The sequence below is a fragment of the Escherichia sp. MOD1-EC5990 genome (genome assembly GCF_002965285.1).
Classification (GTDB): domain Bacteria; phylum Pseudomonadota; class Gammaproteobacteria; order Enterobacterales; family Enterobacteriaceae; genus Escherichia; species Escherichia coli_F.
In genome coordinates this window covers 57,672-115,342 of record NZ_PTRV01000002.1, presented here as the reverse complement: position 1 = coordinate 115,342, position 57,671 = coordinate 57,672, and the positions used below count along the sequence as shown (strand labels likewise).

Here is a 57,671-nt window from a genome sequence, read left to right as displayed (position 1 = left end):
CAATACGGTCAAGACCGCCGTAAGTCCGGTCCCGGAACAGGCCAGAGTAGTCAGATTGCAGCAGAGACGAGTCGTAGTTATAGATGTCGCTCTGATCGCGATACGGCACGTATAAATACTGCGCGCGCGGTTCCAGCGTTTGGGTATAACCCGGTGCCAGCATTTCCATATCGCGTTCAAAGACCATTTTGCCGTCAACTTTGAATTGCGGCATTACGCGGTTAACGGATTCGTCCAGCTTGGTTGTGTTTCTGGAGTTATACCAGTCAAGATTAGTTTGCTGATAATGGGTTGCCAGCAACTTCGCTTCGGTATTGATGCTGCCCCAGTTATTAGAGAGCGGCAAATTGATGGTCGGTTCCAGGTGAACACGGGTTGCTTCAGGCATGTCGTCTCTGGTGTTAACAAAGTGTACTGCCTGGCCGTAAATGCGTGTATCAAACGGACCAACATCATTCTGGTAGTAGTTAACGTCTAACTGCGGCTCTGCCGAGTAGCTACTGGTGTTCTGCTCGCTGAAGACCTGGAACTGCTTGGTTGAAACGGTGGCATTGAAGTTTTGCACCGCATAGCCAACGCTGAATTTTTGCGTTGCGTAGCCGTCAGTACTGGAACCGTACTTGTTATCGAAATCATTGAAGTAGCTAGGATCGCTGACCTTGGTGTAGTCGACGTTGAAACGCCACACCTGATCCATGACCCCGGAGTGGTTCCAGTAGAACAACCAACGACGTGAACTGTCATCGTTCGGGTGTTCATCTTCATAGACTTTATCGGAAGGCAGATAGTCCAGTTCCATCAAACCTGCGCCCGCCTGGGAGAGGTAGCGGAATTCGTTCTCCCACATGATATTGCCACGACGATGCATATAATGCGGCGTGATGGTGGCATCCATATTTGGCGCGATGTTCCAGTAATATGGAAGGTAGAACTCAAAGTAGTTGGTGGTGGTGTACTTGGCGTTCGGGATCAAGAAACCAGAGCGACGTTTGTCACCCACCGGCAACTGCAAATATGGGCTATAAAAGATCGGTACCGGACCCACCTTAAAGCGGGCGTTCCAGATCTCCGCAACTTGTTCTTCGCGGTCATGAATAATTTCGCTACCTACCACGCTCCAGGTGTCAGAACCCGGCAGACAGGAGGTAAAGCTACCGTTATCCAGAATGGTATAGCGGTTTTCGCCACGTTGTTTCATCAGGTCCGCTTTACCGCGGCCCTGACGACCCACCATCTGGTAATCACCTTCCCAGACGTTGGTATCTTTGGTGTTCAGATTCGCCCAGCCTTTCGGCCCTTTGAGGATGACCTGGTTATCGTCGTAATGGACATTACCGAGCGCATCAACGGTACGTACCGGCTCCGGTTGTCCTGGTGCCTCTTTTTGATGGAGCTGCACTTCGTCGGCCTGCAGACGGCTGTTACCCTGCATGATATCCACGCTGCCAGTAAACACGGCGTCATCCGGGTAGTCCCCTTTCGCGTGGTCAGCATTGATAGTCACGGGTAAGTCATTGGTATCGCCCTGTACCAGAGGACGATCATAGCTTGGCACGCCCAACATGCACTGTGAGGCGAGGTCGGCTGCCAGTCCCTGTTGACTATAAAGGGCGGTGGCAATCATGGTGGCCAGGAGAGTGGGGATACGTTTTTTCATACGTTGATTTTATTGTTCCATCATCGGTAACGTTGCGCGTGACAAACGGTCAGAGACTAACGTACTCGTCATCTCTACGCTAGTGTTAATCCTGTCCGAATAGCGTCAGTGGTGTTAGGCACGGCATTGAATGACAGGTATGATAATGCAAATTATAGGCGATGTCCCACAATTGACCGCAGCCGGAAAACGGTAAAAGCACCTTTATATTGTGGGAGATAGCCCTGATATCCGTGTGTCGATTTGGGGAATATATGCAGTATTGGGGAAAAATCATTGGCGTGGCCGTGGCCTTACTGATGGGCGGCGGCTTTTGGGGCGTAGTGTTAGGCCTGTTAATTGGCCATATGTTTGATAAAGCCCGTAGCCGTAAAATGGCGTGGTTCGCCAACCAGCGTGAGCGTCAGGCGCTGTTTTTTGCCACCACTTTTGAAGTGATGGGGCATTTAACCAAATCCAAAGGTCGCGTCACGGAGGCTGATATTCATATCGCCAGCCAGTTGATGGACCGAATGAACCTTCATGGCGCTTCCCGTACTGCGGCGCAAAACGCGTTCCGGGTGGGAAAATCAGACAATTACCCGCTGCGCGAAAAGATGCGCCAGTTTCGCAGTGTCTGCTTTGGTCGTTTTGACTTAATTCGTATGTTTCTGGAGATCCAGATTCAGGCGGCGTTTGCTGATGGTTCGCTGCATCCGAATGAACGGGCGGTGCTGTATGTCATTGCTGAAGAATTAGGGATCTCCCGTGCCCAGTTTGACCAGTTTTTGCGCATGATGCAGGGCGGTGCACAGTTTGGCGGCGGTTATCAGCAGCAATCTGGCGGTGGTAACTGGCAGCAAGCGCAGCGTGGCCCGACGCTGGAAGATGCCTGTAATGTGCTGGGCGTGAAGCCGACGGATGATGCGACCACCATCAAACGTGCCTACCGTAAGCTGATGAGTGAACACCATCCGGATAAGCTGGTAGCAAAAGGTTTGCCGCCTGAGATGATGGAGATGGCGAAGCAGAAAGCGCAGGAAATTCAGCAAGCCTATGAGCTGATAAAGCAGCAGAAAGGGTTTAAATAACCCTGTAAATGATGCTGAGTAACTGCCCACGATTAAAGGTGGCCGCCCTGGCGGTCACTTCTTTGAGAAAAGGCGTTTACTCAGAATGGTGGACAGGCTCAATGCACGGTTTACGGGAGGGGTTCTGTTGGTTTTATCGCGTTGACCCTGCTTAAGGTTGAGAGCTTTACGACGAGCGGAATTATATTTTTACGTCTTAAAAATAAAAAACACATATCTGAATGAGCGATTTTTGAAAGTATATTTATTCAGAGCGCGCATCATGAGTTTTTAACTCAATGCGAGGCTATTACCATGAAAGTATCAGTTCCAGGCATGCCGGCAACACTTTTAAATATGAACAATAACGATATTTATAAGATGGTGAGCGGGGACAAGATGGACGTGAAGATGAATATCTTTCAACGCTTGTGGGAGACGTTACGTCATCTGTTCTGGTCAGATAAACAGACTGAGGCTTATAAACTTCTGTTCAATTTCGTGAATAAAAAGGCTGGCAACATCAACGCCTCAAAATACTTTACTGGGGCTGTCAACGAGAATGAGAAAGAAAAGTTTATCCATAGTCTGGAATTATTCAATGAACTCAAAACATGCGTAAAAAATCCGGATGAGATGGTCGCAAAGGGCAATATGCGCTGGGTCGCCGAGACCTTCGGTGATATCGAGTTAAGTGTCACTTTTTTTATTGAAAATAAGGAGATATGTACTCAGACGTTGCAGCTGCATAAAGGCCCAGGTAACTTGGGCGTTGATCTTAGAGAGGCTTACCTTCCCGGCGTTGACATGAGGGATTGTTACTTTGGTAAAAAAATAATGAAAGATAGCAATGAAAACCTTTACATGAAACCTGGGTGGAATGCTAACCTGGACGGTGCTACCCTGGACGGTGCTACCGTGGACGGTGCTACCCGCCTATATGCTGAGGTAATTATTATTAATAAAATCACCCCCAAAAAAATTGTTACTGAAGGAGTTGCTACTAAACAAAGTACTGCTGAAAAATTATTGCCAACGCAATTATTGAATGATCCAGAATAAGCTAAGGTTGAAGGGGCTGGAACGCCCCTTCAACCTTAGCAGTAGCGTGGGATGATTTCACAATTAGAAAGACCTGCATGATGAGCTAGAGAAGAGGCTGGTGATGCAAGGCGTCGTGCACGACGCGGATCACCGAGATGGGCATCGCCAACCAGACGGCTAATTAGCCCATGAATAACAATCAGAAAGGACCATAACAGACCCGATAAAATGAAATAATAGAGACGATCAACGGGTGAAGAAAAAGTTCAAAAATTCGCTGTGGAGCAGGAAGGGAATTACCGAATGGAAAGCGTAGCCACACGCAACAACTGAAAGCAGTTTGGCAGAAAAAAAATCCCCGGACTCGGGGATTTATGTACAAGAGGCAGCCCTTAGGATGAGGGTATAAACATACAGGAAAGGTTAAAAATCCGCTGGCGCTTTAAACGTCATACTATTGCCATACGCCGGATGGGTAATCGTCAACATCTCTGCATGTAGCAACAAACGCGGTGCCATTGCTCTCGCTTCTGGTGATGCATAAAAACGATCGCCGAGAATCGGATGACCCAGCGCCAGCATATGCACACGCAACTGATGCGAACGCCCGGTAATCGGTTTTAACACCACTCTTGCCGTGTTATCCGCCGCATACTCCACCACTTCATATTCCGTCTGCGCAGGTTTACCTGTTTCGTAACAGACTTTCTGTTTCGGGCGGTTTGGCCAGTCGCAAATCAGCGGCAGATCTACCAGACCTTCCGCAGGGGATGGATGCCCCCAGACGCGGGCCACATACTGCTTTTTCGGCTCGCGCTCGCGGAACTGGCGTTTTAACTCCCGCTCCGCGGCTTTGGTCAGCGCCACTACAATCACACCGCTGGTAGCCATATCCAGACGATGCACCGATTCTGCCTGCGGATAATCACGCTGAATGCGCGTCATCACGCTGTCTTTGTGCTCTTCCAGACGACCCGGCACAGACAACAAGCCGCTCGGCTTGTTGACCACCATAATGTGGTCATCCTGATACAGGATAACCAGCCAGGGTTCCTGCGGCGGATTGTAGTTTTCCATCCCCATTTTCGGCTCCGTTACTGATGCGTCACAACGATCAAACGCAGGGCATCCAGACGCCAGCCAGCCTGATCCAGGCTTTCCATTACCTGCTGACGGTTGTTCTCAATGGCAGTCAGTTCGTCGTCACGAATGTTCGGGTTCACTGCGCGCAGCGCTTCCAGACGAGACAGCTCGGCAGACAGTTTTTCGTCGGCTTCGTTACGCGCTGCATCAATCAATGCACGGGCAGATTTCTCGATCTGCGCTTCACCCAGCTGAAGGATAGCGTGAACATCCTGCTGCACGGCATTAACCAGCTTGCTGCCAGTGTGGCGGTTAACCGCGTTAAGCTGACGGTTAAAGGTTTCAAACTCCACCTGCGCCGCCAGGTTGTTGCCATTTTTATCCAGCAGCATACGTACCGGCGTCGGCGGCAGGAAGCGGTTGAGCTGCAACTGCTTCGGAGCCTGGGCTTCAACGACATAAATCAATTCCACCAACAGCGTACCTACCGGCAACGCTTTGTTTTTCAACAGTGAAATCGTGCTGCTACCGGTATCGCCAGAGAGGATCAGATCCAGACCGTTGCGGATCAGCGGATGCTCCCAGGTAATAAACTGCGCATCTTCACGCGCCAGCGCTACCTCACGGTCGAAGGTGATGGTGATGCCATCTTCCGACAGGCCCGGGAAGTCCGGCACCAGCATATGATCGGACGGCGTCAGCACGATCATGTTGTCGCCGCGATCGTCCTGATTGATACCGATAATATCGAACAGGTTCATGGCGAAGGCGATCAGGTTGGTATCGTCATCTTGCTCTTCAATGCTTTCAGCTAATGCCTGCGCTTTTTCGCCACCGTTGGAATGGATCTCCAGCAGGCGGTCACGACCCTGTTCCAGCTGTGCCTTCAATGCCTCGTGCTGCTCGCGGCAGTTTTTGATCAGATCGTCAAAGCCTTCGGTTTGATCCGGTGAGGCCAGGTAGTTAATCAGATCGTTATACACGCTATCGTAGATAGTGCGTCCGGTCGGGCAGGTGTGCTCGAATGCATCCAGACCTTCGTGATACCAGCGCACCAGCACCGACTGAGCGGTTTTCTCCAGATAAGGCACATGGATCTGAATATCGTGCGCCTGGCCGATACGATCCAGACGACCAATACGCTGCTCCAGCAGATCCGGGTTGAACGGCAGATCGAACATTACCATGTGGCTGGCGAACTGGAAGTTACGCCCTTCAGAACCAATTTCCGAACACAGCAGCACCTGCGCGCCGGTGTCTTCTTCGGCAAACCATGCCGCAGCGCGGTCACGCTCAATAATCGACATGCCTTCGTGGAACACCGCGGCGCGGATACCTTCACGCTCACGCAGTACCTGCTCCAGTTGCAGCGCGGTAGCGGCTTTAGCGCAGATCACCAGCACTTTCTGAGAGCGATGGCTGGTCAGGTAACCCATCAGCCACTCAACGCGCGGGTCGAAGTTCCACCAGGTGGCGTTATCGCCTTCAAATTCCTGATAAATACGCTCCGGGTAGAGCATATCGCGAGCGCGATCTTCGGCACTTTTACGTGCGCCCATAATGCCGGACACTTTAATCGCCGTCTGATACTGCGTCGGCAGCGGCAGCTTAATAGTGTGCAGCTCGCGTTTCGGGAAGCCTTTCACACCGTTACGGGTGTTACGGAACAGCACGCGGCTGGTGCCGTGGCGATCCATCAGCATGGAAACCAGTTCCTGACGGGCGCTCTGGGCATCTTCGCTGTCGCTGTTTGCCGCCTGCAGTAACGGCTCAATATCCTGCTCGCCGATCATCTCACCGAGCATGTTCAGTTCATCATTGCTCAGTTTGTTACCTGCCAGTAGCATGGCAACGGCATCTGCTACCGGACGATAATTTTTCTGCTCTTCAACGAACTGCGCGAAATCGTGGAAACGGTTCGGGTCCAGCAGGCGCAGACGGGCGAAGTGGCTTTCCATCCCCAGTTGTTCCGGGGTCGCAGTCAGCAGCAGAACGCCGGGCACATGCTCTGCCAGTTGTTCAATGGCCTGATATTCACGGCTCGGCGCATCTTCGCTCCACACCAGGTGATGCGCTTCATCGACCACCAGCAGGTCCCATTCGGCTTCACAGAGATGTTCCAGACGCTGTTTGCTACGACGGGCAAAATCCAGCGAACAAATCACCAGCTGTTCGGTGTCGAACGGGTTGTAGGCATCGTGCTGGGCTTCGGCGTAACGCTCGTCATCAAACAGGGCAAAACGCAGATTGAAGCGGCGCAGCATTTCTACCAGCCACTGATGCTGTAAGGTTTCCGGGACGATAATCAGTACACGTTCAGCAGCGCCAGAGAGCAGTTGCTGATGCAGGATCATCCCGGCTTCAATGGTTTTCCCTAAACCCACTTCGTCAGCCAGCAGGACGCGCGGCGCATGGCGGCGACCAACATCATGAGCGATGTTGAGCTGATGCGGGATCAGACTGGTACGCTGACCGCGCAGGCCGCTGTACGGCATACGGAACTGTTCGCTGGAATATTTACGTGCGCGATAACGCAGCGCAAAGCGGTCCATACGGTCAATCTGCCCGGCAAACAGACGGTCCTGCGGTTTGCTGAACACCAGTTTGCTATCAAGGAAAACTTCACGCAGGGCTACGCCGGACTCTTCAGTATCCAGGCGAGTACCGATATAGGTCAGCAAGCCATTTTCTTCTTTTACTTCTTCGACTTGCATCTGCCAGCCGTCGTGGCTGGTAATAGTATCACCAGGGTTGAACATCACGCGGGTCACGGGGGAATCACTGCGTGCGTACAGACGGTTTTCACCAGTAGATGGGAAAAGTAAAGTGACAGTTCGCGCATCCACCGCGACAACGGTTCCAAGTCCCAATTCGCTTTCTGTATCGCTGATCCAGCGTTGACCAAGTGTAAAAGGCATATGTGTTCGGCTCTATATCTTTAATTGCAGGCAATAACCACCCGCTACCGTGCTTATGAGGTAGTGGTGTTATTCAGGTCCAGGAATGGAAAGGGCGCTATGGTACTGGATGGCAAAGCATTCGTCACGCATCAAAATGGTATCTGGCGAACTCTTTTTTTGCTCAAAATAGCCCAAGTTGCCCGGTCATAAGTGTAGCAAAATTATCCTCAATAAAAGGGAGTATTCCCTCCGCCACCGGTTGCAGCTGGCGGGTCAGATAGTGTTCGTAATCCAGTGGTGAACGTTGGTAGTCCAGCGGCTCCGGGCCGTTGGTGGTCCAGACGTACTTAATGGTGCCGCGGTTCTGATATTGCAAGGGGCGACCGCGCTTTTGGTTTTCTTCATCGGCAAGGCGAGCGGCGCGTACATGAGGCGGCACATTACGCTGATATTCGCTCAGTGGACGGCGAAGGCGTTTACGGTAAACCAGCCGTGCATCCAGTTCGCCTGCCATCAGTTTGTCGATGGTTTCGCGAACGTATTCCTGATATGGCTCGTTGCGGAAGATACGTAGATATAGCTCCTGCTGAAACTGCTGGGCCAGCGGTGTCCAGTCGGTGCGTACGGTTTCCAGCCCTTTAAACACCATCCGTTGTTTATCGCCTTCCTGAATCAGCCCGGCATAGCGCTTTTTGCTGCCCGTATCGGCTCCACGAATGGTTGGCATCAGAAAACGGCAGAAATGGGTTTCATACTCCAGTTCTAATGCGCTAGTCAGCCGTTGCTGTTGCAACGTTTCTGCCCACCAGGCGTTAACGTGCTGCACCAGTGCACGACCGATTTTCGCCGCTTCTTCTTCCGAATGTGCGCCTTTCAGCCAGACAAACGTTGAGTCAGTATCGCCGTAGATTACGTCATAGCCCTGCGCTTCAATCAACGCTTTGGTTTGCCGCATGATCTGATGACCACGCATGGTGATTGACGACGCCAGGCGGGGATCGAAGAAGCGACAGGCGGTAGTCCCGAGCACGCCATAAAAGGCATTCATGATGATCTTCAGCGCCTGCGACAGTGGCTTATTGCCCTGGCGTTTGGCTTCATCGCGCCCGTGCCAGATGTTAGTCACAATCTCCGGCAGGCAATGTTTCTCCCGCGAGAACCAGGCATCGAGAAAGCCTTCGGTGCTGTGCTCTGGATCAGGCTGCGCCATGCCTTCCACCAGCCCGACGGGATCAATCAGATAGGTGCGGATGATCGACGGGTACAGGCTTTTGTAGTCCAGCACCAGCACCGAATCATAAAGCCCTGGCCGTGAATCCATCACGTAGCCGCCAGGGCTGGCGTGCGGCGGCACTTCGCCGAGATTAGGCGCGACATAACCAGCGCGATGCATTCGCGGAAAATAGAGATGACCAAACGCCGCCACCGATCCCCCGTGCCGATCTACTGGGAGGCCGTTCACCGTCGCCCGTTCGAGTAGAAACGGCATGATTTCAGTTTTGTGGAAGATCTGCGTCACCAGCTCGCAATCTTTCAGGTTATAAGTCGCCAGGGCAGGTTTATCTTCGGCGAAACGGCGGTCAATTTCGTCCATCCGATCCCACGGGTTATCGATAGATTTTCCTTCGCCTAATAACTCCTGAGCGACGGTTTCCAGCGAGAACGAAGAGAAATTCCAGAATGCAGATTTCAGCGCCTCGATACCGTCGATAATTAGCCGACCTTTAGCCTGGGCAAAAAACACACCGTTTTTAAAGCCATGCTCGCGCCACTCCAGCTCACTGTTATCGCGCCCCAGACGCAGTGGAATACGGTAGCGCTCGGCATGTTTTTGCAGCATTCGCAGATCGAACTGCACCACGTTCCAGCCGATGATCACATCAGGATCGTGGTTAGCAAACCAGGCGTTGAGTTTTTCCAGCAGCTGCGGACGACTGGCGACGTACTCCAGTTCGAAATCAAGCGCGGAGGCATCGCCATTCTCCGGCCCCAGCATATAAACGATGCGCTGCCCGCAGCCTTCCAGACCGATGCAGTACAGTTCACCGTGGCGGGTAGTTTCAATATCAATAGAAACCCACTTGAGCGGCGGGCGGTAGTCGGGATGCGGTTTCAGACGGGCATTAACGATAGCGCCATTGCGCATATCACCCTCGACCCACACCGGAGAGGTGATAAACCGCTCCATCAGATAGCGTTCCGGCGGGCGCACATCGGCCTCGTAGACGGTAACGCCACCTTCACGCAGGCGCTTTTCGTAATTCATTAACTGGCGATGGGCGCGACAGTAAAGGCCATACACCGGCTGGCGATGAAAATCCTTTAACGCCAGCGGCGTCAGGCGAAAGCCTTGTTCACCCTGCAAAATATGCTGGGCGCGGGGAACCTGATCGGCGGGAATAAACGCCACGGACTCTTGCGGTGCAAGCGTAACCTGCAACGGCCCGTTGTCCGTCGCTAACCAGAAAGAGATCTCTGTCCCTTGCGGGGTGTCCCGCCAGTGTCGGGTTAAGATAAAACCTGCCTGCGCCACGCTGAAATTCCATCAAAAAACCAGGCTTGATTATAGCCTGGTTTCGTTTGATTGGCTGTGGTTTTATACAGTCATTACTGCCCGTAATATGCCTTCGCACCATGCTTACGCAGATAGTGTTTATCCAGCAATGTTTGCTGCATATCAGGCAGTTGCGGAGCAAGCTGGCGGCAGAAAATCCCCATATAAGCGACTTCTTCCAGCACGATGGCGTTATGCACTGCGTCTTCAGCGTTTTTACCCCATGCAAACGGGCCGTGAGAATGGACCAGAACGCCAGGCATTTGCGCTGCGTCGATACCCTGTTTTTCGAAAGTTTCAACGATGACGTTACCGGTTTCCCACTCATATTCGCCGTTGATTTCTGCGTCGGTCATTTTGCGAGTGCAGGGAATGGTGCCGTAGAAATAGTCGGCGTGGGTGGTGCCGGTTGCCGGAATTGACTGGCCCGCCTGCGCCCAGATGGTGGCGTGGCGCGAGTGCGTATGCACAATGCCGCCAATGGACGGGAATGCCTGATAGAGCAGCCGGTGAGTTGGCGTGTCGGAGGAGGGCTTTTTCGTACCTTCTACCACTTCACCGGTTTCGATGCTGACCACGACCATATCGTCAGCGGTCATGATGCTGTAATCGACGCCGGAAGGTTTGATTACAAAGACGCCGCGCTCGCGATCAACGGCGCTGACGTTGCCCCAGGTCAGCGTGACCAGGTTGTGTTTTGGCAGCGCCAGGTTGGCTTCTAAAACCTGACGTTTGAGATCTTCTAACATGTTGACTCCTTCGTGCCGGATGCGCTTTGCTTATCCGGCCTACAAAATCGGAACGTGTAGGCCAGATAAGACGCGTCAGCGTCGCATCAGGCGTTACATACCTGATGCGGCTACTTAGCGACGAAATCCGTAATACACTTCGTTCCAGCGCAGTGCATCTTTAAACGCTGGCAGGCGGGTGTCGTTATCAATCACCGTGATTTCAATGTCGTGCATCTCGGCAAACTGGCGCATATCGTTGAGGTTCAACGCATGGCTGAAGACGGTGTGGTGCGCGCCACCAGCAAGGATCCACGCTTCGGAAGCGGTTGGTAGATCCGGCTGCGCTTTCCACAGCGCATTCGCCACCGGCAGTTTCGGCAGGGTGTGCGGCGTTTTCACCGTGTCGATGCAGTTAACCAGCAGACGGTAACGATCGCCGAGATCAATCAGGCTGGCGACAATGGCCGGACCGGTTTGGGTGTTGAAGATTAGGCGGGCCGGGTCGTCTTTACCACCAATACCGAGGTGCTGAACGTCGAGGATCGGTTTCTCTTCTGCAGCGATCGACGGGCAGACTTCCAGCATGTGGGAGCCGAGCACCAGGTCATTACCTTTCTCGAAGTGGTAGGTATAGTCCTCCATAAAAGAGGTGCCGCCCTGCAGACCGGTTGACATCACCTTCATGATGCGAAGCAGGGCGGCAGTTTTCCAGTCGCCTTCGCCCGCAAAGCCGTAGCCCTGTTGCATCAGACGCTGCACGGCCAGGCCTGGAAGCTGCTTCAGACCGTGCAAATCTTCAAAGGTGGTGGTGAACGCATGGAAGCCACCTTGTTCCAGGAAACGCTTCATCCCCAGCTCAATACGCGCAGCTTCCAGCACGTTCTGCCGTTTTTCGCCGTGGATTTGTGTCGCAGGCGTCATGGTGTAGCAGCTTTCGTACTCATCGACCAGCGCGTTAACATCGCCATCGCTGATGGAGTTCACCACCTGCACCAGATCGCCAACCGCCCAGGTATTGACGGAGAAACCGAATTTGATTTGTGCGGCAACTTTATCGCCATCGGTAACCGCTACTTCACGCATGTTATCGCCAAAGCGGCAAACTTTCAGATGACGGGTATCCTGTTTAGAGACCGCCTGACGCATCCATGAGCCGATACGCTCATGTGCCTGTTTATCCTGCCAGTGACCGGTAACGACGGCATGTTGCTGACGCATACGTGCGCCAATGAAGCCAAACTCGCGACCGCCATGTGCAGTCTGGTTCAGGTTCATAAAGTCCATGTCGATACTGTCCCACGGCAGCGCCGCGTTGAACTGGGTGTGGAATTGCAGCAACGGCTTATTGAGCATGGTCAGGCCGTTAATCCACATTTTGGCTGGAGAGAAGGTGTGCAGCCACACCACCAGACCAGCGCAACGATCGTCGTAATTCGCGTCACGGCAAATAGCGGTGATTTCATCCGGCGTGGTGCCCAGCGGTTTCAGCACCAGTTTGCAGGGCAGTTTCGCTTCCGTATTCAGCGCATTAACGACGTGTTCGGCATGTTGGGTGACCTGACGCAGGGTTTCCGGGCCATACAGATGCTGGCTGCCAATTACAAACCACACTTCATAATTATCAAAAATTGTCATTGTCGTGTCCTTATAGAATCGGAACGGCCTGGGCAGCCTGTGCCGGGGCGGAAGTTGGAAGATAGTGTTGTTCGGCGCTCATCGCCCATTGCTGATAGCGGCGATAAAGCTGTTCAAAGCGTTGTGCCTGTTCGCTGCGAGGTTGCAGGGTTTTCTCTACCGCACTGGCCATTTTTTGCTGTGCTGATGGGATATCTGCGTGCACTTTCGCGGCGACGGCAGCAAAAATCGCCGCACCGAGCGCACAGCACTGGTCAGAGGCAACAATTTGCAGCGGGCGATTCAGCACGTCGCAGCAGGCCTGCATAATGACCTGGTTTTTCCGCGCGATGCCGCCCAGTGCCATCACGTTATTAACGGCGATCCCCTGATCGGTAAAGCACTCCATAATTGCACGTGCGCCAAAGGCGGTGGCAGCAATCAAACCGCCGAACAGCAGCGTAGCGTCGGTTGCGAGGTTCAGATCGGTAATCACCCCTTTCAGGCGTTGGTTAGCGTTCGGTGTGCGGCGGCCGTTAAACCAGTCGAGCACCACCGGCAGGTGATCCAGAGACGGATTTTTGGCCCATGCTTCGGTCAGCGCCGGAAGCAGTTGTTTCTGGCTGGCGTTGATTTGCTCTTTCAGTTCCGGATGCTGGGCGGCAAGCTGTTCCAGCGGCCAGCCGAGTACGCGACCGAACCAGGCGTAGATATCACCAAACGCCGACTGACCTGCTTCCAGACCGATAAATCCAGGCACCACGCTGCCATCAACCTGACCGCAAATGCCTTTAACTGCCCGCTCGCCAACGCTCTGTTTGTCGGCAATCAGAATGTCGCAGGTGGAAGTACCGATAACTTTTACCAGAGCGTTAGGCTGTGCGCCTGCGCCAACTGCGCCCATATGGCAGTCAAACGCGCCGCCGGAAATCACCACGCTTTCAGGCAGGCCGAGACGCTGCGCCCATTCCGGGCATAACGTGCCCACCGGAATATCGGCAGTCCAGGTGTCAGTGAACAGCGGGGAAGGCAAATGGCGATTGAGGATCGGGTCCAGTTCGTCAAAGAAACTGGCTGGCGGCAGGCCGCCCCAGCTTTCGTGCCACAGAGATTTATGTCCGGCGCTGCAACGTCCGCGGCGAATATCCTGCGGGCGCGTGGTGCCACTGAGCAGGGCGGGCACCCAGTCGCAAAGTTCAATCCACGATGCGGCAGATTGCGCCACGGCGCTGTCCTGGCGAGTCACATGCAGGATTTTTGCCCAGAACCATTCGCTGGAATAAATACCGCCAATATAGCGGGAGTAGTCAACTTTGCCCGGCGCGTGACACAAACGGGTGATCTCTTCCGCTTCTTCAACCGCGGTGTGGTCTTTCCACAATACGAACATTGCGTTCGGGTTTTCGGCAAACTCCGGGCGCAGCGCCAGGACGTTACCGTCGGCGTCAATCGGTGCGGGCGTCGAGCCGGTTGTGTCAACGCCAATCCCGACCACGGTTGCGCGCTGCTCGGCGCTAAGCTCTGCAAGCACGGTTTTCAGCGCCGCTTCCATTGACTCAATGTAGTCACGCGGATGATGACGGAACTGGTTATTTGGGGCATCACAAAATTGCCCTTTCTGCCAACGGGGATACCACTCTACGCTGGTGGCGATCTCTTCACCGGTGGCGCAGTCCACCGCCAAAGCTCGCACAGAATCACTGCCAAAATCGAGGCCAATTGCAATCGCCATCGTTTCACTCCATCCAAAAAAACGGGTATGGAGAAACAGTAGAGAGTTGCGAAAAAAAGCGTCAGGTAGGATCCGCTAATCTTATGGATAAAAATGCTATGGCATAGCAAAGTGTGACGCCGTGCAAATAATCAATGTGGACTTTTCTGCCGTGATTATAGACACTTTTGTTACGCGGTTTTGTCATGGCTTTGGTCCCGCTTTGTTACAGAATGCTTTTAATAAGCGGGGTTACCGGTTGGATTAGCGAGAAGAGCCAGTAAAAGACGCAGTGACGGCAATGTCTAATGCAATATGGACAATTGGTTTCTTCCCTGAATGGCGGGAGTATGAAAAGTATGGCTGAAGCGCAAAATGATCCCCTGCTGCCGGGATACTCGTTTAACGCCCATCTGGTGGCGGGTTTAACGCCGATTGAGGCCAACGGTTATCTCGATTTTTTTATCGACCGACCGCTGGGAATGAAGGGTTATATTCTCAATCTCACCATACGCGGCCAGGGGGTGGTGAAAAATCAGGGACGAGAATTTGTCTGCCGACCGGGTGATATTTTGCTGTTCCCGCCAGGAGAGATTCATCACTACGGTCGTCATCCGGAGGCTCGCGAATGGTATCACCAGTGGGTTTACTTTCGTCCGCGCGCCTACTGGCATGAATGGCTTAACTGGCCGTCAATATTTGCCAATACCGGTTTCTTTCGCCCGGATGAAGCGCACCAGCCGCATTTCAGCGACCTGTTTGGGCAAATCATTAACGCCGGGCAAGGGGAAGGGCGCTATTCGGAGCTGCTGGCGATAAATCTGCTTGAGCAATTGTTACTTCGGCGCATGGAAGCAATTAACGAGTCGCTCCATCCACCGATGGATAATCGGGTACGCGAGGCTTGTCAGTACATTAGCGATCACCTCGCAGACAGCAATTTTGATATTGCCAGCGTGGCGCAGCATGTCTGCCTGTCGCCGTCGCGTCTGTCACATCTGTTCCGCCAACAGTTAGGGATTAGTGTCTTAAGCTGGCGCGAGGACCAACGCATCAGCCAGGCGAAGCTGCTTTTGAGCACCACACGGATGCCTATCGCCACTGTCGGTCGCAATGTTGGCTTTGACGATCAACTCTATTTCTCGCGGGTATTTAAAAAATGCACCGGGGCCAGCCCAAGTGAGTTCCGTGCCGGTTGTGAAGAAAAAGTGAATGATGTAGCCGTCAAGTTGTCATAATTGGTAACGAATCAGATAATTGACGGCTTGACGGAGTAGCATAGGGTTTGCAGAATCCCTGCTTCGTCCATTTGACAGGCACATTATGCAAGCATTGCTGGAACACTTTATTACCCAATCCACCGTGTATTCATTGATGGCGGTAATGTTGGTGGCCTTTCTGGAGTCGCTGGCGCTGGTCGGTTTGATTCTGCCCGGTACGGTGCTGATGGCAGGACTGGGAGCGCTGATTGGCAGCGGCGAGTTAAGTTTCTGGCACGCCTGGCTGGCAGGGATTGTCGGTTGCCTGATGGGCGACTGGATCTCCTTCTGGCTGGGCTGGCGTTTTAAAAAGCCGTTGCATCGCTGGTCGTTTCTGAAGAAGAACAAAGCATTACTCGATAAAACTGAACATGCGTTGCATCAACACAGCATGTTTACCATTCTGGTCGGTCGTTTTGTCGGCCCGACGCGTCCGCTGGTGCCAATGGTGGCGGGAATGTTGGATCTCCCGGTGGCGAAATTTATTACGCCAAATATTATCGGCTGCCTGTTATGGCCTCCGTTTTACTTCCTGCCGGGGATTCTGGCGGGTGCGGCGATCGATATTCCTGCCGGGATGCAGAGCGGTGAATTTAAGTGGTTGCTGCTGGCAACAGCGGTGTTTTTGTGGGTTGGCGGCTGGCTGTGTTGGCGGTTATGGCGCAGCGGCAAGGTAACTGATCGTTTAAGTCATTATTTGTCGCGCGGTCATTTGTTGTGGTTGACACCGTTGATTTCTGCCATCGGCGTGGTGGCGCTGGTGGTGTTAATTCGCCACCCGTTGATGCCGGTATATATCGATATTTTGCGGAAAGTGGTTGGGGTTTAGGGGATAGTCTGTGCGGGTTGCCTGATGCGACGCTTGCCGCGTCTTATCAGGCCTACAAAACGCACTGTCCGTAGGTCGGATAAGGCGTTCACGCCGCATCCGACAGTGCATACTAACCCGTAATCCCCAATATTGCCGAAGCACTCGCCTTACCGCTCAACAATTCTTCAGTCTTACCCTGCCAGGCGATGCGCCCGTCGGCGACCACCACCGAGCGTGTGGCGATCCGGGCCGCATCTTCCACACTGTGCGACACCATCAATAGCGTCATTTTTTGCTGCTGGCAGCTCGTGCTCACCAGCGTCAGCATCTCCTGACGTAACGCCGGATCGAGCGCAGAGAACGGTTCATCGAGCAATAAAATCGGCTGTTCGCGCACCAGACAACGCGCTAACGCCACGCGCTGTCGCTGACCGCCAGAAAGCTCGCCCGGTAATCGCGCCATTAAATTATCAATCCCCATCTGGCGGGCGATAGCATGCATTTTCTCCTGCTGCGCCGCGTTCAGCTTCAATCCAGGATTAAGCCCCAGCCCGATGTTCTGCGCGACCGTCAGGTGACTGAACAGGTTGTTCTCCTGAAACAGCATCGATACCGGACGGCGTGACGGCGGCGTAGTGGTGTGATCAATACCATCGATAGTCAGCGAACCGCTGGCTGGCGTCAGAAAACCGGCGATCAAATTTAGCAGGGTACTTTTACCCGCGCCGCTTGGCCCGAGGATCGCCACCTGCTCGCCGGGTTCCACCGTTAAGCTAAAACGCATCGGCAAATGGTGATAAAGCCAGGTGATATCAGTCAGTTTTAACATTTCGCCCCGGTAGTTTTTCAATCACGGTAAACAGCAGAAAACAGAGCAGCAGTAGAATTAACGCGGTCACCGCGCCATCCTGGCTACGATAGGAGCCAATTTGCTGGTAGAGATAAAACGGCAGGGTGCGGAAATCATCGTTACCGAACAACGCCACCACGCCAAAATCACCAATCGACAGCACACACGCAAAGGCCAGCGCCTGCGCCAGCGGACGTTTCAGGGCGCGCAGCTCCACCACTTTTAAGCGCGACCAGCCTTCAATGCCCAGCGACTGACAAAGCATGCTATAGCGGGCAGTGATATCGCGCATCGGGTTTTCCAGCACTTTCAGCGCATAAGGGATGGCCATTAACGCATTGGTGAAAATCACGATGCCGTCAGCAGATTGTGGCAGGCCGATGGTGTTGTTGAGCAGTAAAAAGAAGCCCGTTGCCAGCACAATCCCCGGCATGGCGAGGATCAGCATTCCGCTCATCTCCAGCGCCTGACCCGCCAGCATTTTTTGCCGTGCCCGCAATTCGCGACTGCTCCATAGCAGCATCATGGTCAGCACTACGCATAATACGCCTGCCGCCAGCGCAATACGCAACGAGGTCCACAGTGCCTGCCACAGCACCGGCTGCGCCAGCACTTCCGGCAACTGGCGATTTATCCCATCGACGAGCACCGCCAGTAACGGTGGCAGCAACAGCAACAGCGCCAGCACAATTAACACCGTGTCGCAAATGCGGCTATGCAGACGATCGTCCGGGTCGCGCCAGCCTTGCAGCAGCGTGGTGCCGGGCGCAATGGCCTTACTTAGTCGCTGACTCAACAGCACCAGCCCAAGGCAACAAACCATCTGGATCAGCGCCAGCATCGCCGCGCGGGCGGGATCGTAGTCGTAACTCAGCGCCTGATAGATTGCCAGCTCGATAGTGGTCGCCTGCGGACCGCCGCCCAGCGATAGCACGGTGGCGAAGCTGGCGAAACAGAGCATAAAGATAAGCGCGGCAACCGGCGGGATTTGACGCCGTAACCACGGCCATTCGACGAAGCGGAAAAAATGCCAGCCGCGCATCCCAAGCTGGGCGGCAAGTTGACGTTGTTCGCCGGGAATGTTTTCCAGTGCCTGGAGTAATAAGCGGCTCGCCATCGGCAGATTAAAAAATACGTGCGCCAGCAAAATACCTTGCAGGCCGTAGGGCGAAAAGGTCCACTCCAGACCGAGCGATTGGCAGAGTGATGCCAGCCAGCCCTGGCGACCATAGACGCTAAGAATGCCGAAAACAGCAACCAGCACCGGGAGGATCAAGGTCATTGCGCACAGACGCAACAGCGTCAGCCGACCCGGAAAGCGCCTGCGATAGAGCGCGCGGGCGAGGAATATCGCGGGTACGACAGAGAGCAGCGCCGAGAGAAACGCCTGCCAGAAGGAGAAGCGCACCACATGCCACAGGTAGCTGTCCTGCCAGATTGCCACCCAGTCACCCTGCGGCGCGTTCCACCACAGGGCGAGAAATGCCGCCAGTGCAACCGCCACCACAAGCGTAGCGGCGCTTACGCCTGGAATTAACCAGCCGGGAATTAACGGCTGACGGCGCGTTGCCATTCGCTAATCCATGCCTGACGTTGTGCCGCCACCTCGGCTGGCGTGAACTCCAGCGTGGTTGCCGGTTTGGTCAATTTTTCAAAACCGGCAGGCAGCGTGACGTTTGCCACCGGATACATCCAGTTGCCGGTTGGGATCGCATTCTGAAAAGCCGGAGAAACCATAAACTGGAGGAATTTTTGCGCCAGCTCCGGCTGTTTGCTGGCAGCGGTGCGGGCGGCGACTTCCACTTGCAAATAGTGACCTTCGCTGAAGTTCGCGGCGGCGTAGTTATCTTTCTTCTCTTCGAGAATGTGATAAGCCGGAGAGGTGGTGTAACTCAGTACCAGATCGCTTTCGCCTTTTAAGAACAGGCCGTAGGCTTCGCTCCAGCCTTTGGTGACCGTGACCGTTTTCTTCGCCAGTTTCTGCCAGGCTTGTGGGGCGTCATCGCCATAGACTTTTTGCATCCACAACAACAGGCCCAGGCCCGGCGTACTGGTACGTGGATCCTGATAAATCACTCGCCAGTTCTGATCGCTTTCAACCAGCTCTTTCAGGCTTTGCGGCGGATTTTTCAGTTTGTTCTTGTCATAGACGAAGGCGAAATAACCGTAATCAAACGGGACGAAAGTGTCATTATTCCAGCCGCCGGGTACATTTACCGCATCTGCTGCCACACCGCTTTTAGCAAACAGCCCGGTTTTGCTGGCGGCATCTAACAGATTGTTATCCAGCCCCAGCACCACATCGGCTTTGCTGTTTTTGCCTTCCATCCGTAGACGGTTGAGAAGCGAAACGCCATCTTCCAGCGCCACCAGTTTCAGTTCGCAATTACAGTCGGCTTCAAAGGCTTTTTTCACCACCGGACCTGGCCCCCAGTCGGCGGCGAAGGAATCGTAGGTATAAACAGTCAGAACGGGTTTAGCGAAAGCGGGTGCTGTACAGAGCAACAGCAGGGGAAGATATTTTTTTAACACTTTGCACCTCAAAGAAGAGTGGCAAAGGACTTGAGAAGGAGCCTCAAATCCCTTCGCCGGCGTTATCCGGATCAGGTTCGACGGGTATTTTCTCAGCGCACGCGTCTGCGTGGCACCCCGTTGAGAACGGCGTTAGTGTAGTGATTTTGTTATCAACCAGCAATCATGGATCCGGTGGCGCAAACCACGCGGATTTAAAATCGAACCAGCCGAGAGTGTTCATGCGCAGGCCGCGCATACTGCGTTGCCCCTGAATGATCAGCCAGTGGTGGATGAGCGGCACCATTGCTTTGCTGGCGACCAGTTGCTGGCACCAGTTCGCCAGGTTCATTTCGCCATTGCGCCAGCGGGCGGCGTCGGCTTGCCAGTCGATCGGAATACAGTGTTGGAGCAGCGGCACCTCGCACAAGTGCGCGAACAGCGAAAAATCCAGCGGCAGCGTAAAGTTGGCGCTGTTAAGCCAGATATCGCTCTCGATCTCTCCTTCGTGCCACTGATCATAGCTGATCTCTTTAATTTCAAGTGTGACCTGATGACTTGCCAGAATCTGCTGCATGATCCTGGCAATCACCCGATGCTCAATATGATCCTGATAAAAGGTCAGGGTGAGGCTTTCCAGCCCGGCAGGTTTTTCGCACTGCGCCGGGTGGGCATGATGCCAGCGGGGGAGCAGTCCATAAGCCGGAAACCAGAGTTGCTGGTATTGTTCCTCGGCGAAATAGACCAGATTAGTTGGAGAAAGCACATAACTTACCCAGTCCCTGACTTGCTGATTCGCCCCACGGTGGGTGCGGCTGTCGAACAGTAAATAGTAGCAACCTTCCTCCAGCCGACTTTCAATCTCTTTTTCCTCGCCCTGTGGACCTTTTAGCATCAGACCGCCGGCTGGCTCGTCGGCAATTTCCGGCAGAACCCAGACGTTAACTTCGTCGATTAATGCCCGGTAACCGAAGAAGTCATCGAATGCCTGAATTTTCAGTTGATTGGTGCTGTTGCGGATCACCGCATACGGACCGGTGCCGATGGGATGGCTGGCAAAGTTACTGAGGGTTTCCCATTCTCGTGGCAGGATCATCGCCGGAACTTGCCCCAGCAGTAACGGTAACCAGCGGTCCGGTTGCGTGAGATGGATATCCAGCGTCCAGGGCGTCGGCGACACAATGTCCGCAATATGTGAATAGAGCGGAAGCGTATTGATTCGTTTTAAAGAGGCGATCACATCGTCCATTTCCAGTTCACGACCATGGTGAAAATGGACTCCTGGACGCAAAAAGAAGCGCCAGTGAAGCGGTGATATTTGCTGCCAGTGGTGGGCGATGTCTGCTTCCAGTTCCCCATTTTCCTCATTTATGCGCGTTAGCGAACTGAAGATTTGCCGGGCGATATGGGTTTCGGAACGGCGCAATGCACTGCCGGGCAGCAGATTGCGCAACGGACGATAGTAGAGAACGCGCAGGATGTGCCGCCCCTGGCGGAAGGTACGCCCCAGATGAGAAACCAACATTTGCCGCACAGCCGCTTTGTCGCCAACCAGTTGCACCAGTTGATCGATACGATCCTGCTCCAGCAGGTCCTCTGCTCGCTGTTGCTGAAGCGCCAGCCCGGTGTAGAGGAATGTCAGACGAGAGCGTTTACCGCGCCCGACTTCCGCTTCCCACGTCAGCCAGCCGCGATCCTGCATGGTGTTGAGCAGGGTGCGCATATGACGACGCGAGCAGCTCAATAACGCTGCCAGTTCGTTGAGCGTCGTGTCCTGCGATTTACCCTCGCAGCATTGCCACAGGCGGATGAACTGTTGTTGCAGACGAGCGGATGGCATAAAAGGGGAACTCCTGCGCAAAAGTCAGCAATTTTATTTTCCCTATATTAAGTCAATAATTCCTAACGATGAAGCAAGGAGGTGCCCCATGCGTCAGTTTTATCAGCACTATTTTACCGCGACAGCGACGTTGTGCTGGTTGCGTTGGTTAAGCGTCCCACAACGATTAACCATGCTTGAAGAGCTGATGCAGTGGGAGGGGAGTCATTCTGACTACTGATTTGCGGACATCATGTGTGACTGAGTATTGGTGTTAATCGCCACGCCAGCAGTGATTATCTGCTGGCTTTTTTCTTTTTGGCGATTGAGTGCCGGACGGTGTACAAACTAACGCATAAACGCCGGTTGCTTCTCTTCATAAGACGCAATAGCGTCGTCGTGCTGCAGGGTCAGGCCGATGCTGTCCAGACCATTCATCATGCAGTGGCGGCGGAAGGCATCAATGGCAAAGCGATAAGTTTTCTCACCCGCTTTCACCTCTTGCGCTTCCAGGTCTACATCAAAATGAATCCCCGGATTGGCTTTCACCAGTGCAAACAGCTCATCCACTTCTGCATCGCTTAATTTCACCGGCAGCAGCTGGTTGTTAAAGCTATTGCCGTAGAAGATGTCAGCAAAACTCGGCGCAATCACCACTTTAAAACCGTAGTCTGTCAATGCCCACGGCGCGTGCTCACGCGAGGAACCGCAGCCGAAGTTTTCTCGTGCCAGCAAAATGGAAGCGCCCTGATATTGCGGGAAGTTCAGCACGAAGCCCGGGTTTGGCTGTTGGCCTTTTTCATCCAGAAAACGCCAGTCATTAAACAGATGCGCGCCAAAACCAGTGCGCGTCACTTTCTGCAAAAACTGTTTCGGGATGATTGCATCGGTATCGACATTGGCGGCATCCAGTGGAACCACCAGGCCTGTATGTTTGATAAATTTCTCTGCCATGGTGTGCTCCTTATTTAATGTTGCGAATGTCGGCGAAATGTCCGGTCACAGCAGCAGCGGCAGCCATTGCCGGGCTGACCAGATGCGTGCGCCCGCCGCGCCCCTGGCGGCCTTCAAAGTTACGGTTGCTGGTGGAGGCACAACGCTCGCCCGGATTCAGGCGGTCGTTGTTCATCGCCAGACACATTGAGCAGCCTGGCAAGCGCCATTCAAAACCGGCTTCGATAAAGATTTTGTCCAGACCTTCCGCTTCCGCCTGGGCTTTTACCGGACCAGAGCCGGGAACCACCAGTGCCTGCACGCCCGGCGCGACTTTCCGGCCTTTGGCGATTTCTGCCGCTGCGCGTAAATCTTCAATGCGCGAGTTGGTGCAGGAACCGATAAACACTTTGTCGATAGCCACTTCGGTCAGCGGAATACCCGGTTTCAGCCCCATATAGGCCAGCGCTTTTTCTGCCGACGCGCGTTCAACCGGATCGGCAAACGAAGCCGGATCGGGAATGTTGTCGTTCACGGAGATCACCTGACCGGGGTTAGTTCCCCATGTTACCTGCGGGGCGATCTCTTCTGCTTGCAGAGTGACAACGGTATCGAAAGTTGCGCCTTCGTCGGTTTGCAGAGTTTTCCAGTAGGCAACGGCGTCGTCGAAATCTTTACCTTTCGGCGCATGCAGACGGCCTTTAACATAGTTAAAGGTGGTTTCGTCCGGCGCAACCAGACCGGCTTTTGCGCCCATTTCGATTGCCATGTTGCACAGGGTCATACGACCTTCCATGCTTAAATCACGGATTGCTTCGCCGCAAAACTCCACCACATGCCCGGTACCGCCAGCGCTGCCGGTTTTACCGATAATCGCCAGCACAATATCTTTCGCGGTAATGCCCGGCGCAGCTTTGCCCTGGACTTCAATTTTCATGGTTTTCGCGCGCCCCTGTTTCAGGGTCTGCGTTGCCAGTACGTGTTCGACCTCGGATGTACCGATACCAAAGGCCAGTGCACCAAACGCCCCGTGGGTGGCGGTATGTGAGTCGCCGCAGACAATGGTCATTCCTGGTAAGGTGACGCCCTGTTCCGGCCCCATTACGTGGACAATCCCCTGATACGGGTGATTCAGGTCATACAGCTCGACGCCAAACTCTTTGCAGTTTTTGATCAGTTCCTGCATCTGGATGCGCGCCATTTCACCGCAGGCATTAATGTCTTTAGTCTGAGTCGAGACGTTGTGATCCATGGTGGCGAAGGTTTTCCCCGGCTGACGTACCGGGCGACCGTGGGCGCGCAGACCATCGAACGCCTGCGGTGAGGTCACTTCATGTACCAGATGACGGTCGATATATAACAGCGGGGTTTCGTTTTCGGCTTCGTACACTACGTGAGCGTCGAATAATTTTTCGTATAACGTCTTAGCCATGATTACACCCCTTCTGCCACATAGCGGGCAATGATATCGCCCATTTCATCGGTACTAACGGCGGCAGCGCCACGGGCTAAATCCCCGGTGCGAATGCCTTCTTCTAACGCGCGGTTAATGGCGCGTTCAATGGCGGAAGCCGCATCATCGGCATCCAGGCTGTAACGCAGCAGCAGCGCCAGCGACAGAATTTGTGCAATCGGGTTGGCGATGTTTTTGCCTGCGATATCGGGTGCCGAGCCGCCCGCCGGTTCATACAGACCAAAACCTTGCTCGTTCAGGCTGGCGGAAGGCAACATGCCCATGGAGCCTGTGATCATCGCGCACTCATCAGACAGAATGTCGCCAAACAAGTTGGAGCACAGCAGTACGTCAAACTGTGATGGATCTTTAATCAACTGCATGGTGGCGTTGTCGATGTACATATGCGCCAGTTCGATGTCCGGATATTCCGTGGCGATCTCGTTAACAATCTCCCGCCATAAAATAGAGGATTGCAGTACATTGGCTTTGTCGATTGAGGTGACTTTGTGACGGCGCTTGCGGGCAGATTCAAACGCGATACGGGCAATGCGCTCGATCTCAAAACGGTGATACACCTCGGTATCAAACGCTTTTTCATATTGTCCACTACCTTCGCGGCCTTTTGGTTGACCGAAATAGATGCCGCCGGTCAGTTCGCGCACACACAGGATGTCGAAGCCGTTAGCGGCAATGTCAGCACGCAGCGGACAGAATGCTTCCAGCCCCTGATACAGTTTTGCCGGACGCAGGTTGCTGAATAATTTGAAGTGCTTACGCAAAGGCAACAGCGCGCCGCGTTCTGGTTGCTGGTCTGGCGGCAAATGTTCCCATTTCGGGCCGCCCACCGAGCCAAACAGCACGGCATCGGCTTGCTCACAACCTTCAACCGTCGCAGGCGGCAGCGGCTGCCCGTGGTTATCAATGGCTGCGCCGCCTACATCGTAATGGCTGGTGGTGATACGCATCGCAAAGCGGTTACGCACGGCATCCAGCACTTTCAGTGCCTGGGTCATCACTTCCGGCCCGATCCCATCTCCGGGTAAAACGGCAATATGGTAATTCTTCGACATCACACGGTTTCCTTGTTGTTTTCGTTGTGTTGAGCTTTGCGTTGCAACTCTTTTTCGACTTCTGCGGCGCGCCAGATATTGTTCAGTACGTGCACCATGGCTTTGGCGGAGGACTCGACAATATCGGTGGCCAGGCCGACGCCGTGGAAGCGGCGACCGTTGTAGTTAGCGACGATATCCACCTGACCCAGCGCATCTTTACCGTGGCCTTTGGCGGTCAGGCTGTATTTCACCAGTTCGACGTTATAGTCAGTGATGCGGTTAATCGCCTGATAGACGGCATCGACCGGACCATTACCGTTGGCAGCTTCCGCTTTAACTTCCTCGCCACAGGCCAGTTTGACGGCGGCAGTGGCAATATCGTTAGAACCAGACTGCACGCTGAAGTAATCCAGACGGAAATGCTCCGGCTCTTCTTGCTGCTTACCGATGAAGGCCAGCGCCTCCAGATCGTAATCAAACACCTGACCTTTTTTGTCCGCCAGCTTCAGGAAGGCATCGTACAAATTGTCTAAATTATATTCACTTTCTTTATACCCCATCTCATCCATGCGGTGTTTTACTGCCGCACGACCGGAACGAGAGGTCAGATTCAGCTGGATTTGGTTCAGACCAATAGATTCTGGTGTCATGATTTCGTAGTTTTCGCGGTTTTTCAGCACGCCATCCTGGTGGATACCGGAGGAGTGTGCGAATGCGCCGCTGCCAACAATGGCTTTGTTTGCCGGGATCGGCATATTACAAATCTGGCTAACTAACTGGCTGGTGCGCCATATTTCCTGGTGATTAATGGCGGTATGAACGTTGAGAATATCCTTACGAACTTTGATCGCCATGATCACTTCTTCCAGCGAACAGTTACCGGCACGCTCGCCGATCCCATTCATTGCACCTTCCACCTGGCGCGCTCCGGCATGTACCGCCGCCAGTGAGTTGCCAACTGCCAGGCCTAAATCGTCGTGGGTATGTACGGAGATAATGGCTTTGTCGATGTTAGGCACGCGTTCATACAGGCCGCTGATGATTCCGGCGAACTCAAATGGCATGGTGTAGCCCACGGTGTCCGGAATGTTGATGGTGGTGGCACCGGCATTAATCGCCGCTTCAACCACGCGCGCCAGATCGGCAATGGGTGTGCGTCCGGCATCTTCGCAAGAAAATTCAACATCATCGGTGTAATTACGGGCGCGTTTCACCATATAGATAGCGCGTTCGATCACTTCGTCCAGCGTGCTGCGCAGCTTGGTGGCGATGTGCATTGGCGAAGTGGCAATAAAGGTATGGATACGGAAGGCTTCGGCAACTTTCAGAGATTCAGCTGCCACGTCGATATCCTTTTCCACGCAGCGAGCTAACGCACATACGCGGCTGTTTTTGACCTGGCGGGCGATGGTCTGCACCGATTCGAAATCGCCCGGCGAAGAGACGGGGAAACCGACTTCCATCACGTCAACACCCATACGCTCAAGGGCCAGCGCAATTTGCAGTTTTTCTTTCACACTCAAGCTTGCCTGTAACGCCTGTTCACCGTCGCGCAATGTGGTATCGAAAATAATGACTTGCTGGCTCATGGTTTGGGTCCTTGTCTCTTTTTGAGCGCCTCGCTTCGGGCATAAAAAAACCCGCGCAATGGCGCGGGTTTTTTGTTTGACTGCGTGCTGGCTTAATGCTGAATGCCGCTCACTCGTCTACCGCGCAAAGAAGATGCGTTTAGTAGTAGTAGACCGATAAAGCGAACGATGTGAGTCATTAAATCAGCTCCAGATGAATACGATATGCTTTTAGAGTTACTGGATACAAAAACGGATGTCAACCCTGACGCAACAAAAACGTTCCGCCAGAGTGAGTTCTGCATTCGTCAAATTAGCTAATTGTGCTGCAGTGGTTAAAACAAGCGATATTAATTTCTGCTTAACCACCGACGCTTTTCATCGGTTGACATATTTCAGAATAAATTTTTGTATCTAATCAACGAGGAAAAGGGGGATAAAATGCACGCGTTACAAAACCTATCTTGATGATTTGTATTGAATTATATGTTTTGCTAATTTTTTTGATATTCATTTGGTGAATATTATTGTTCGATTAATGTTAAGAATTAATGCATTAAACATATAAATTAATTATTAAAAAAGCACATTTAATCCATTTTGTGGATGATTGAGTATTCGCGGTAGTTATGATTAGATTGCTTTCGCAACAAAAACATTATGGATTATTATGCTGCGGTAAATGACTCTTTACTCGGCAATGGGTTCTGTTTTTATAAGAACCCGTATCTTTATGTTTTCCTAATTTTTCTCATTTTCCTTTTTCTTATTTTATATGCATGATAAATCATATTCTCGAGGATTATTTCTCTGCATTCCAATAAGGGAAAGGGAGTTAAGTGTGACAGTGGAGTTAAGTATGCCAGAGGTACAAACAGAGCAACCAGAGACGGCGGAGTTAAGCAAGCCACAACTACGCATGGTCGATCTCAACTTATTAACCGTTTTCGATGCCGTGATGCAGGAGCAAAACATCACCCGTGCCGCTCATGTTCTGGGGATGTCGCAACCTGCGGTCAGTAACGCGGTTGCACGCCTGAAGGTGATGTTTAATGACGAGCTTTTTGTTCGTTATGGCCGTGGCATTCAACCGACTGCTCGCGCATTTCAACTTTTTGGTTCAGTTCGTCAGGCATTGCAATTAGTACAAAATGAATTGCCAGGTTCAGGTTTTGAACCCGCGAGCAGTGAACGTGTATTTCATCTTTGTGTTTGCAGTCCGTTAGACAGCATTCTGACCTCGCAGATTTATAATCACATTGAGCAAACTGCGCCAAATATACATGTTATGTTCAAGTCTTCATTAAATCAGAACACTGAACATCAACTGCGTTATCAGGAAAAGGAGTTTGTGATTAGTTATGAAGACTTCCATCGTCCTGAATTTACCAGTGTGCCATTATTTAAAGATGAAATGGTGCTGGTAGCCAGCAAAAATCATCCAACAATTAAAGGCCCGTTACTGAAACATGATGTTTATAACGAACAACATGCGGCAGTTTCGCTCGATCGTTTCGCGTCATTTAGTCAACCGTGGTATGACACGGTAGATAAACAAGCCAGTATCGCGTATCAGGGCATGGCAATGATGAGTGTACTGAGCGTGGTGTCGCAAACGCATCTGGTCGCTATTGCGCCGCGTTGGCTGGCTGAAGAGTTCGCTGAATCTTTAGAGTTACAGGTATTACCGCTGCCATTAAAACAAAATAGCAGAACCTGTTATCTCTCCTGGCATGAAGCTGCCGGGCGCGACAAAGGCCATCAGTGGATGGAAGAGCAATTAGTCTCAATTTGCAAACGCTAACTGAATGCAGAATAGGTCAGATATTGATTACTGATTTATTCTGTATTTTTTATTGAATATAGAATTTTATTCTGAATGTGTGAGTTCACTATTTTAGGATTAATTAAAAAAATAGAGAAATTGCTGTAAGTTGTGGGATTTAGCCGATTTATTATCAATTTAATCCTCCGTAATGGAGGATTTTATCGTTTCTTTTCACCTTTCCTCCTGTTTATTCTTATTACCTCGTATTTATGTCTCTGGCTACCAATTGCTTAAGCAAGATCGGGCGGTTAATGTGTTTTACACATTTTTCCGTTAAACAGTGAGGCAGGCCATGGAGATGTTGTCTGGAGCCGAGATGGTCGTCCGATCGCTTATCGATCAGGGCGTTAAACAAGTATTCGGTTATCCCGGAGGCGCGGTCCTTGATATTTACGATGCATTGCATACCGTGGGTGGTATCGATCATGTATTAGTTCGTCATGAGCAGGCGGCGGTGCATATGGCCGATGGTCTGGCACGCGCGACCGGGGAAGTCGGCGTCGTGCTGGTAACATCGGGGCCAGGGGCGACCAATGCGATTACCGGCATCGCCACCGCTTATATGGACTCCATTCCCTTGGTTGTTCTTTCCGGGCAGGTAGCAACTTCGTTGATAGGCTACGATGCTTTTCAGGAGTGCGACATGGTGGGAATTTCCCGCCCAGTGGTGAAGCACAGTTTTCTGGTTAAGCAAACGGAAGACATTCCGCAGGTGCTGAAAAAGGCTTTTTGGCTGGCGGCAAGTGGTCGCCCTGGACCAGTGGTCGTTGATTTACCGAAAGATATTCTTAATCCTGCGAACAAATTACCCTACGTCTGGCCGGAGTCGGTCAGTATGCGGTCTTACAATCCCACGACCTCCGGACATAAAGGGCAAATTAAGCGCGCTCTGCAAACGCTGGTGGCGGCAAAAAAACCGGTTGTGTATGTAGGCGGTGGGGCAATCACGGCGGGCTGCCATCAGCAGTTGAAAGACACGGTGGAGGCGTTGAATCTGCCCGTTGTTTCCTCACTAATGGGGCTGGGGGCGTTTCCGGCAACGCATCGTCAGGCTCTGGGCATGCTGGGAATGCACGGCACCTACGAAGCCAATATGACGATGCATAACGCGGATGTGATTTTCGCCGTCGGGGTACGTTTTGATGACCGAACGACGAACAATCTGGCAAAGTACTGCCCAAATGCCACGGTTCTGCATATCGATATTGATCCAACTTCAATTTCTAAAACCGTGACTGCTGATATCCCGATTGTGGGGGATGCCCGCCAGGTCCTCGAACAAATGCTTGAACTCCTGTCGCAAGAATCCGCCCATCAACCGCTGGATGAGATCCGCGACTGGTGGCAGCAGATTGAACAGTGGCGCGCTCGTCAGTGCCTGAAATATGACACTCACAGTGAAAAGATTAAACCGCAGGCGGTTATCGAGACTCTTTGGCGGCTGACGAAGGGGGACGCTTACGTGACCTCTGATGTCGGGCAGCACCAGATGTTCGCCGCACTTTATTATCCTTTCGACAAACCGCGTCGCTGGATTAACTCTGGTGGCCTCGGCACGATGGGGTTTGGTTTACCTGCGGCACTGGGTGTCAAAATGGCGCTGCCAGAAGAAACCGTGGTTTGCGTCACTGGTGACGGCAGTATTCAGATGAACATTCAGGAACTGTCTACCGCCTTGCAATACGAGTTGCCGGTATTGGTGGTGAATCTCAATAATCGCTATCTGGGGATGGTGAAGCAGTGGCAGGACATGATCTATTCCGGCCGTCATTCACAATCTTATATGCAATCGCTACCCGATTTCGTCCGTCTGGCGGAAGCCTATGGGCATGTCGGGATTCAGATTTCTCATCCGCAAGAGCTGGAAAGCAAACTTAGCGAGGCGCTGGAACAGGTGCGCAATAATCGTCTGGTGTTTGTTGATGTTACCGTCGATGGCAGTGAGCACGTCTACCCGATGCAGATTCGCGGGGGCGGAATGGATGAAATGTGGTTAAGCAAAACGGAGAGAACCTGATTATGCGCCGGATATTATCAGTCTTACTCGAAAACGAATCAGGCGCGTTATCCCGCGTGATTGGCCTTTTTTCCCAGCGTGGCTACAACATTGAAAGCCTGACAGTTGCGCCAACTGACGATCCGACATTATCGCGTATGACCATCCAGACCGTGGGCGATGAAAAAGTGCTTGAGCAGATCGAAAAGCAATTACACAAACTGGTCGATGTATTGCGCGTGAGCGAGCTGGGGCAGGGGGCGCACGTTGAGCGGGAAATCATGCTGGTGAAAATTCAGGCCAGCGGCTACGGACGTGACGAAGTGAAGCGCAATACGGAAATATTTCGAGGGCAAATCATCGATGTCACGCCATCGCTTTACACCGTCCAACTGGCAGGCACCAGCGATAAGCTTGATGCATTTTTAGCATCGATTCGCGATGTGGCGAAAATTGTGGAAGTTGCTCGCTCTGGCGTGGTCGGACTTTCGCGCGGTGAAAAAATAATGCGTTGAGAATGATCTCAATGCGCAATTTGCAGCCCAACATGTCACGTTGGGCTTTTTTTGCGAATTCAGTGGGAACCTGGAATAAAAGCAGTTGCCGCAGTTAATTTTCTGCGCTTAGATGTTAATGAATTTAACCCATACCAGTACAATGGCTATGGTTTTTACATTTTACGCAAGGGGCAATTGTGAAACTGGATGAAATCGCTCGGCTAGCGGGAGTGTCGCGGACCACTGCAAGCTATGTTATTAACGGCAAAGCGAAGCAATACCGTGTGAGCGACAAAACCGTTGAAAAAGTCATGGCTGTGGTGCGTGAGCACAATTACCACCCGAACGCCGTGGCAGCTGGGCTTCGTGCTGGACGCACACGTTCTATTGGTCTTGTGATCCCCGATCTGGAGAACACCAGCTATACCCGCATCGCTAATTATCTTGAACGTCAGGCGCGGCAACGGGGTTATCAACTGCTGATTGCTTGCTCAGAAGATCAGCCAGACAACGAAATGCGTTGTATTGAGCATCTTCTACAGCGTCAGGTTGATGCCATTATTGTTTCGACGTCGTTGCCACCAGAGCATCCTTTTTATCAACGCTGGGCTAACGACCCGTTCCCGATTGTCGCGCTGGATCGCGCCCTCGATCGTGAACACTTCACCAGCGTGGTTGGTGCCGATCAGGATGATGCCGAAATGCTGGCGGAAGAGTTACGTAAGTTTCCCGCCGAGACGGTGCTTTATCTTGGCGCGCTGCCGGAGCTTTCTGTGAGCTTCTTGCGTGAGCAAGGTTTCCGTACTGCCTGGAAAGATGATCCGCGCGAAGTGCATTTCCTTTATGCCAACAGTTATGAGCGGGAGGCGGCTGCCCAGTTATTCGAAAAATGGCTGGAAACGCATCCGATGCCGCAGGCGCTGTTCACAACGTCGTTTGCGTTGTTGCAAGGGGTGATGGATGTCACGCTGCGTCGCGATGGCAAACTGCCTTCTGACCTGGCAATTGCCACCTTTGGCGATAACGAACTGCTCGACTTCTTACAGTGCCCGGTGCTGGCAGTGGCTCAACGTCACCGCGATGTCGCAGAGCGTGTGCTGGAAATTGTCCTGGCAAGCCTGGACGAACCGCGTAAGCCAAAACCTGGGTTAACGCGCATTAAACGTAATCTCTATCGCCGCGGCGTGCTCAGCCGTAACTAAGCCGCGAACAAAAATACGCGCCAGTGAATTTCTCATTGGCGCGTCGAGTACGGGAATGGACATCAATATCCTTAAAGTAAATAAGACTATTCCTGGCTATTATTGATAAATGCTTTTAAACCCGCCCATTAATTAACTCACCTGCTGAAATTCACAATAATTAAGCAATATTGACAGAGCGTTTTTGCATTATTTTGTTACATGCAGAGATGAATTGCCGATTTAACAAACACTTTTCTTTGCTTTTGCGCAAACCTGCTGGCATCAAGCGCCACACAGACGCAACAGGGACTGTTAACCGGGGAAGATATGTCCTAAAATGCCGCTCGCGTCGCAAACTGACACTTTATATTTGCTGTGGAAAATAGTTAGTCATTTTAAAACGGTGATGACGATGAGGGATTTTTTCTTACAGCTATTCATAACGTTAATTTGCTTCGCACGTTGGACGTAAAATAAACAACGCTGATATTAGCCGTAAACATCGGGTTTTTTACCTCGGTATGCCTTGTGACTGGCTTGACAAGCTTTTCCTCCGCTCCGTAAACTCCTTTCAGTGGGAAATTGTGGGGCAAAGTGGGAATAAGGGGTGAGGCTGGCATGTTCCGGGGAGCAACGTTAGTCAATCTCGACAGCAAAGGGCGCTTATCAGTGCCTACCCGTTATCGGGAACAGCTGCTTGAGAACGCTGCCGGTCAAATGGTTTGCACCATTGACATTCATCACCCGTGCCTGCTGCTTTACCCCCTGCCTGAATGGGAAATTATCGAGCAAAAATTATCGCGTCTGTCGAGCATGAACCCGGTTGAGCGCCGTGTGCAGCGCCTTCTGTTAGGTCATGCCAGCGAATGTCAGATGGATGGCGCCGGTCGATTGTTAATCGCGCCAGTACTGCGGCAACATGCCGGGCTGACAAAAGAAGTGATGCTGGTTGGACAGTTCAACAAGTTTGAGCTGTGGGATGAAACAACCTGGCATCAACAGGTCAAGGAAGATATCGACGCAGAGCAGTTGGCTACTGGAGACTTATCGGAGCGACTGCAGGACTTGTCTCTATAAAATGATGGAAAACTATAAACATACTACGGTGCTGCTGGATGAAGCCGTTAATGGCCTCAATATCCGTCCTGATGGCATCTACATTGATGGGACTTTTGGTCGCGGTGGTCACTCACGTCTGATCCTCTCGCAGCTTGGCGAAGAGGGGCGTTTGCTGGCGATCGATCGCGACCCGCAGGCTATCGCCGTTGCGAAGACTATTGATGATCCGCGCTTCTCCATCATCCATGGACCTTTCTCCGCGCTGGGCGAATACGTTGCCGAGCGCGATCTTATCGGCAAGATCGACGGCATTCTCCTCGATCTTGGTGTCTCTTCACCGCAACTTGATGATGCAGAACGCGGCTTTTCCTTTATGCGCGATGGCCCGCTGGACATGCGTATGGACCCAACCCGTGGGCAGTCAGCCGCTGAATGGCTACAAACCGCAGAAGAAGCCGATATCGCCTGGGTATTGAAAACCTATGGTGAAGAGCGTTTTGCCAAACGCATTGCCCGCGCCATTGTCGAGCGAAACCGCGAACAGCCGATGACCCGCACCAAAGAACTGGCGGAAGTCGTGGCTGCCGCAACGCCGGTGAAAGATAAGTTTAAACATCCCGCGACCCGTACCTTCCAGGCGGTGCGCATTTGGGTAAACAGTGAACTGGAGGAGATAGAGCAGGCGCTAAAAAGCTCGCTCAACGTGCTGGCCCCGGGTGGGCGGCTTTCAATCATCAGCTTCCACTCGCTGGAAGACCGCATTGTGAAGCGCTTTATGCGTGAAAACAGCCGCGGTCCGCAAGTTCCGGCAGGGTTACCGATGACTGAAGAGCAGCTCAAAAAACTGGGTGGCCGTCAGCTGCGAGCACTAGGCAAGTTAATGCCGGGCGAAGAAGAGGTGGCTGAGAACCCTCGTGCCCGTAGTTCAGTTCTGCGTATTGCAGAGAGGACGAACGCATGATCAGCAGAGTGACAGAAGCTCTAAGCAAAGTTAAAGGATCGATGGGAAGCCACGAGCGCCATGCATTGCCTGGTGTTATCGGTGACGATCTATTGCGATTTGGGAAGCTGCCACTCTGCCTGTTCATTTGCATTATTTTGACGGCGGTGACCGTGGTAACCACGGCGCACCACACCCGTTTGCTGACCGCTCAGCGCGAACAACTGGTGCTGGAGCGAGATGCTTTAGACATTGAATGGCGCAACCTGATCCTTGAAGAGAATGCGCTCGGCGACCATAGCCGGGTGGAAAGGATCGCCACGGAAAAGCTGCAAATGCAGCATGTTGATCCGTCACAAGAAAATATCGTAGTGCAAAAATAAGGATAAACGCGACGCATGAAAGCAGCGGCGAAAACGCAGAAACCAAAACGTCAGGAAGAACATGCCAACTTTATCAGTTGGCGTTTTGCGTTGTTATGCGGCTGTATTCTCCTGGCGCTGGCTTTTCTGCTCGGACGCGTAGCGTGGTTACAAGTTATCTCCCCGGATATGCTGGTAAAAGAGGGCGACATGCGTTCTCTTCGCGTTCAGCAAGTTTCCACCTCCCGCGGCATGATTACTGACCGTTCTGGTCGCCCGTTAGCGGTGAGCGTGCCGGTAAAAGCGATTTGGGCTGACCCGAAAGAGGTGCATGACGCTGGTGGTATCAGCGTCGGTGACCGCTGGAAGGCGTTGGCTAACGCGCTCAACATTCCATTGGATCAGCTTTCAGCCCGCATTAACGCCAACCCGAAAGGGCGCTTTATTTATCTGGCGCGTCAGGTAAACCCTGACATGGCAGAGTACATCAAAAAACTGAAGCTGCCGGGGATTCATCTACGTGAAGAATCTCGCCGTTACTATCCGTCTGGCGAAGTGACCGCTCACCTCATCGGCTTTACTAACGTCGATAGTCAGGGGATTGAGGGCGTCGAGAAGAGTTTCGATAAATGGCTTACCGGGCAGCCTGGCGAGCGCATTGTGCGTAAAGACCGCTATGGTCGCGTAATTGAAGATATCTCTTCCACCGACAGTCAGGCGGCACACAACCTGGCGCTGAGTATTGATGAACGCCTGCAGGCGCTGGTTTATCGCGAACTGAATAACGCGGTGGCCTTTAACAAGGCTGAATCCGGTAGTGCCGTGCTGGTGGATGTCAACACCGGTGAAGTGTTGGCGATGGCTAACAGCCCGTCATACAACCCAAACAATCTGAGTGGCACGCCGAAAGAGGCGATGCGTAACCGTACCATCACCGACGTGTTTGAACCTGGCTCAACGGTCAAACCGATGGTGGTGATGACCGCGTTGCAACGTGGCGTGGTGCGAGAAAACTCGGTACTGAATACCGTTCCTTATCGGATTAACGGCCACGAAATCAAAGACGTGGCACGCTACAGCGAATTAACCCTGACCGGGGTATTACAGAAGTCGAGTAACGTCGGTGTTTCCAAACTGGCGTTAGCGATGCCGTCCTCAGCGTTAGTAGATACTTACTCACGTTTTGGACTGGGAAAAGCGACCAATTTGGGGTTGGTCGGAGAACGCAGTGGCTTATATCCTCAAAAACAACGGTGGTCTGACATAGAGAGGGCCACCTTCTCTTTCGGCTACGGGCTAATGGTAACACCGTTACAGTTAGCGCGAGTCTACGCAACTATCGGCAGCTATGGCATTTATCGCCCGCTGTCGATTACCAAAGTTGATCCCCCGGTTCCCGGTGAACGCGTCTTCCCGGAATCCATTGTTCGCACCGTGGTGCATATGATGGAAAGCGTGGCGCTACCGGGCGGCGGCGGCGTGAAGGCGGCGATTAAAGGCTATCGTATCGCCATTAAAACCGGTACCGCGAAAAAGGTCGGGCCGGACGGTCGCTACATCAATAAATATATTGCTTATACCGCAGGCGTTGCGCCTGCGAGTCAGCCGCGCTTCGCGCTGGTTGTTGTTATCAACGATCCGCAGGCGGGTAAATACTACGGCGGCGCCGTTTCCGCGCCGGTCTTTGGTGCCATCATGGGCGGCGTATTGCGTACCATGAACATCGAGCCGGATGCGCTGACAACGGGTGATAAAAATGAATTTGTGATTAATCAAGGCGAGGGGACAGGTGGCAGATCGTAATTTGCGCGACCTTCTTGCTCCGTGGGTGCCAGACGCACCTTCGCGAGCACTGCGAGAGATGACACTCGACAGCCGTGTGGCTGCGGCGGGCGATCTCTTTGTAGCTGTAGTAGGTCATCAGGCGGACGGGCGTCGATATATCCCGCAGGCGATAGCGCAAGGTGTGGCTGCCATTATTGCAGAGGCGAAAGATGAGGCGACCGACGGTGAAATCCGTGAAATGCACGGCGTACCAGTCATCTATCTCAGCCAGCTCAATGAGCGTTTATCTGCACTTGCGGGCCGCTTTTACCATGAACCCTCTGACAATTTACGTCTCGTGGGCGTAACGGGCACCAACGGCAAAACTACGACTACTCAGCTTCTGGCGCAGTGGAGCCAACTGCTTGGCGAAACCAGCGCGGTAATGGGCACCGTTGGTAACGGCCTGCTGGGAAAAGTGATCCCGACAGAAAATACCACCGGTTCGGCAGTCGATGTTCAGCATGAGCTGGCGGGGCTGGTGGATCAGGGCGCGACTTTTTGCGCAATGGAAGTTTCCTCCCACGGACTGGTACAGCACCGTGTGGCGGCATTGAAATTTGCGGCGTCGGTCTTTACCAACTTGAGTCGCGATCACCTTGATTACCATGGTGATATGGAACACTACGAAGCGGCGAAATGGCTGCTTTATTCTGAACATCATTGCGGTCAGGCGATTATTAACGCCGACGATGAAGTGGGCCGCCGCTGGCTGGCAAAACTGCCGGACGCGGTTGCGGTATCAATGGAAGATCATATCAATCCGAATTGTCACGGACGCTGGTTGAAAGCGACCGACGTGAACTATCACGACAGCGGTGCGACTATTCGCTTTAGCTCAAGCTGGGGCGATGGCGAAATTGAAAGCCATCTGATGGGCGCTTTTAATGTCAGCAACCTGCTGCTCGCGCTGGCGACGCTGCTGGCACTTGGCTACCCGCTGGCTGATCTGTTAAAAACCGCCGCGCGTCTGCAACCGGTTTGCGGACGTATGGAAGTGTTCACTGCACCGGGCAAACCGACGGTGGTGGTGGATTACGCGCATACGCCGGATGCATTGGAAAAAGCCTTGCAGGCTGCACGTCTTCACTGTGCAGGCAAGCTGTGGTGCGTCTTTGGCTGTGGTGGCGATCGCGATAAAGGTAAGCGTCCACTGATGGGAGCAATTGCTGAAGAGTTTGCTGACGTGGCGGTGGTAACGGACGATAACCCGCGTACCGAAGAACCGCGCGCTATCATCAACGATATTCTGGCGGGAATGCTGGACGCCGGACATGCCAAAGTGATGGAAGGCCGCGCTGAAGCGGTGACTTGCGCTGTTATGCAGGCTAAAGAGAATGATGTGGTGCTGATCGCGGGCAAAGGCCATGAGGATTATCAGATTGTTGGCAACCAGCGTCTGGACTACTCCGATCGCGTCACGGTAGCGCGTCTACTGGGGGTGATTGCATGATTAGCGTAACCCTTAGCCAACTTACCGATATTCTCAACGGTGAACTAAAAGGGGCAGATATTACCCTTGATGCTGTAACCACTGACACACGAAAACTGACGCCGGGTTGCCTGTTTGTTGCCCTGAAAGGCGAACGTTTCGATGCCCATGATTTTGCTGACCAGGCGAAAGCTGGCGGTGCGGGTGCACTGCTGGTTAGCCGTCCGCTGGATATCGATCTGCCGCAGTTAATCGTCAAGGATACGCGTCTGGCGTTTGGTGAACTGGCTGCATGGGTTCGCCAGCAAGTTCCGGCGCGCGTGGTTGCTCTGACCGGTTCCTCCGGCAAAACCTCCGTTAAAGAGATGACGGCAGCGATTTTAAGCCAGTGTGGCAACACGCTTTATACGGCAGGCAATCTCAACAACGACATCGGTGTACCGATGACGCTGTTGCGCTTAACGCCAGAGTACGATTACGCAGTAATTGAACTTGGCGCGAACCATCAGGGCGAAATTGCCTGGACTGTGAGTCTGACTCGCCCGGAAGCGGCGCTGGTCAACAACCTGGCAGCGGCGCATCTGGAAGGTTTTGGCTCGCTTGCGGGTGTCGCGAAAGCGAAAGGTGAAATCTTTAGCGGCCTGCCGGAAAACGGTATCGCCATTATGAATGCCGACAACAACGACTGGCTGAACTGGCAGAGTGTGATTGGCTCACGCAAAGTGTGGCGCTTCTCACCGAATGCTAACAACAGCGATTTCACCGCCACCAATATCCACGTGACCTCGCACGGTACGGAATTTACGCTGCAAACCCCAACGGGTAGCGTCGATGTTCTGCTGCCGTTGCCGGGGCGTCACAATATTGCGAATGCTCTGGCAGCCGCTGCGCTCTCCATGTCCGTGGGCGCAACGCTTGATGCTATTAAAGCGGGGCTGGCAAATCTGAAAGCTGTTCCTGGCCGTCTGTTCCCCATTCAACTGGCGGAAAATCAGTTGCTGCTCGACGACTCCTACAACGCTAACGTCGGCTCCATGACCGCCGCTGTTCAGGTACTGGCTGAAATGCCGGGCTACCGTGTGCTGGTGGTGGGCGATATGGCGGAACTGGGCGCTGAAAGCGAGGCCTGCCATGTACAGGTGGGCGAAGCGGCGAAGGCGGCGGGTATTGACCGCGTGTTAAGTGTGGGTAAACAAAGCCATGCTATCAGTACCGCCAGCGGCGTTGGTGAACATTTTGCCGATAAAACTGCGCTTATCACACGTCTTAAATCACTGATTGCTGAGCAACAGGTAATTACGATTTTAGTTAAGGGTTCACGTAGTGCTGCCATGGAAGAGGTAGTACGCGCTTTACAGGAGAATGGGACATGTTAGTTTGGCTGGCCGAACATTTGGTCAAATATTATTCCGGCTTTAACGTCTTTTCCTATCTGACGTTTCGCGCCATCGTCAGCCTGCTGACTGCGCTGTTCATCTCATTGTGGATGGGCCCGCGCATGATTGCTCATTTACAAAAACTCTCCTTTGGTCAGGTGGTGCGTAACGACGGTCCTGAATCACACTTCAGCAAGCGCGGTACGCCGACCATGGGCGGGATTATGATCCTGACAGCGATTGTGATCTCCGTGCTGCTGTGGGCATACCCGTCCAACCCGTATGTCTGGTGCGTGTTGGTCGTGCTGGTCGGTTACGGTGTTATTGGCTTCGTTGATGACTATCGCAAAGTAGTGCGTAAAGACACCAAGGGGTTGATTGCTCGCTGGAAGTATTTCTGGATGTCGGTTATTGCGCTGGGTGTTGCTTTCGCTTTGTACCTTGCCGGGAAAGACACGCCCGCAACGCAGCTGGTGGTCCCGTTCTTTAAAGATGTGATGCCGCAGTTGGGGCTGTTCTACATTCTGCTGGCTTACTTCGTCATTGTGGGCACCGGCAACGCGGTAAACCTGACCGATGGTCTTGATGGCCTGGCGATTATGCCGACTGTATTCGTCGCCGGTGGTTTTGCGCTGGTGGCATGGGCAACCGGCAACATGAACTTTGCCAGCTATTTACACATACCGTATCTACGACACGCCGGGGAACTGGTCATTGTCTGTACCGCGATAGTCGGGGCAGGGCTGGGCTTCCTGTGGTTTAACACCTATCCGGCGCAGGTCTTTATGGGCGATGTCGGTTCGCTGGCGTTAGGTGGTGCGTTAGGCATTATCGCCGTACTGCTGCGTCAGGAATTCCTGCTGGTGATTATGGGGGGCGTGTTTGTCGTTGAAACCCTGTCGGTTATTTTGCAGGTCGGCTCCTTTAAACTGCGCGGACAACGTATTTTCCGCATGGCACCGATTCATCACCACTATGAACTGAAAGGCTGGCCGGAACCGCGCGTCATTGTACGTTTCTGGATTATTTCGCTGATGCTGGTCCTGATTGGTCTGGCAACGCTGAAGGTACGTTAATCATGGCTGATTACCAGGGTAAAAATGTCGTCATTATCGGCCTGGGCCTCACCGGGCTTTCTTGCGTGGACTTTTTCCTCGCTCGCGGTGTGACGCCGCGCGTTATGGATACGCGGATGACACCGCCTGGCCTGGATAAATTACCCGAAGCCGTAGAACGCCACACGGGCGGTCTGAATGATGAATGGCTGATGGCGGCCGATCTGATTGTCGCCAGTCCCGGTATTGCACTGGCGCATCCATCCTTAAGCGCTGCCGCTGATGCCGGAATCGAAATCGTTGGCGATATCGAGCTGTTCTGTCGCGAAGCACAAGCACCGATTGTGGCGATTACCGGTTCTAACGGCAAAAGCACGGTCACCACGCTAGTGGGTGAAATGGCGAAAGCGGCGGGCGTTAACGTTGGCGTGGGTGGCAACATTGGCCTGCCCGCGTTGATGCTGTTGGATGCTGAGTGCGAACTGTACGTGCTGGAGCTGTCTAGCTTCCAGCTTGAAACCACCTCCAGCTTACAGGCGGTAGCAGCGACCATTCTGAACGTGACTGAAGATCATATGGATCGCTATCCATTTGGTTTACAGCAGTATCGTGCGGCAAAACTGCGCATTTATGAAAATGCGAAAGTTTGCGTGGTTAATGCTGATGATGCCTTAACAATGCCGATTCGTGGTGCGGATGAACGCTGCGTTAGCTTTGGTATCAATATGGGCGACTATCACTTGAATCATCAGCAGGGTGAAACCTGGCTGCGGGTGAAAGGCGAGAAAGTGTTGAACGTGAAAGAGATGAAACTTTCCGGTCAGCATAACTACACCAATGCGCTGGCGGCACTGGCGCTGGCAGACGCAGCTGGTTTGCCACGCGCCAGTAGCCTGAAAGCGTTAACTACGTTCACTGGTTTGCCGCATCGCTTTGAAGTGGTGCTGGAACATAACGGTGTGCGCTGGATTAACGACTCGAAAGCGACCAATGTCGGCAGTACGGAAGCGGCGCTCAATGGCCTGCACGTAGATGGCACGCTGCATTTGTTGCTGGGCGGCGATGGTAAATCGGCGGACTTTAGTCCGCTGGCACGTTACCTGAATGGCGATAACGTACGTTTGTATTGTTTCGGTCGTGACGGCGCACAGCTGGCGGCACTGCGCCCGGAAGTGGCAGAACAAACCGAAACCATGGAACAGGCGATGCGCTTGCTGGCTCCGCGTGTTCAACCAGGAGATATGGTTCTGCTCTCCCCGGCCTGTGCCAGCCTTGATCAATTCAAGAACTTTGAACAACGAGGCAATGAGTTTGCCCGTCTGGCGAAGGAGTTAGGTTGATGCGTTTATCTCTCCCTCGCCTGAAAATGCCGCGCCTGCCAGGATTCAGTATCCTGGTCTGGATCTCCACGGCGCTAAAGGGCTGGGTGATGGGCTCGCGGGAAAAAGATACCGACAGCCTGATCATGTACGATCGCACCTTACTGTGGCTGACCTTCGGCCTCGCGGCGATCGGCTTTATCATGGTGACGTCCGCATCAATGCCTATCGGACAACGCTTGACTAACGATCCCTTTTTCTTCGCTAAGCGTGATGGCGTCTACCTGATCCTGGCGTTCATTCTGGCGATCATTACGCTGCGTCTGCCGATGGAGTTCTGGCAACGTTACAGCGCTACGATGCTACTCGGTTCAATCATCCTGTTGATGATCGTTCTGGTAGTGGGTAGCTCTGTTAAAGGGGCATCGCGTTGGATCGATCTCGGCTTGCTGCGTATCCAGCCTGCGGAGCTGACAAAACTGTCGCTGTTTTGCTATATCGCCAACTATCTGGTGCGTAAAGGCGACGAAGTGCGTAATAACCTGCGCGGCTTCTTGAAACCGATGGGCGTGATTTTGGTGTTGGCAGTGTTACTGCTGGCACAGCCAGACCTTGGTACGGTGGTGGTGCTGTTTGTGACCACGCTGGCGATGTTGTTCCTGGCGGGGGCGAAATTGTGGCAGTTCATTGCCATTATCGGCATGGGGATTTCAGCGGTTGTGTTACTGATCCTCGCCGAACCGTACCGTATCCGCCGTGTTACCGCATTCTGGAATCCGTGGGAAGATCCCTTTGGTAGCGGCTATCAGTTAACGCAATCGCTGATGGCGTTTGGTCGCGGCGAACTGTGGGGGCAAGGTTTAGGTAACTCGGTTCAAAAACTGGAGTATCTGCCGGAAGCACACACTGACTTTATTTTCGCCATTATCGGCGAAGAATTAGGTTATGTCGGTGTGGTACTAGCACTTTTAATGGTATTCTTCGTCGCTTTTCGTGCGATGTCGATTGGCCGTAAAGCATTAGAAATTGACCATCGTTTTTCCGGTTTTCTCGCCTGTTCCATTGGCATCTGGTTTAGCTTCCAGGCGCTGGTTAACGTAGGTGCGGCGGCGGGGATGTTACCGACCAAAGGTCTGACATTGCCGCTGATCAGTTACGGTGGTTCGAGCTTACTGATTATGTCGACAGCCATCATGATGCTGTTGCGTATTGATTATGAAACGCGTCTGGAGAAAGCGCAGGCGTTTGTACGAGGTTCACGATGAGTGGTCAAGGAAAGCGATTAATGGTGATGGCCGGCGGAACCGGTGGACATGTGTTCCCGGGACTGGCGGTTGCGCACCATCTAATGGCTCAGGGTTGGCAAGTTCGCTGGCTGGGGACTGCCGACCGTATGGAAGCGGACTTAGTGCCAAAACATGGCATCGAAATTGATTTCATTCGTATCTCTGGTCTGCGTGGTAAAGGTATAAAAGCACTGTTAGCTGCGCCTCTGCGTATTTTTAACGCCTGGCGTCAGGCACGGGCGATTATGAAAGCGTTCAAACCTGATGTGGTGCTCGGAATGGGCGGCTACGTATCAGGCCCAGGTGGTCTGGCCGCGTGGTCGTTAGGCATTCCGGTTGTACTTCATGAACAAAATGGTATTGCGGGCTTAACCAATAAATGGCTGGCGAAGATTGCCACCAAAGTGATGCAGGCGTTTCCAGGCGCTTTCCCTAATGCGGAAGTGGTGGGTAACCCGGTGCGTACCGATGTGTTGGCGTTGCCACTGCCGCAGCAACGTTTGGCTGGTCGTGAAGGTCCGGTTCGTGTGTTGGTAGTGGGCGGTTCTCAGGGCGCTCGTATTCTTAACCAAACAATGCCGCAGGTTGCAGCAAAGCTGGGCGATTCAGTCACTATCTGGCATCAGAGCGGCAAAGGTTCGCAACAATCCGTTGAACAGGCGTATGCGGAAGCGGGGCAACCGCAGCATAAAGTGACGGAATTTATTGATGATATGGCGGCGGCGTATGCGTGGGCGGATGTCGTTGTTTGCCGCTCCGGCGCGTTAACGGTGAGTGAAATTGCCGCAGCGGGGCTACCGGCATTGTTTGTGCCGTTTCAACATAAAGACCGCCAGCAATACTGGAATGCGCTACCGCTGGAAAAAGCGGGCGCAGCCAAAATTATCGAGCAGCCACAGCTTACTGTGGATGCTGTCGCCAACACCCTGGCCGGGTGGTCGCGAGAAACCTTATTAACCATGGCAGAACGCGCCCGTGCTGCATCCATTCCGGATGCCACCGAGCGAGTGGCAAATGAAGTGAGCCGGGCTGCCCGGGCGTAATTGTAGCGATGCCTTTTGCATCGTATGAATGTAAGAAGTTAATGGCGTAAAGAATGAATACACAACAATTGGCAAAACTGCGTTCCATCGTGCCCGAAATGCGTCGCGTTCGGCACATACATTTTGTCGGCATCGGTGGTGCCGGTATGGGCGGTATTGCCGAAGTTCTGGCCAATGAAGGTTATCAGATCAGTGGTTCCGATTTAGCGCCAAATCCGGTCACGCAGCAGTTAATGAATCTTGGGGCGACGATTTATTTCAACCATCGCCCGGAAAACGTACGTGATGCCAGCGTGGTCGTTGTTTCCAGCGCGATTTCTGCCGATAACCCGGAAATTGTCGCAGCTCATGAAGCGCGTATTCCTGTGATCCGTCGTGCCGAAATGCTAGCTGAGTTAATGCGTTTTCGTCATGGCATCGCCATTGCCGGAACGCACGGCAAAACGACAACCACTGCGATGGTTTCCAGCATCTACGCAGAAGCGGGACTCGACCCAACCTTCGTTAACGGTGGGCTGGTAAAAGCGGCGGGCGTTCATGCGCGTTTGGGGCATGGTCGGTACCTGATTGCCGAAGCAGATGAGAGCGATGCATCGTTCCTGCATCTGCAACCGATGGTGGCGATTGTCACCAATATCGAAGCCGACCACATGGATACCTACCAGGGCGACTTTGAGAATTTAAAACAGACCTTTATTAATTTTCTGCACAACCTGCCGTTTTACGGTCGTGCGGTGATGTGTGTTGATGATCCGGTGATCCGCGAATTGTTACCGCGTGTGGGGCGTCAGACCACGACTTACGGCTTCAGCGAAGATGCCGACGTGCGTGTAGAAGATTATCAGCAGATTGGCCCGCAGGGGCACTTTACGCTGCTGCGCCAGGACAAAGAGCCGATGCGCGTCACCCTGAATGCGCCAGGCCGTCATAACGCGCTGAACGCCGCAGCTGCGGTTGCGGTTGCTACGGAAGAGGGAATTGACGACGAGGCTATTTTGCGTGCGCTGGAGAGCTTCCAGGGGACTGGTCGCCGTTTTGATTTCCTCGGTGAATTCCCGCTGGAGCCAGTGAATGGTAAGAGCGGTACGGCAATGCTGGTCGATGACTACGGCCACCACCCGACGGAAGTGGACGCCACCATTAAAGCGGCGCGTGCAGGCTGGCCGGATAAAAACCTGGTAATGCTGTTTCAGCCACACCGTTTTACCCGTACGCGCGACCTGTATGATGATTTCGCCAATGTGCTGACGCAGGTTGATACCCTGTTGATGCTGGAAGTGTATCCGGCTGGCGAAGCGCCAATTCCGGGAGCGGACAGCCGTTCGCTGTGTCGCACAATTCGTGGACGTGGGAAAATTGATCCCATTCTGGTGCCGGACCCAGCGCAGGTAGCCGAAATGCTAGCACCAGTATTAACCGGTAACGACCTGATTCTCGTTCAGGGGGCCGGTAATATCGGAAAAATTGCTCGTTCTTTAGCTGAAATCAAACTGAAGCCGCAAACTCCGGAGGAAGAACAACATGACTGATAAAATCGCGGTCCTGTTGGGCGGGACCTCCGCTGAGCGGGAAGTTTCTCTGAATTCTGGTGCAGCGGTGTTAGCCGGGCTGCGTGAAGGCGGTATTGACGCGTATCCTGTCGACCCGAAAGAAGTCGACGTGACGCAACTGAAGTCGATGGGCTTTCAGAAAGTGTTTATCGCGCTACACGGTCGCGGTGGTGAAGATGGCACGTTGCAGGGCATGCTCGAGCTGATGGGCTTGCCTTATACCGGCAGCGGAGTAATGGCATCTGCGCTTTCAATGGATAAACTACGCAGCAAATTGCTTTGGCAGGGCGCTGGTTTACCGGTAGCGCCGTGGGTAGCATTAACCCGCGCAGAGTTTGAAAAAGGCCTGAGCGATAAGCAGTTAGCAGAAATTTCTGCCTTAGGTTTGCCGGTTATCGTTAAGCCGAGTCGCGAAGGTTCCAGCGTGGGAATGTCAAAAGTAGTAGCAGAAAATGCTCTACAAGATGCATTAAGATTGGCATTTCAGCACGATGAAGAAGTATTGATTGAAAAATGGCTAAGTGGGCCGGAGTTCACGGTTGCGATACTTGGTGAAGAAATTTTACCGTCAATACGTATTCAACCGGCCGGAACCTTCTATGATTATGAGGCGAAGTATCTCTCTGATGAGACACAGTATTTCTGCCCCGCAGGTCTGGAAGCGTCACAAGAGGCCAATTTGCAGGCATTAGTGCTGAAAGCATGGACGACGTTAGGTTGCAAAGGATGGGGACGTATTGACGTTATGCTGGACAGCGATGGACAGTTTTATCTGCTGGAAGCCAATACCTCACCGGGTATGACCAGCCACAGCCTGGTGCCGATGGCGGCACGTCAGGCAGGTATGAGCTTCTCGCAGTTGGTAGTACGAATTCTGGAACTGGCGGACTAATATGTCGCAGGCTGCTCTGAACACGCGAAACAGCGAAGAAGAAGTTTCTTCGCGCCGCAATAATGGAACGCGTCTGGCGGGGATCCTTTTCCTGCTGACCGTTTTAACGACAGTGTTGGTGAGCGGCTGGGTCGTGTTGGGCTGGATGGAAGATGCGCAACGCCTGCCGCTCTCAAAGCTGGTGTTGACCGGTGAACGCCATTACACGCGTAATGATGATATCCGACAGTCGATCCTGGCATTGGGTGAGCCAGGTACCTTTATGACCCAGGATGTCAACATCATCCAGACGCAAATAGAACAACGCCTGCCGTGGATTAAGCAGGTGAGCGTCAGAAAGCAGTGGCCTGATGAATTGAAGATTCATCTGGTTGAATATGTGCCGATTGCGCGGTGGAATGATCAACATATGGTAGACGCGGAAGGAAACACTTTCAGCGTACCACCAGATCGCACCAGCAAGCAGGTGCTTCCAATGCTGTATGGCCCGGAAGGCAGCGCCAATGAAGTGTTGCAGGGCTATCGCGAAATGGGGCAGATGCTGGCAAAGGACAGATTTACTCTGAAGGAAGCGGCGATGACCGCGCGGCGTTCCTGGCAGTTGACGCTGAATAACGATATTAAGCTCAATCTTGGCCGGGGCGATACGATGAAACGTTTGGCTCGCTTTGTAGAACTTTATCCGGTTTTACAGCAGCAGGCGCAAACCGATGGCAAACGGATTAGCTACGTTGATTTGCGTTATGACTCTGGAGCGGCAGTAGGCTGGGCGCCCTTGCCGCCAGAGGAATCTACTCAGCAACAAAATCAGGCACAGGCAGAACAACAATGATCAAGGCGACGGACAGAAAACTGGTAGTAGGACTGGAGATTGGTACCGCGAAGGTTGCCGCTTTAGTAGGGGAAGTTCTGCCCGACGGTATGGTCAATATCATTGGCGTGGGCAGCTGCCCGTCGCGTGGTATGGATAAAGGCGGGGTGAACGACCTCGAATCCGTGGTCAAGTGCGTACAACGCGCCATTGACCAGGCAGAATTGATGGCAGATTGTCAGATCTCTTCGGTATATCTGGCGCTTTCTGGTAAGCACATCAGCTGCCAGAATGAAATTGGTATGGTGCCTATTTCTGAAGAAGAAGTGACGCAAGAAGATGTGGAAAACGTCGTCCATACCGCGAAATCAGTGCGTGTGCGCGATGAGCATCGTGTGCTGCATGTGATCCCGCAAGAGTATGCGATTGACTATCAGGAAGGGATCAAGAATCCGGTAGGACTTTCGGGCGTGCGGATGCAGGCAAAAGTGCACCTGATCACATGTCACAACGATATGGCGAAAAACATCGTCAAAGCGGTTGAACGTTGTGGGCTGAAAGTTGACCAACTGATATTTGCCGGACTGGCATCAAGTTATTCGGTATTGACGGAAGATGAACGTGAACTGGGTGTCTGCGTCGTCGATATCGGTGGTGGTACAATGGATATCGCCGTTTATACCGGTGGGGCATTGCGCCACACTAAGGTAATTCCTTATGCTGGCAATGTCGTGACCAGTGATATCGCTTACGCCTTTGGCACGCCGCCAAGCGACGCCGAAGCGATTAAAGTTCGCCACGGTTGTGCGCTGGGTTCCATCGTTGGAAAAGATGAGAGCGTGGAAGTGCCTAGCGTAGGCGGTCGTCCACCGCGGAGTCTGCAACGTCAGACCCTGGCAGAGGTGATCGAGCCGCGCTATACCGAGCTGCTCAACCTGGTCAACGAAGAGATATTGCAGTTGCAGGAAAAGCTTCGCCAACAAGGGGTTAAACATCACCTGGCGGCAGGCATTGTTTTAACTGGTGGCGCAGCGCAGATCGAAGGTCTTGCAGCCTGTGCTCAGCGCGTGTTTCATACGCAAGTGCGTATCGGCGCGCCGCTGAACATTACCGGTTTAACGGATTATGCTCAGGAGCCGTATTATTCGACGGCGGTGGGATTGCTTCACTATGGGAAAGAGTCACATCTTAACGGTGAAGCTGAAGTAGAAAAACGTGTTACAGCATCAGTTGGCTCGTGGATCAAGCGACTCAATAGTTGGCTGCGAAAAGAGTTTTAATTTTTATGAGGCCGACGATAATTACGGCCTCAGGCGACAGGCACAAATCGGAGAGAAACTATGTTTGAACCAATGGAACTTACCAATGACGCGGTGATTAAAGTCATCGGCGTCGGCGGCGGCGGCGGTAATGCTGTTGAACACATGGTGCGCGAGCGCATTGAAGGTGTTGAATTCTTCGCGGTAAATACCGATGCACAAGCGCTGCGTAAAACAGCGGTTGGACAGACGATTCAAATCGGTAGCGGTATCACCAAAGGACTGGGAGCTGGCGCAAATCCAGAAGTTGGCCGTAATGCGGCTGATGAGGATCGCGATGCACTGCGTGCGGCGCTGGAAGGTGCAGACATGGTCTTTATTGCTGCGGGTATGGGTGGTGGTACCGGTACTGGTGCAGCACCAGTTGTCGCTGAAGTGGCAAAAGATTTGGGGATCCTGACCGTTGCTGTCGTGACTAAGCCTTTCAACTTTGAAGGCAAGAAGCGTATGGCATTCGCTGAGCAGGGGATCACAGAACTGTCCAAGCATGTGGACTCTCTGATCACTATCCCTAACGACAAACTGCTGAAAGTCTTGGGCCGCGGTATTTCCCTGCTGGATGCATTTGGCGCAGCGAACGATGTACTGAAAGGTGCTGTGCAAGGTATCGCTGAACTGATTACTCGTCCAGGCCTGATGAACGTGGACTTTGCAGACGTACGTACCGTAATGTCTGAAATGGGCTACGCAATGATGGGTTCTGGTGTGGCGAGCGGCGAAGACCGTGCGGAAGAAGCTGCTGAAATGGCTATCTCCTCTCCGCTGCTGGAAGATATCGATCTGTCTGGCGCGCGCGGCGTGCTGGTTAACATCACGGCGGGCTTCGACCTGCGTCTGGATGAGTTCGAAACGGTAGGTAACACCATCCGTGCATTTGCATCCGACAACGCAACTGTGGTTATCGGTACTTCTCTTGACCCGGATATGAATGACGAGCTGCGCGTAACTGTTGTTGCGACAGGTATCGGTATGGACAAACGTCCTGAAATCACCCTGGTGACCAATAAGCAGGTTCAGCAGCCAGTGATGGATCGCTACCAGCAGCACGGGATGGCACCGCTGACTCAGGAGCAGAAACCGGTTGCTAAAGTCGTGAATGACAACGCACCGCAAACTGCGAAAGAGCCGGATTATCTGGATATCCCAGCATTCCTGCGTAAGCAAGCTGATTAAGAATTGACTGGAATTTGGGTTTCGAGGCTCTTTGTGCTAAACTGGCCCGCCGAATGTATAGTACACTTCGGTTGGATAGGTAATTTGGCGAGATAATACGATGATCAAACAAAGGACACTTAAACGTATCGTTCAGGCGACGGGTGTCGGTTTACATACCGGCAAGAAAGTCACCCTGACGTTACGCCCTGCGCCGGCCAACACCGGGGTCATCTATCGTCGCACCGACTTGAATCCACCGGTAGATTTCCCGGCCGATGCCAAATCTGTGCGTGATACCATGCTCTGTACGTGTCTGGTCAACGAGCATGATGTACGGATTTCAACCGTAGAGCACCTCAATGCTGCTCTCGCGGGCCTGGGCATCGATAACATTGTTATCGAAGTTAACGCGCCGGAAATCCCGATCATGGACGGCAGCGCCGCTCCGTTTGTATACCTGCTGCTTGACGCCGGTATCGACGAGTTGAACTGCGCCAAGAAATTTGTTCGCATCAAAGAGACTGTTCGTGTCGAAGATGGCGATAAGTGGGCTGAATTTAAGCCGTACAATGGTTTTTCGCTGGATTTCACCATCGATTTTAACCATCCGGCTATTGATTCCAGCAACCAGCGCTATGCGATGAACTTCTCCGCTGATGCGTTTATGCGCCAGATCAGCCGTGCGCGTACGTTCGGTTTCATGCGTGATATCGAATATCTGCAGTCCCGTGGTTTGTGCCTGGGCGGCAGCTTCGATTGTGCCATCGTTGTTGACGATTATCGCGTACTGAACGAAGACGGCCTGCGTTTTGAAGACGAATTTGTGCGTCACAAAATGCTCGATGCGATCGGTGACTTGTTCATGTGTGGTCACAATATTATTGGTGCATTTACCGCTTATAAATCTGGTCATGCACTGAATAACAAACTGCTGCAGGCTGTCCTTGCAAAACAGGAAGCCTGGGAATATGTGACCTTCCAGGACGACGCAGAACTGCCGTTGGCCTTCAAAGCGCCTTCAGCCGTACTGGCATAACGACATTTATACTGTCGTATAAAATTCGACTGGCAAATCTGGCACTCTCTCCGGCCAGGTGAACCAGTCGTTTTTTTTTGAATTTTATAAGAACGATAAAAAACGGTGCGAACGCTGTTTTCTTAAGCACTTTTACGCACAACTTATCTTCATTCGTGCTGTGGACTTCAGGCTTTAATGATAAGATTTGTGCGCTAAATACGTTTGAATACGATCGGGATGGCAATAACGTGAGTGGAATACTGACGCGCTGGCGACAGTTTGGTAAACGCTACTTCTGGCCGCATCTCTTATTAGGGATGGTCGCGGCGAGTTTAGGTTTGCCTGCGCTCAGCAACGCCGCCGAACCAAACGCGCCCGCAAAAGCGACAACCCGCAACCACGAGCCTTCAGCCAAAGTTAACTTTGGTCAATTGGCCTTGCTGGAAGCGAACACGCGCCGCCCGAATTCGAACTATTCCGTTGATTACTGGCATCAACATGCCATTCGCACGGTAATCCGTCATCTTTCCTTCGCAATGGCACCGCAAACGCTGCCCGTTGCTGAAGAATCTTTGCCTCTTCAGGCGCAACATCTTGCATTACTGGATACGCTCAGCGCGCTGCTGACCCAGGAAGGCACGCCGTCTGAAAAGGGTTATCGCATTGATTATGCGCATTTTACCCCGCAAGCAAAATTCAGCACGCCCGTCTGGATAAGCCAGGCGCAAGGTATCCGTGCTGGCCCTCAACGCCTCAGCTAACAACAATAAACCTTTATTTCATTTTATTGACTCCGCAACACGGGGCGTTTGAGATTTTATTATGCTAATCAAATTATTAACTAAAGTTTTCGGTAGTCGTAACGATCGCACCCTGCGCCGGATGCGCAAAGTCGTCAACATCATCAATGCCATGGAACCGGAGATGGAAAAACTCTCCGACGAAGAACTGAAAGGGAAAACCGCAGAGTTTCGTGCACGTCTGGAAAAAGGCGAAGTGCTGGAAAATCTGATCCCAGAAGCTTTCGCTGTGGTGCGTGAGGCAAGTAAGCGCGTCTTTGGTATGCGTCACTTCGACGTTCAGTTACTCGGCGGTATGGTTCTTAACGAACGCTGCATCGCGGAAATGCGTACCGGTGAAGGTAAAACCCTGACCGCAACGCTGCCTGCTTACCTGAACGCATTAACCGGTAAGGGCGTACACGTTGTTACCGTCAACGACTACCTGGCGCAACGTGACGCCGAAAACAACCGTCCGCTGTTTGAATTCCTTGGCCTGACTGTCGGTATCAACCTGCCGGGCATGCCAGCACCGGCGAAGCGTGAAGCTTACGCAGCTGACATCACTTACGGTACGAACAACGAATACGGCTTTGACTACCTGCGCGATAACATGGCATTCAGCCCTGAAGAACGTGTACAACGTAAACTGCACTATGCGCTGGTGGACGAAGTGGACTCCATCCTGATCGATGAAGCGCGTACACCGCTGATCATTTCCGGCCCGGCTGAAGACAGCTCGGAAATGTATAAACGCGTGAACAAAATCATTCCGCACCTGATTCGTCAGGAAAAAGAAGACTCCGAAACCTTCCAGGGCGAAGGCCACTTCTCGGTGGATGAAAAATCTCGCCAGGTGAACTTGACTGAACGTGGTCTGGTGCTGATCGAAGAGCTGCTGGTGAAAGAAGGCATCATGGATGAAGGGGAGTCGCTGTACTCTCCGGCTAATATTATGCTGATGCACCACGTAACCGCGGCGCTGCGTGCTCACGCACTGTTTACCCGTGACGTCGACTACATCGTTAAAGATGGTGAAGTTATCATCGTTGATGAACACACCGGTCGTACCATGCAGGGACGTCGCTGGTCCGATGGCCTGCATCAGGCAGTGGAAGCGAAAGAAGGTGTACAGATTCAGAACGAAAACCAGACGCTGGCGTCGATCACCTTCCAGAACTACTTCCGTTTGTATGAAAAACTGGCGGGCATGACCGGTACTGCTGATACCGAAGCTTTCGAATTTAGCTCAATCTACAAGCTGGATACCGTTGTTGTTCCAACCAACCGTCCGATGATTCGTAAAGATCTGCCAGATCTGGTCTATATGACTGAAGCGGAAAAAATCCAGGCGATCATCGAAGATATCAAAGAGCGTACTGCGAAGGGCCAGCCAGTGCTGGTGGGTACTATCTCCATCGAAAAATCGGAATTGGTGTCAAACGAGCTGACCAAAGCCGGTATCAAACACAACGTTCTGAACGCCAAATTCCACGCTAACGAAGCAGCGATTGTTGCACAAGCGGGTTATCCGGCGGCGGTGACTATCGCGACTAACATGGCGGGTCGTGGTACAGATATTGTGCTCGGTGGTAGCTGGCAGGCAGAAGTTGCCGCGCTGGAAAATCCGACCGCAGAGCAAATTGAAAAAATCAAAGCCGACTGGCAGGTGCGTCACGATGCGGTACTGGCTGCAGGTGGTCTGCATATCATCGGTACAGAACGTCACGAATCTCGTCGTATCGATAACCAGCTACGCGGTCGTTCTGGGCGCCAGGGGGATGCCGGTTCTTCCCGTTTCTACCTGTCGATGGAAGATGCGCTGATGCGTATTTTTGCTTCTGACCGTGTTTCCGGCATGATGCGTAAACTGGGTATGAAACCAGGCGAAGCCATCGAGCACCCGTGGGTGACCAAAGCGATTGCCAACGCTCAGCGTAAAGTTGAAAGCCGTAACTTCGATATTCGTAAGCAACTGCTGGAATATGATGACGTGGCTAACGATCAGCGTCGCGCTATTTACTCCCAGCGTAATGAACTGCTGGATGTCAGCGATGTGAGCGATACCATCAACAGCATTCGTGAAGATGTGTTCAAAGCGACCATCGATGCCTACATTCCGCCGCAGTCGCTGGAAGAAATGTGGGATATTCCGGGGCTGCAGGAACGTCTGAAGAACGATTTCGACCTCGATTTGCCGATTGCCGAGTGGCTGGACAAAGAGCCAGAACTGCATGAAGAGACGCTGCGTGAGCGTATTCTGGCGCAGTCCATCGAAGTGTATCAGCGTAAAGAAGAAGTGGTTGGCGCTGAGATGATGCGTCACTTCGAGAAAGGCGTCATGCTGCAAACGCTTGACTCCCTGTGGAAAGAGCACCTGGCAGCGATGGATTATCTGCGTCAAGGTATCCACCTGCGTGGCTATGCACAGAAAGATCCGAAGCAGGAATACAAACGTGAATCGTTCTCCATGTTTGCAGCGATGCTGGAGTCGCTGAAATATGAAGTCATCAGCACGCTGAGCAAAGTCCAGGTACGTATGCCTGAAGAGGTTGAAGAGCTGGAACAACAGCGTCGTATGGAAGCCGAGCGTTTAGCGCAAATGCAGCAGCTTAGCCATCAGGATGATGACTCTGCAGCCGCAGCTGCACTGGCGGCACAAACCGGTGAACGCAAAGTTGGACGTAATGATCCTTGCCCGTGCGGTTCTGGTAAAAAATACAAGCAGTGCCACGGTCGCCTGCAATAAAGCTAACTCTTGAAACAAAAGGCGCAGGATTCTGCGCCTTTTTTATAGGTTTAAGACAATGAAAAAGCTGCAAATTGCGGTAGGTATTATTCGCAACGAGAACAATGAAATCTTTATAACCCGTCGCGCCGCAGATGCGCACATGGCGAATAAACTGGAGTTTCCAGGCGGTAAAATTGAAATGGGCGAAACGCCGGAACAGGCGGTGGTGCGTGAACTTCAGGAAGAAGTCGGGATTACCCCACAACATTATTCGCTATTTGAAAAACTGGAATATGAATTCCCGGACAGGCATATAACACTGTGGTTCTGGCTGGTCGAAAGCTGGGAAGGGGAGCCGTGGGGTAAAGAAGGGCAGCCCAGTGAGTGGATTTCGCAGGCCTGCCTCAATGCAGATGATTTTCCGCCAGCCAATGAACCGGTAATTGCGAAGCTTAAGTGTCTGTAGATCGGTTAAGGCATCCGACATTTACACTGGATGCCTGATGCGACGCTGGCGCGTCTTATCAGGCCTACAATTTTTTTAATGCGTTGATATAAAAGGTCTTGCAGGTCGGATAAGGCATTCGCGCTGCATCCGACAACATCTCACCTTTTACACCCAATTACTTCTGCTCTTCGCTCCAGTCATCGCTTTCGGAAAGATCGCCACTGCTGGGGATTCGCTTTTCTTCAGCAGCCCATTCTCCTAGGTCGATCAGCTGACAACGTTTGGAACAAAATGGCCGAAACGGGCTGATTTCACCCCATACCACCGTTTTCCCGCAGGTTGGGCAATTCACCGTAATAGTTTCTGACATTTTTACTCCTTAGCAACAGGCCAGTTCGAAATCCAGACGTTCCGGTACCTGTCCGTTTTCACTGTCCAGCGGCATAAAACGAATGGCAAAACGGCTCTTATGACCGGAAATTTGCGGATAAAGCTGTGAATCGAGCGACAGATTCAGGCGCAGCAAGTCGGCATCGCCACCGTTATCCTGATAAAAACCATTCAGGCTGGTTTGTTTACGGAAGGGGGCCGACTGGCGAATTAAATCCAGCACCATGGTAAGTGCCTGGGTGAGCGGGTTCAGGCTGGCAATCCAGGTTTCTACCTGGCTGTCACGCTGCGCCTGGGGTAGATGCAGCCAAATGTGCAATGTAGGTAAATCAAAGCTACAACAGCCGCCTGGGATGCTCAGTCGCTGACGCACCAGAGCAATCAAACGATCTTCACGCAGAAATTGCCCGATACGCGGCGCGGAAATTAATACGCTCCCCGCCGCTTTTAACTGCTGAATTAATGCTTCAATACGGCTCTGGTCCACGCCAGGCACGCCAATCCAGGTCTGGAGTTTGCGCTGCTGGCGGTCAAGTTCTTTCAACAGCTCAGTACGGACTTCGCCGCGCTCGAAAACATCCAGTAATTCACTGACATTGCGGAAGAAATGCAGAGCGCCAGCGTAGTCAACGACGGGTAGATTAACGGTGAGTTGCTGAATCAAAAACTCAATGCGCAGCCATGTACGCATTTTTTCATTTAGTGGATGTTCAAAAAGGACCTGGGTCTGCATTACGGTTTTTCCTGTGAGACAAACTGCGACGCAAGCTGCAAATAGTGTGCGTGCAGGCGGGCAACATCCGATGCGATAGCATCCGGTGCGCCGTTATTATCAATGACGTCATCTGCCACGGCAAGGCGGGCTTCGCGCGTTGCCTGAGCAGCAAGAATTTGTTCAACATGCTCGCGAGTGACATCATCGCGCTGCATGGTGCGTTTAAGTTGCGTTTCTGGGCTGACATCCACCACCAGCACTCGATTCGCTTTTTTATACAATGAGTTTTCTACCAGCAATGGCACAACCCACAGTACATAGGGGGAAGTTGCTTGCTGGATCTGGTGTTGCGTCTCTTGCTGAATCAGCGGATGCAGCAGGGCGTTAAGCCAGTTTTTCTCTTCCGGGTTGGCGAAAATCCGCTCGCGCAAGGCCCGGCGCTGCAATGTTCCATCAACAGCAATCATGTTAGCGCCAAAGTGATCAGCAATGGCATGTAGCGCAGGTGCACCTGGTTCAACCACCTGACGCGCAATAATATCGGCATCAATGACGTTAATTCCGAGATCAGCAAACGCATTGGCAACGGTACTCTTGCCACTGCCAATGCCTCCCGTTAAGGCAACTATATACCTCATAATTTATATTCCCGGGAATTCATCATGATTATCAAAACGTTAAAAATGAGCGCACGAAAGCGAAATTGATGAAACGTTCGCTCACTATTTACCAGGTAAATTTATGGGATTGTAGCGTAAAAAAAGACAATTTCGCAGTCTTGCGCCGCATTGATTAGTGCGTATGATAGCGTCACTGGAGTTGCGCTCTTACCCTTATAGCCATTAACCCCAGGAATCCGCACATGCGTATTGAAGAAGATCTGAAGTTAGGTTTTAAAGACGTTCTCATCCGCCCTAAACGCTCCACTCTTAAAAGCCGTTCCGATGTTGAACTGGAACGTCAATTCACCTTCAAACATTCAGGTCAGAGCTGGTCCGGCGTGCCGATTATCGCCGCAAATATGGACACCGTAGGCACATTTTCTATGGCCTCTGCGCTGGCTTCTTTTGATATTCTGACTGCTGTGCATAAACACTATTCTGTCGAAGAGTGGCAAGCGTTTATCAACAATTCTTCCGCTGATGTGCTGAAACATGTGATGGTTTCTACCGGTACGTCTGATGCGGATTTCGAAAAAACTAAACAGATTCTCGACCTGAACCCGGCATTAAACTTCGTTTGTATTGATGTGGCGAATGGTTATTCTGAACACTTCGTGCAGTTCGTTGCGAAAGCGCGTGAAGCGTGGCCGACCAAAACCATTTGTGCTGGCAACGTCGTGACTGGTGAAATGTGTGAGGAGCTTATCCTCTCCGGTGCTGATATCGTTAAAGTTGGCATTGGCCCAGGTTCTGTTTGTACAACTCGCGTCAAAACAGGCGTCGGTTATCCGCAACTTTCTGCGGTGATCGAATGTGCCGATGCTGCGCATGGTCTGGGCGGAATGATCGTCAGCGACGGTGGCTGCACCACGCCGGGCGATGTCGCGAAAGCCTTTGGCGGCGGTGCCGATTTCGTCATGCTTGGCGGCATGCTGGCGGGCCACGAAGAGAGCGGCGGTCGCATCGTTGAGGAGAACGGCGAGAAATTTATGCTGTTCTACGGCATGAGCTCCGAGTCTGCGATGAAACGTCACGTTGGCGGCGTTGCGGAATATCGCGCAGCAGAAGGTAAAACCGTTAAGCTGCCGCTGCGAGGCCCGGTTGAAAATACCGCGCGTGATATTTTGGGCGGCCTGCGTTCAGCTTGTACATACGTTGGGGCTTCACGCCTGAAAGAGCTGACCAAGCGCACTACGTTTATCCGTGTACAGGAACAAGAAAACCGCATCTTCAACAATCTGTAATCTCCCAATGCTGGCGTGGAGTAACACGCCAGCGTTATCCCATCCCACTCATCGCATCGCCTAAATGGAAAATTGGCAAATACATTGCCACCACCAGCGTACCGATAATTCCTCCCGTTATGATCAGCAACGCCGGTTCCAGTAAGGCTGCGAG

Annotated in this window: 52 protein-coding genes, 1 pseudogene and 1 riboswitch (2 of these 54 cut by a window edge); of the genes and pseudogenes, 31 read left to right on the top strand and 22 right to left on the bottom strand. The window is 52.6% G+C overall.

The features are described from left to right. Positions 1 to 1,657, bottom strand: the 5' portion of a protein-coding gene (lptD, locus tag BEB42_RS02660; RefSeq protein WP_000746151.1) for an LPS assembly protein LptD. It extends 698 nt beyond the left edge of the window; 1,657 of the gene's 2,355 nt are visible here — the first part of the coding sequence; the start codon lies at positions 1,655 to 1,657; the stop codon falls past the left edge of the window. 254 nt (positions 1,658 to 1,911) lie between these two features. On the opposite strand from lptD, the gene djlA reads away from it, so the two are divergent. Both djlA and espY1 read left to right on the top strand, forming a co-directional pair. Then, positions 1,912 to 2,727 (top strand): co-chaperone DjlA, encoded by an 816-nt coding sequence (djlA, locus tag BEB42_RS02655; protein ID WP_001200573.1) that lies wholly within the window; start codon positions 1,912 to 1,914, stop codon positions 2,725 to 2,727. 294 nt (positions 2,728 to 3,021) lie between these two features. After that, complete coding sequence (gene espY1 / locus BEB42_RS02650; protein ID WP_000868889.1) at positions 3,022 to 3,768, top strand: T3SS effector EspY1; 747 nt, start codon at positions 3,022 to 3,024, stop codon at positions 3,766 to 3,768. 16 nt (positions 3,769 to 3,784) lie between these two features. Here the strand turns inward: espY1 and BEB42_RS02645 are convergent. The 7 genes and pseudogenes from BEB42_RS02645 to araB all read right to left on the bottom strand — a co-directional run. Then, positions 3,785 to 3,963, bottom strand: a pseudogene (locus tag BEB42_RS02645) (transposase DNA-binding-containing protein); the annotation flags it as partial. A gap of 210 nt (positions 3,964 to 4,173) precedes the next feature. After that, positions 4,174 to 4,833, bottom strand: coding sequence for a bifunctional tRNA pseudouridine(32) synthase/23S rRNA pseudouridine(746) synthase RluA (rluA, locus tag BEB42_RS02640; protein ID WP_000525176.1), 660 nt, complete (start codon positions 4,831 to 4,833; stop codon positions 4,174 to 4,176). Between the two features lie 11 nt (positions 4,834 to 4,844). Beyond that, positions 4,845 to 7,751 carry an RNA polymerase-associated protein RapA gene (gene rapA, locus BEB42_RS02635; protein WP_001117008.1) on the bottom strand — a complete coding sequence of 969 codons (2,907 nt, stop codon included), beginning with the start codon at positions 7,749 to 7,751 and terminating at the stop codon, positions 4,845 to 4,847. A 163-nt stretch (positions 7,752 to 7,914) separates the two neighbouring features. Next, complete coding sequence (gene polB / locus BEB42_RS02630) at positions 7,915 to 10,266, bottom strand: DNA polymerase II (RefSeq protein ID WP_000035589.1); 2,352 nt, start codon at positions 10,264 to 10,266, stop codon at positions 7,915 to 7,917. A 74-nt stretch (positions 10,267 to 10,340) separates the two neighbouring features. After that, on the bottom strand, positions 10,341 to 11,036 hold the full coding sequence (araD, locus tag BEB42_RS02625; RefSeq protein ID WP_000888658.1) for an L-ribulose-5-phosphate 4-epimerase: 696 nt from the start codon (positions 11,034 to 11,036) through the stop codon (positions 10,341 to 10,343). A 114-nt stretch (positions 11,037 to 11,150) separates the two neighbouring features. After that, positions 11,151 to 12,653 carry an L-arabinose isomerase gene (gene araA, locus BEB42_RS02620; RefSeq protein WP_000151727.1) on the bottom strand — a complete coding sequence of 501 codons (1,503 nt, stop codon included), beginning with the start codon at positions 12,651 to 12,653 and terminating at the stop codon, positions 11,151 to 11,153. 10 nt (positions 12,654 to 12,663) lie between these two features. Beyond that, a complete protein-coding gene (gene araB, locus BEB42_RS02615; RefSeq protein ID WP_000951852.1) occupies positions 12,664 to 14,364 on the bottom strand; it encodes a ribulokinase in 1,701 nt (566 codons plus the stop codon). Between the two features lie 338 nt (positions 14,365 to 14,702). On the opposite strand from araB, the gene araC reads away from it, so the two are divergent. Both araC and BEB42_RS02600 read left to right on the top strand, forming a co-directional pair. Next, on the top strand, positions 14,703 to 15,581 hold the full coding sequence (gene araC / locus BEB42_RS02605; protein ID WP_001300811.1) for an arabinose operon transcriptional regulator AraC: 879 nt from the start codon (positions 14,703 to 14,705) through the stop codon (positions 15,579 to 15,581). Between the two features lie 85 nt (positions 15,582 to 15,666). Beyond that, positions 15,667 to 16,431: a DedA family protein gene (locus BEB42_RS02600; RefSeq protein ID WP_001148385.1), complete on the top strand. Its 765-nt coding sequence runs from the start codon at positions 15,667 to 15,669 to the stop codon at positions 16,429 to 16,431. A gap of 112 nt (positions 16,432 to 16,543) precedes the next feature. Here the strand turns inward: BEB42_RS02600 and thiQ are convergent, their stop codons facing one another. From thiQ to sgrR, 4 genes are all read right to left on the bottom strand, one after another. Beyond that, positions 16,544 to 17,242 (bottom strand): thiamine ABC transporter ATP-binding protein ThiQ, encoded by a 699-nt coding sequence (gene thiQ, locus BEB42_RS02595; RefSeq protein WP_000916262.1) that lies wholly within the window; start codon positions 17,240 to 17,242, stop codon positions 16,544 to 16,546. Then, complete coding sequence (gene thiP, locus BEB42_RS02590; protein WP_000235672.1) at positions 17,226 to 18,836, bottom strand: thiamine/thiamine pyrophosphate ABC transporter permease ThiP; 1,611 nt, start codon at positions 18,834 to 18,836, stop codon at positions 17,226 to 17,228. The genes thiQ and thiP overlap by 17 nt, the downstream gene beginning before the upstream one ends. After that, the gene (gene thiB, locus BEB42_RS02585) at positions 18,812 to 19,795 is read right to left on the bottom strand and encodes a thiamine ABC transporter substrate binding subunit (RefSeq protein ID WP_001355216.1); all 984 of its coding nucleotides are present in this window, start codon (positions 19,793 to 19,795) and stop codon (positions 18,812 to 18,814) included. Before thiB ends, thiP begins: the two co-directional genes overlap by 25 nt. Positions 19,796 to 19,825: 30 nt before the next feature. Next, a riboswitch (TPP riboswitch) is annotated at positions 19,826 to 19,925 on the bottom strand. A 33-nt stretch (positions 19,926 to 19,958) separates the two neighbouring features. Further along, positions 19,959 to 21,614 (bottom strand): DNA-binding transcriptional regulator SgrR, encoded by a 1,656-nt coding sequence (sgrR, locus tag BEB42_RS02580; protein ID WP_001353463.1) that lies wholly within the window; start codon positions 21,612 to 21,614, stop codon positions 19,959 to 19,961. Positions 21,615 to 21,702: 88 nt separating this feature from the next. Between sgrR and sgrT the strand changes: the two genes are divergently transcribed. Continuing rightward, positions 21,703 to 21,834: a glucose uptake inhibitor SgrT gene (sgrT, locus tag BEB42_RS02575; RefSeq protein WP_001248772.1), complete on the top strand. Its 132-nt coding sequence runs from the start codon at positions 21,703 to 21,705 to the stop codon at positions 21,832 to 21,834. A 107-nt stretch (positions 21,835 to 21,941) separates the two neighbouring features. On the opposite strand, the gene leuD is transcribed toward sgrT, so the two are convergent. The 5 genes from leuD to leuL form a co-directional block, all read right to left on the bottom strand. Beyond that, positions 21,942 to 22,547 carry a 3-isopropylmalate dehydratase small subunit gene (gene leuD, locus BEB42_RS02570; protein ID WP_000818247.1) on the bottom strand — a complete coding sequence of 202 codons (606 nt, stop codon included), beginning with the start codon at positions 22,545 to 22,547 and terminating at the stop codon, positions 21,942 to 21,944. Between the two features lie 10 nt (positions 22,548 to 22,557). Continuing rightward, the gene (gene leuC, locus BEB42_RS02565; protein WP_001140645.1) at positions 22,558 to 23,958 is read right to left on the bottom strand and encodes a 3-isopropylmalate dehydratase large subunit; all 1,401 of its coding nucleotides are present in this window, start codon (positions 23,956 to 23,958) and stop codon (positions 22,558 to 22,560) included. 2 nt (positions 23,959 to 23,960) lie between these two features. Continuing rightward, a complete protein-coding gene (gene leuB, locus BEB42_RS02560) occupies positions 23,961 to 25,052 on the bottom strand; it encodes a 3-isopropylmalate dehydrogenase (RefSeq protein ID WP_000042351.1) in 1,092 nt (363 codons plus the stop codon). Beyond that, entirely contained in the window at positions 25,052 to 26,623 is a 1,572-nt protein-coding gene (leuA, locus tag BEB42_RS02555) for a 2-isopropylmalate synthase (RefSeq protein WP_000082846.1), read from the bottom strand. Before leuA ends, leuB begins: the two co-directional genes overlap by 1 nt. Positions 26,624 to 26,715: 92 nt before the next feature. Beyond that, a complete protein-coding gene (leuL, locus tag BEB42_RS02550) occupies positions 26,716 to 26,802 on the bottom strand; it encodes a leu operon leader peptide (RefSeq protein WP_001300467.1) in 87 nt (28 codons plus the stop codon). A 659-nt stretch (positions 26,803 to 27,461) separates the two neighbouring features. Between leuL and leuO the strand changes: the two genes are divergently transcribed. Further along, positions 27,462 to 28,406, top strand: a complete 945-nt coding sequence (leuO, locus tag BEB42_RS02545; protein ID WP_105267143.1) for a transcriptional regulator LeuO — start codon at positions 27,462 to 27,464, stop codon at positions 28,404 to 28,406. A gap of 154 nt (positions 28,407 to 28,560) precedes the next feature. On the opposite strand, the gene BEB42_RS26585 is transcribed toward leuO, so the two are convergent. Beyond that, positions 28,561 to 28,605 carry a hypothetical protein gene (locus BEB42_RS26585; protein WP_175565144.1) on the bottom strand — a complete coding sequence of 15 codons (45 nt, stop codon included), beginning with the start codon at positions 28,603 to 28,605 and terminating at the stop codon, positions 28,561 to 28,563. Between the two features lie 117 nt (positions 28,606 to 28,722). Here BEB42_RS26585 and ilvI point away from each other — a divergent pair, with 117 nt between their 5' ends. The 23 genes from ilvI to mutT all read left to right on the top strand — a co-directional run bounded on the left by ilvI (position 28,723) and on the right by mutT (position 54,524). After that, positions 28,723 to 30,447 (top strand): acetolactate synthase 3 large subunit, encoded by a 1,725-nt coding sequence (ilvI, locus tag BEB42_RS02540; protein WP_000425648.1) that lies wholly within the window; start codon positions 28,723 to 28,725, stop codon positions 30,445 to 30,447. A 2-nt stretch (positions 30,448 to 30,449) separates the two neighbouring features. Continuing rightward, positions 30,450 to 30,941 carry an acetolactate synthase small subunit gene (ilvN, locus tag BEB42_RS02535; protein WP_001353460.1) on the top strand — a complete coding sequence of 164 codons (492 nt, stop codon included), beginning with the start codon at positions 30,450 to 30,452 and terminating at the stop codon, positions 30,939 to 30,941. An 11-nt stretch (positions 30,942 to 30,952) separates the two neighbouring features. Next, complete coding sequence (locus BEB42_RS02530; RefSeq protein ID WP_032160836.1) at positions 30,953 to 31,039, top strand: hypothetical protein; 87 nt, start codon at positions 30,953 to 30,955, stop codon at positions 31,037 to 31,039. Positions 31,040 to 31,120: 81 nt separating this feature from the next. Next, positions 31,121 to 32,125: a catabolite repressor/activator gene (cra, locus tag BEB42_RS02525; RefSeq protein ID WP_000762400.1), complete on the top strand. Its 1,005-nt coding sequence runs from the start codon at positions 31,121 to 31,123 to the stop codon at positions 32,123 to 32,125. Between the two features lie 600 nt (positions 32,126 to 32,725). Continuing rightward, entirely contained in the window at positions 32,726 to 33,184 is a 459-nt protein-coding gene (gene mraZ / locus BEB42_RS02515) for a division/cell wall cluster transcriptional repressor MraZ (RefSeq protein ID WP_001295770.1), read from the top strand. A gap of 1 nt (position 33,185) precedes the next feature. After that, on the top strand, positions 33,186 to 34,127 hold the full coding sequence (gene rsmH / locus BEB42_RS02510; protein WP_000970479.1) for a 16S rRNA (cytosine(1402)-N(4))-methyltransferase RsmH: 942 nt from the start codon (positions 33,186 to 33,188) through the stop codon (positions 34,125 to 34,127). After that, positions 34,124 to 34,489: a cell division protein FtsL gene (gene ftsL / locus BEB42_RS02505; protein ID WP_000625658.1), complete on the top strand. Its 366-nt coding sequence runs from the start codon at positions 34,124 to 34,126 to the stop codon at positions 34,487 to 34,489. Before rsmH ends, ftsL begins: the two co-directional genes overlap by 4 nt. A 15-nt stretch (positions 34,490 to 34,504) precedes the next feature. Next, complete coding sequence (gene ftsI / locus BEB42_RS02500) at positions 34,505 to 36,271, top strand: peptidoglycan glycosyltransferase FtsI (RefSeq protein WP_000642212.1); 1,767 nt, start codon at positions 34,505 to 34,507, stop codon at positions 36,269 to 36,271. Next, entirely contained in the window at positions 36,258 to 37,745 is a 1,488-nt protein-coding gene (murE, locus tag BEB42_RS02495) for a UDP-N-acetylmuramoyl-L-alanyl-D-glutamate--2,6-diaminopimelate ligase (protein WP_000785117.1), read from the top strand. The genes ftsI and murE overlap by 14 nt, the downstream gene beginning before the upstream one ends. Beyond that, positions 37,742 to 39,100 (top strand): UDP-N-acetylmuramoyl-tripeptide--D-alanyl-D-alanine ligase, encoded by a 1,359-nt coding sequence (murF, locus tag BEB42_RS02490; protein ID WP_000626658.1) that lies wholly within the window; start codon positions 37,742 to 37,744, stop codon positions 39,098 to 39,100. Before murE ends, murF begins: the two co-directional genes overlap by 4 nt. Beyond that, entirely contained in the window at positions 39,094 to 40,176 is a 1,083-nt protein-coding gene (gene mraY / locus BEB42_RS02485) for a phospho-N-acetylmuramoyl-pentapeptide-transferase (RefSeq protein ID WP_000964131.1), read from the top strand. The genes murF and mraY overlap by 7 nt, the downstream gene beginning before the upstream one ends. A 2-nt stretch (positions 40,177 to 40,178) precedes the next feature. After that, the gene (gene murD, locus BEB42_RS02480; protein WP_000796453.1) at positions 40,179 to 41,495 is read left to right on the top strand and encodes a UDP-N-acetylmuramoyl-L-alanine--D-glutamate ligase; all 1,317 of its coding nucleotides are present in this window, start codon (positions 40,179 to 40,181) and stop codon (positions 41,493 to 41,495) included. Then, a complete protein-coding gene (ftsW, locus tag BEB42_RS02475) occupies positions 41,495 to 42,739 on the top strand; it encodes a cell division protein FtsW (protein WP_001295532.1) in 1,245 nt (414 codons plus the stop codon). Before murD ends, ftsW begins: the two co-directional genes overlap by 1 nt. Further along, complete coding sequence (gene murG / locus BEB42_RS02470; protein WP_000016571.1) at positions 42,736 to 43,803, top strand: undecaprenyldiphospho-muramoylpentapeptide beta-N-acetylglucosaminyltransferase; 1,068 nt, start codon at positions 42,736 to 42,738, stop codon at positions 43,801 to 43,803. The genes ftsW and murG overlap by 4 nt, the downstream gene beginning before the upstream one ends. A gap of 53 nt (positions 43,804 to 43,856) precedes the next feature. Continuing rightward, positions 43,857 to 45,332, top strand: a complete 1,476-nt coding sequence (murC, locus tag BEB42_RS02465; protein ID WP_001096048.1) for a UDP-N-acetylmuramate--L-alanine ligase — start codon at positions 43,857 to 43,859, stop codon at positions 45,330 to 45,332. Then, a complete protein-coding gene (gene ddlB / locus BEB42_RS02460) occupies positions 45,325 to 46,245 on the top strand; it encodes a D-alanine--D-alanine ligase (RefSeq protein ID WP_000130051.1) in 921 nt (306 codons plus the stop codon). Before murC ends, ddlB begins: the two co-directional genes overlap by 8 nt. A gap of 1 nt (position 46,246) precedes the next feature. After that, positions 46,247 to 47,077 (top strand): cell division protein FtsQ, encoded by an 831-nt coding sequence (gene ftsQ / locus BEB42_RS02455; RefSeq protein ID WP_000075744.1) that lies wholly within the window; start codon positions 46,247 to 46,249, stop codon positions 47,075 to 47,077. Continuing rightward, a complete protein-coding gene (gene ftsA / locus BEB42_RS02450) occupies positions 47,074 to 48,336 on the top strand; it encodes a cell division protein FtsA (protein ID WP_000588474.1) in 1,263 nt (420 codons plus the stop codon). The genes ftsQ and ftsA overlap by 4 nt, the downstream gene beginning before the upstream one ends. Positions 48,337 to 48,396: 60 nt before the next feature. Beyond that, positions 48,397 to 49,548 carry a cell division protein FtsZ gene (gene ftsZ / locus BEB42_RS02445; protein WP_000462776.1) on the top strand — a complete coding sequence of 384 codons (1,152 nt, stop codon included), beginning with the start codon at positions 48,397 to 48,399 and terminating at the stop codon, positions 49,546 to 49,548. Between the two features lie 100 nt (positions 49,549 to 49,648). After that, complete coding sequence (lpxC, locus tag BEB42_RS02440) at positions 49,649 to 50,566, top strand: UDP-3-O-acyl-N-acetylglucosamine deacetylase (protein WP_000595482.1); 918 nt, start codon at positions 49,649 to 49,651, stop codon at positions 50,564 to 50,566. 230 nt (positions 50,567 to 50,796) lie between these two features. Next, on the top strand, positions 50,797 to 51,309 hold the full coding sequence (secM, locus tag BEB42_RS02435) for a secA translation cis-regulator SecM (RefSeq protein WP_000014320.1): 513 nt from the start codon (positions 50,797 to 50,799) through the stop codon (positions 51,307 to 51,309). Between the two features lie 61 nt (positions 51,310 to 51,370). Then, positions 51,371 to 54,076: a preprotein translocase subunit SecA gene (secA, locus tag BEB42_RS02430; RefSeq protein WP_000905777.1), complete on the top strand. Its 2,706-nt coding sequence runs from the start codon at positions 51,371 to 51,373 to the stop codon at positions 54,074 to 54,076. Between the two features lie 58 nt (positions 54,077 to 54,134). Then, positions 54,135 to 54,524 (top strand): 8-oxo-dGTP diphosphatase MutT, encoded by a 390-nt coding sequence (gene mutT / locus BEB42_RS02425; protein ID WP_000736035.1) that lies wholly within the window; start codon positions 54,135 to 54,137, stop codon positions 54,522 to 54,524. Between the two features lie 157 nt (positions 54,525 to 54,681). On the opposite strand, the gene yacG is transcribed toward mutT, so the two are convergent. Genes yacG through coaE form a run of 3 tightly spaced genes read right to left on the bottom strand, consistent with a single transcriptional unit; the run spans position 54,682 to position 56,249 of the window. Next, entirely contained in the window at positions 54,682 to 54,876 is a 195-nt protein-coding gene (gene yacG / locus BEB42_RS02420) for a DNA gyrase inhibitor YacG (RefSeq protein ID WP_000005043.1), read from the bottom strand. Positions 54,877 to 54,885: 9 nt separating this feature from the next. Next, positions 54,886 to 55,629, bottom strand: a complete 744-nt coding sequence (gene zapD, locus BEB42_RS02415) for a cell division protein ZapD (protein WP_001194743.1) — start codon at positions 55,627 to 55,629, stop codon at positions 54,886 to 54,888. Continuing rightward, positions 55,629 to 56,249, bottom strand: coding sequence for a dephospho-CoA kinase (gene coaE / locus BEB42_RS02410; RefSeq protein ID WP_001269529.1), 621 nt, complete (start codon positions 56,247 to 56,249; stop codon positions 55,629 to 55,631). The genes zapD and coaE overlap by 1 nt, the downstream gene beginning before the upstream one ends. Positions 56,250 to 56,273: 24 nt before the next feature. On the opposite strand from coaE, the gene BEB42_RS26580 reads away from it, so the two are divergent. Together BEB42_RS26580 and guaC are read left to right on the top strand one after the other, a co-directional pair. Next, on the top strand, positions 56,274 to 56,318 hold the full coding sequence (locus tag BEB42_RS26580) for a protein YacM (RefSeq protein WP_120795372.1): 45 nt from the start codon (positions 56,274 to 56,276) through the stop codon (positions 56,316 to 56,318). 155 nt (positions 56,319 to 56,473) lie between these two features. Beyond that, on the top strand, positions 56,474 to 57,517 hold the full coding sequence (gene guaC / locus BEB42_RS02405) for a GMP reductase (RefSeq protein ID WP_001217338.1): 1,044 nt from the start codon (positions 56,474 to 56,476) through the stop codon (positions 57,515 to 57,517). 34 nt (positions 57,518 to 57,551) lie between these two features. On the opposite strand, the gene hofC is transcribed toward guaC, so the two are convergent. Continuing rightward, positions 57,552 to 57,671: the end of a protein transport protein HofC gene (hofC, locus tag BEB42_RS02400; RefSeq protein WP_000157244.1), read on the bottom strand. The gene runs 1,083 nt beyond the window's last position; only the last 120 of its 1,203 coding nucleotides appear in the window; its start codon lies off the right edge, out of view — the gene reads right to left on this strand; its stop codon occupies positions 57,552 to 57,554.

Bases quoted from the DNA above. Each gene is read 5' to 3' on its own strand.
- coaE (WP_001269529.1), bottom strand. From the start codon at position 56,249: ATGAGGTATATAGTTGCCTTAACGGGAGGCATTGGCAGTGGCAAGAGT.
- zapD (WP_001194743.1), bottom strand. From the start codon at position 55,629: ATGCAGACCCAGGTCCTTTTTGAACATCCACTAAATGAAAAAATGCGT.
- secA (WP_000905777.1), top strand. From the start codon at position 51,371: ATGCTAATCAAATTATTAACTAAAGTTTTCGGTAGTCGTAACGATCGC.
- araD (WP_000888658.1), bottom strand. From the start codon at position 11,036: ATGTTAGAAGATCTCAAACGTCAGGTTTTAGAAGCCAACCTGGCGCTG.
- rapA (WP_001117008.1), bottom strand. From the start codon at position 7,751: ATGCCTTTTACACTTGGTCAACGCTGGATCAGCGATACAGAAAGCGAA.
- mraZ (WP_001295770.1), top strand. From the start codon at position 32,726: ATGTTCCGGGGAGCAACGTTAGTCAATCTCGACAGCAAAGGGCGCTTA.
- leuL (WP_001300467.1), bottom strand. From the start codon at position 26,802: ATGACTCACATCGTTCGCTTTATCGGTCTACTACTACTAAACGCATCT.
- sgrR (WP_001353463.1), bottom strand. From the start codon at position 21,614: ATGCCATCCGCTCGTCTGCAACAACAGTTCATCCGCCTGTGGCAATGC.
- guaC (WP_001217338.1), top strand. From the start codon at position 56,474: ATGCGTATTGAAGAAGATCTGAAGTTAGGTTTTAAAGACGTTCTCATC.
- thiP (WP_000235672.1), bottom strand. From the start codon at position 18,836: ATGGCAACGCGCCGTCAGCCGTTAATTCCCGGCTGGTTAATTCCAGGC.
- ftsI (WP_000642212.1), top strand. From the start codon at position 34,505: ATGAAAGCAGCGGCGAAAACGCAGAAACCAAAACGTCAGGAAGAACAT.
- rsmH (WP_000970479.1), top strand. From the start codon at position 33,186: ATGATGGAAAACTATAAACATACTACGGTGCTGCTGGATGAAGCCGTT.
- lpxC (WP_000595482.1), top strand. From the start codon at position 49,649: ATGATCAAACAAAGGACACTTAAACGTATCGTTCAGGCGACGGGTGTC.
- murD (WP_000796453.1), top strand. From the start codon at position 40,179: ATGGCTGATTACCAGGGTAAAAATGTCGTCATTATCGGCCTGGGCCTC.
- ftsW (WP_001295532.1), top strand. From the start codon at position 41,495: ATGCGTTTATCTCTCCCTCGCCTGAAAATGCCGCGCCTGCCAGGATTC.
- BEB42_RS02530 (WP_032160836.1), top strand. From the start codon at position 30,953: ATGCGCAATTTGCAGCCCAACATGTCACGTTGGGCTTTTTTTGCGAAT.
- ftsL (WP_000625658.1), top strand. From the start codon at position 34,124: ATGATCAGCAGAGTGACAGAAGCTCTAAGCAAAGTTAAAGGATCGATG.
- araB (WP_000951852.1), bottom strand. From the start codon at position 14,364: ATGGCGATTGCAATTGGCCTCGATTTTGGCAGTGATTCTGTGCGAGCT.
- ftsA (WP_000588474.1), top strand. From the start codon at position 47,074: ATGATCAAGGCGACGGACAGAAAACTGGTAGTAGGACTGGAGATTGGT.
- murF (WP_000626658.1), top strand. From the start codon at position 37,742: ATGATTAGCGTAACCCTTAGCCAACTTACCGATATTCTCAACGGTGAA.
- thiQ (WP_000916262.1), bottom strand. From the start codon at position 17,242: ATGTTAAAACTGACTGATATCACCTGGCTTTATCACCATTTGCCGATG.
- leuC (WP_001140645.1), bottom strand. From the start codon at position 23,958: ATGGCTAAGACGTTATACGAAAAATTATTCGACGCTCACGTAGTGTAC.
- ilvN (WP_001353460.1), top strand. From the start codon at position 30,450: ATGCGCCGGATATTATCAGTCTTACTCGAAAACGAATCAGGCGCGTTA.
- leuA (WP_000082846.1), bottom strand. From the start codon at position 26,623: ATGAGCCAGCAAGTCATTATTTTCGATACCACATTGCGCGACGGTGAA.
- araA (WP_000151727.1), bottom strand. From the start codon at position 12,653: ATGACAATTTTTGATAATTATGAAGTGTGGTTTGTAATTGGCAGCCAG.
- djlA (WP_001200573.1), top strand. From the start codon at position 1,912: ATGCAGTATTGGGGAAAAATCATTGGCGTGGCCGTGGCCTTACTGATG.
- mutT (WP_000736035.1), top strand. From the start codon at position 54,135: ATGAAAAAGCTGCAAATTGCGGTAGGTATTATTCGCAACGAGAACAAT.
- leuD (WP_000818247.1), bottom strand. From the start codon at position 22,547: ATGGCAGAGAAATTTATCAAACATACAGGCCTGGTGGTTCCACTGGAT.
- mraY (WP_000964131.1), top strand. From the start codon at position 39,094: ATGTTAGTTTGGCTGGCCGAACATTTGGTCAAATATTATTCCGGCTTT.
- ddlB (WP_000130051.1), top strand. From the start codon at position 45,325: ATGACTGATAAAATCGCGGTCCTGTTGGGCGGGACCTCCGCTGAGCGG.
- murC (WP_001096048.1), top strand. From the start codon at position 43,857: ATGAATACACAACAATTGGCAAAACTGCGTTCCATCGTGCCCGAAATG.
- ftsQ (WP_000075744.1), top strand. From the start codon at position 46,247: ATGTCGCAGGCTGCTCTGAACACGCGAAACAGCGAAGAAGAAGTTTCT.
- espY1 (WP_000868889.1), top strand. From the start codon at position 3,022: ATGAAAGTATCAGTTCCAGGCATGCCGGCAACACTTTTAAATATGAAC.
- araC (WP_001300811.1), top strand. From the start codon at position 14,703: ATGGCTGAAGCGCAAAATGATCCCCTGCTGCCGGGATACTCGTTTAAC.
- yacG (WP_000005043.1), bottom strand. From the start codon at position 54,876: ATGTCAGAAACTATTACGGTGAATTGCCCAACCTGCGGGAAAACGGTG.
- sgrT (WP_001248772.1), top strand. From the start codon at position 21,703: ATGCGTCAGTTTTATCAGCACTATTTTACCGCGACAGCGACGTTGTGC.
- murG (WP_000016571.1), top strand. From the start codon at position 42,736: ATGAGTGGTCAAGGAAAGCGATTAATGGTGATGGCCGGCGGAACCGGT.
- BEB42_RS02600 (WP_001148385.1), top strand. From the start codon at position 15,667: ATGCAAGCATTGCTGGAACACTTTATTACCCAATCCACCGTGTATTCA.
- ftsZ (WP_000462776.1), top strand. From the start codon at position 48,397: ATGTTTGAACCAATGGAACTTACCAATGACGCGGTGATTAAAGTCATC.
- rluA (WP_000525176.1), bottom strand. From the start codon at position 4,833: ATGGGGATGGAAAACTACAATCCGCCGCAGGAACCCTGGCTGGTTATC.
- leuB (WP_000042351.1), bottom strand. From the start codon at position 25,052: ATGTCGAAGAATTACCATATTGCCGTTTTACCCGGAGATGGGATCGGG.
- ilvI (WP_000425648.1), top strand. From the start codon at position 28,723: ATGGAGATGTTGTCTGGAGCCGAGATGGTCGTCCGATCGCTTATCGAT.
- leuO (WP_105267143.1), top strand. From the start codon at position 27,462: ATGCCAGAGGTACAAACAGAGCAACCAGAGACGGCGGAGTTAAGCAAG.